The 51,460-nt window shown below is 73.2% G+C and carries 42 protein-coding genes; 22 read left to right on the top strand and 20 right to left on the bottom strand.

What is annotated here, in order from left to right:
* Nucleotides 1-2,214, top strand: a 2,214-nt coding sequence (locus C1I92_RS33885; protein ID WP_199521340.1) for a hypothetical protein, incomplete at its 5' end; no start/stop codon positions are given.
* Nucleotides 2,215-2,595: 381 nt separating this feature from the next.
* Here C1I92_RS33885 and C1I92_RS18205 read toward each other — a convergent pair.
* Both C1I92_RS18205 and C1I92_RS18200 read right to left on the bottom strand, forming a co-directional pair.
* Nucleotides 2,596-3,162, bottom strand: a complete 567-nt coding sequence (locus C1I92_RS18205; protein ID WP_158564190.1) for an RNA polymerase sigma factor — start codon at nucleotides 3,160-3,162, stop codon at nucleotides 2,596-2,598.
* A 101-nt stretch (nucleotides 3,163-3,263) separates the two neighbouring features.
* Entirely contained in the window at nucleotides 3,264-5,774 is a 2,511-nt protein-coding gene (locus C1I92_RS18200) for a LuxR C-terminal-related transcriptional regulator (protein ID WP_111256072.1), read from the bottom strand.
* A 191-nt stretch (nucleotides 5,775-5,965) separates the two neighbouring features.
* On the opposite strand from C1I92_RS18200, the gene C1I92_RS18195 reads away from it, so the two are divergent.
* Nucleotides 5,966-8,725, top strand: a complete 2,760-nt coding sequence (locus tag C1I92_RS18195; RefSeq protein ID WP_111256071.1) for a helix-turn-helix transcriptional regulator — start codon at nucleotides 5,966-5,968, stop codon at nucleotides 8,723-8,725.
* A gap of 166 nt (nucleotides 8,726-8,891) precedes the next feature.
* On the opposite strand, the gene C1I92_RS18190 is transcribed toward C1I92_RS18195, so the two are convergent.
* From C1I92_RS18190 to C1I92_RS18180, 3 genes are all read right to left on the bottom strand, one after another.
* Nucleotides 8,892-9,614, bottom strand: a complete 723-nt coding sequence (locus C1I92_RS18190) for a GAF and ANTAR domain-containing protein (RefSeq protein WP_111256070.1) — start codon at nucleotides 9,612-9,614, stop codon at nucleotides 8,892-8,894.
* 101 nt (nucleotides 9,615-9,715) lie between these two features.
* A complete protein-coding gene (locus C1I92_RS18185) occupies nucleotides 9,716-10,492 on the bottom strand; it encodes a GAF and ANTAR domain-containing protein (RefSeq protein ID WP_111256069.1) in 777 nt (258 codons plus the stop codon).
* A 23-nt stretch (nucleotides 10,493-10,515) separates the two neighbouring features.
* On the bottom strand, nucleotides 10,516-11,097 hold the full coding sequence (locus tag C1I92_RS18180) for a TetR/AcrR family transcriptional regulator (protein ID WP_111256068.1): 582 nt from the start codon (nucleotides 11,095-11,097) through the stop codon (nucleotides 10,516-10,518).
* A gap of 99 nt (nucleotides 11,098-11,196) precedes the next feature.
* Between C1I92_RS18180 and C1I92_RS18175 the strand changes: the two genes are divergently transcribed.
* Nucleotides 11,197-11,874: a GAF and ANTAR domain-containing protein gene (locus tag C1I92_RS18175; protein ID WP_233507065.1), complete on the top strand. Its 678-nt coding sequence runs from the start codon at nucleotides 11,197-11,199 to the stop codon at nucleotides 11,872-11,874.
* 30 nt (nucleotides 11,875-11,904) lie between these two features.
* On the opposite strand, the gene C1I92_RS18170 is transcribed toward C1I92_RS18175, so the two are convergent.
* Together C1I92_RS18170 and C1I92_RS18165 are read right to left on the bottom strand one after the other, a co-directional pair.
* Nucleotides 11,905-12,993, bottom strand: a complete 1,089-nt coding sequence (locus tag C1I92_RS18170) for a baeRF2 domain-containing protein (RefSeq protein WP_111256066.1) — start codon at nucleotides 12,991-12,993, stop codon at nucleotides 11,905-11,907.
* 23 nt (nucleotides 12,994-13,016) lie between these two features.
* Nucleotides 13,017-13,310 (bottom strand): hypothetical protein, encoded by a 294-nt coding sequence (locus C1I92_RS18165; protein ID WP_111256065.1) that lies wholly within the window; start codon nucleotides 13,308-13,310, stop codon nucleotides 13,017-13,019.
* A 92-nt stretch (nucleotides 13,311-13,402) separates the two neighbouring features.
* Here C1I92_RS18165 and C1I92_RS18160 point away from each other — a divergent pair, with 92 nt between their 5' ends.
* Together C1I92_RS18160 and C1I92_RS18155 are read left to right on the top strand one after the other, a co-directional pair.
* The gene (locus C1I92_RS18160; RefSeq protein WP_111256064.1) at nucleotides 13,403-13,726 is read left to right on the top strand and encodes a plasmid stabilization protein; all 324 of its coding nucleotides are present in this window, start codon (nucleotides 13,403-13,405) and stop codon (nucleotides 13,724-13,726) included.
* Nucleotides 13,727-13,901: 175 nt separating this feature from the next.
* Nucleotides 13,902-14,483, top strand: coding sequence for a G5 domain-containing protein (locus C1I92_RS18155; protein WP_199521339.1), 582 nt, complete (start codon nucleotides 13,902-13,904; stop codon nucleotides 14,481-14,483).
* 25 nt (nucleotides 14,484-14,508) lie between these two features.
* Here C1I92_RS18155 and C1I92_RS18150 read toward each other — a convergent pair whose 3' ends face one another.
* Nucleotides 14,509-16,005 (bottom strand): MFS transporter, encoded by a 1,497-nt coding sequence (locus C1I92_RS18150; RefSeq protein ID WP_111256062.1) that lies wholly within the window; start codon nucleotides 16,003-16,005, stop codon nucleotides 14,509-14,511.
* A 155-nt stretch (nucleotides 16,006-16,160) separates the two neighbouring features.
* Between C1I92_RS18150 and C1I92_RS18145 the strand changes: the two genes are divergently transcribed.
* Nucleotides 16,161-17,054, top strand: coding sequence for a LysR substrate-binding domain-containing protein (locus tag C1I92_RS18145; protein WP_111256061.1), 894 nt, complete (start codon nucleotides 16,161-16,163; stop codon nucleotides 17,052-17,054).
* Here the strand turns inward: C1I92_RS18145 and C1I92_RS18140 are convergent, their stop codons facing one another.
* Genes C1I92_RS18140 through C1I92_RS18130 form a run of 3 tightly spaced genes read right to left on the bottom strand, consistent with a single transcriptional unit; the run spans nucleotide 17,055 to nucleotide 20,232 of the window.
* Entirely contained in the window at nucleotides 17,055-17,846 is a 792-nt protein-coding gene (locus tag C1I92_RS18140) for an ABC transporter permease (protein ID WP_111256060.1), read from the bottom strand.
* On the bottom strand, nucleotides 17,843-19,306 hold the full coding sequence (locus C1I92_RS18135; protein WP_111256059.1) for a DUF1349 domain-containing protein: 1,464 nt from the start codon (nucleotides 19,304-19,306) through the stop codon (nucleotides 17,843-17,845). Before C1I92_RS18135 ends, C1I92_RS18140 begins: the two co-directional genes overlap by 4 nt.
* Complete coding sequence (locus C1I92_RS18130; RefSeq protein ID WP_111256058.1) at nucleotides 19,303-20,232, bottom strand: ABC transporter ATP-binding protein; 930 nt, start codon at nucleotides 20,230-20,232, stop codon at nucleotides 19,303-19,305. Before C1I92_RS18130 ends, C1I92_RS18135 begins: the two co-directional genes overlap by 4 nt.
* Before the next feature lie 134 nt (nucleotides 20,233-20,366).
* On the opposite strand from C1I92_RS18130, the gene C1I92_RS18125 reads away from it, so the two are divergent.
* Entirely contained in the window at nucleotides 20,367-21,425 is a 1,059-nt protein-coding gene (locus C1I92_RS18125; protein ID WP_111256057.1) for a sensor histidine kinase, read from the top strand.
* On the top strand, nucleotides 21,422-22,090 hold the full coding sequence (locus C1I92_RS18120; RefSeq protein WP_111256056.1) for a response regulator: 669 nt from the start codon (nucleotides 21,422-21,424) through the stop codon (nucleotides 22,088-22,090). The genes C1I92_RS18125 and C1I92_RS18120 overlap by 4 nt, the downstream gene beginning before the upstream one ends.
* Here the strand turns inward: C1I92_RS18120 and C1I92_RS18115 are convergent, their stop codons facing one another.
* Genes C1I92_RS18115 through C1I92_RS18100 form a run of 4 tightly spaced genes read right to left on the bottom strand, consistent with a single transcriptional unit; the run spans nucleotide 22,091 to nucleotide 24,813 of the window.
* A complete protein-coding gene (locus C1I92_RS18115) occupies nucleotides 22,091-23,008 on the bottom strand; it encodes a zinc-binding dehydrogenase (protein WP_111256055.1) in 918 nt (305 codons plus the stop codon).
* Nucleotides 23,005-23,367: a sensory rhodopsin transducer gene (locus C1I92_RS18110; protein ID WP_111256054.1), complete on the bottom strand. Its 363-nt coding sequence runs from the start codon at nucleotides 23,365-23,367 to the stop codon at nucleotides 23,005-23,007. The genes C1I92_RS18115 and C1I92_RS18110 overlap by 4 nt, the downstream gene beginning before the upstream one ends.
* Before the next feature lie 11 nt (nucleotides 23,368-23,378).
* Nucleotides 23,379-24,152 (bottom strand): SDR family NAD(P)-dependent oxidoreductase, encoded by a 774-nt coding sequence (locus C1I92_RS18105; protein WP_111256053.1) that lies wholly within the window; start codon nucleotides 24,150-24,152, stop codon nucleotides 23,379-23,381.
* Complete coding sequence (locus tag C1I92_RS18100; protein ID WP_111256052.1) at nucleotides 24,142-24,813, bottom strand: GntR family transcriptional regulator; 672 nt, start codon at nucleotides 24,811-24,813, stop codon at nucleotides 24,142-24,144. The genes C1I92_RS18105 and C1I92_RS18100 overlap by 11 nt, the downstream gene beginning before the upstream one ends.
* Before the next feature lie 139 nt (nucleotides 24,814-24,952).
* Here C1I92_RS18100 and C1I92_RS18095 point away from each other — a divergent pair, with 139 nt between their 5' ends.
* Genes C1I92_RS18095 through C1I92_RS18070 form a run of 6 tightly spaced genes read left to right on the top strand, consistent with a single transcriptional unit; the run spans nucleotide 24,953 to nucleotide 33,463 of the window.
* Nucleotides 24,953-26,308 (top strand): ABC transporter substrate-binding protein, encoded by a 1,356-nt coding sequence (locus tag C1I92_RS18095; RefSeq protein ID WP_111256051.1) that lies wholly within the window; start codon nucleotides 24,953-24,955, stop codon nucleotides 26,306-26,308.
* Nucleotides 26,305-27,276: a carbohydrate ABC transporter permease gene (locus C1I92_RS18090; RefSeq protein WP_111256050.1), complete on the top strand. Its 972-nt coding sequence runs from the start codon at nucleotides 26,305-26,307 to the stop codon at nucleotides 27,274-27,276. The genes C1I92_RS18095 and C1I92_RS18090 overlap by 4 nt, the downstream gene beginning before the upstream one ends.
* Nucleotides 27,273-28,136 (top strand): carbohydrate ABC transporter permease, encoded by an 864-nt coding sequence (locus tag C1I92_RS18085; RefSeq protein ID WP_111256049.1) that lies wholly within the window; start codon nucleotides 27,273-27,275, stop codon nucleotides 28,134-28,136. The genes C1I92_RS18090 and C1I92_RS18085 overlap by 4 nt, the downstream gene beginning before the upstream one ends.
* A gap of 8 nt (nucleotides 28,137-28,144) precedes the next feature.
* Nucleotides 28,145-31,027: a neutral/alkaline non-lysosomal ceramidase N-terminal domain-containing protein gene (locus tag C1I92_RS18080; RefSeq protein ID WP_111256048.1), complete on the top strand. Its 2,883-nt coding sequence runs from the start codon at nucleotides 28,145-28,147 to the stop codon at nucleotides 31,025-31,027.
* Nucleotides 31,014-32,162, top strand: coding sequence for a mandelate racemase/muconate lactonizing enzyme family protein (locus C1I92_RS18075; protein ID WP_111256047.1), 1,149 nt, complete (start codon nucleotides 31,014-31,016; stop codon nucleotides 32,160-32,162). The genes C1I92_RS18080 and C1I92_RS18075 overlap by 14 nt, the downstream gene beginning before the upstream one ends.
* Nucleotides 32,159-33,463, top strand: a complete 1,305-nt coding sequence (locus C1I92_RS18070) for a DegT/DnrJ/EryC1/StrS family aminotransferase (RefSeq protein WP_111256046.1) — start codon at nucleotides 32,159-32,161, stop codon at nucleotides 33,461-33,463. The genes C1I92_RS18075 and C1I92_RS18070 overlap by 4 nt, the downstream gene beginning before the upstream one ends.
* 3 nt (nucleotides 33,464-33,466) lie before the next feature.
* Here the strand turns inward: C1I92_RS18070 and C1I92_RS18065 are convergent, their stop codons facing one another.
* Genes C1I92_RS18065 through C1I92_RS18050 form a run of 4 tightly spaced genes read right to left on the bottom strand, consistent with a single transcriptional unit; the run spans nucleotide 33,467 to nucleotide 36,884 of the window.
* Nucleotides 33,467-33,796, bottom strand: coding sequence for a TfoX/Sxy family protein (locus tag C1I92_RS18065; protein ID WP_111256045.1), 330 nt, complete (start codon nucleotides 33,794-33,796; stop codon nucleotides 33,467-33,469).
* A 4-nt stretch (nucleotides 33,797-33,800) separates the two neighbouring features.
* The gene (locus C1I92_RS18060; RefSeq protein ID WP_111256044.1) at nucleotides 33,801-34,169 is read right to left on the bottom strand and encodes a hypothetical protein; all 369 of its coding nucleotides are present in this window, start codon (nucleotides 34,167-34,169) and stop codon (nucleotides 33,801-33,803) included.
* 22 nt (nucleotides 34,170-34,191) lie between these two features.
* The gene (locus tag C1I92_RS18055; protein WP_111256043.1) at nucleotides 34,192-35,316 is read right to left on the bottom strand and encodes a LacI family DNA-binding transcriptional regulator; all 1,125 of its coding nucleotides are present in this window, start codon (nucleotides 35,314-35,316) and stop codon (nucleotides 34,192-34,194) included.
* Complete coding sequence (locus C1I92_RS18050; RefSeq protein WP_111256042.1) at nucleotides 35,313-36,884, bottom strand: FAD-dependent oxidoreductase; 1,572 nt, start codon at nucleotides 36,882-36,884, stop codon at nucleotides 35,313-35,315. The genes C1I92_RS18055 and C1I92_RS18050 overlap by 4 nt, the downstream gene beginning before the upstream one ends.
* A gap of 180 nt (nucleotides 36,885-37,064) precedes the next feature.
* On the opposite strand from C1I92_RS18050, the gene C1I92_RS18045 reads away from it, so the two are divergent.
* From C1I92_RS18045 to C1I92_RS18010, 8 genes are all read left to right on the top strand, one after another.
* Nucleotides 37,065-38,726 (top strand): FAD-dependent oxidoreductase, encoded by a 1,662-nt coding sequence (locus tag C1I92_RS18045; RefSeq protein WP_111256041.1) that lies wholly within the window; start codon nucleotides 37,065-37,067, stop codon nucleotides 38,724-38,726.
* On the top strand, nucleotides 38,723-40,261 hold the full coding sequence (locus tag C1I92_RS18040) for an FAD-dependent oxidoreductase (protein ID WP_111256040.1): 1,539 nt from the start codon (nucleotides 38,723-38,725) through the stop codon (nucleotides 40,259-40,261). The genes C1I92_RS18045 and C1I92_RS18040 overlap by 4 nt, the downstream gene beginning before the upstream one ends.
* Nucleotides 40,258-43,671, top strand: coding sequence for a glycoside hydrolase family 38 N-terminal domain-containing protein (locus C1I92_RS18035; RefSeq protein ID WP_111256039.1), 3,414 nt, complete (start codon nucleotides 40,258-40,260; stop codon nucleotides 43,669-43,671). Before C1I92_RS18040 ends, C1I92_RS18035 begins: the two co-directional genes overlap by 4 nt.
* Complete coding sequence (locus C1I92_RS18030) at nucleotides 43,668-44,924, top strand: SGNH/GDSL hydrolase family protein (protein ID WP_111256038.1); 1,257 nt, start codon at nucleotides 43,668-43,670, stop codon at nucleotides 44,922-44,924. The genes C1I92_RS18035 and C1I92_RS18030 overlap by 4 nt, the downstream gene beginning before the upstream one ends.
* A complete protein-coding gene (locus tag C1I92_RS18025) occupies nucleotides 44,921-46,558 on the top strand; it encodes an extracellular solute-binding protein (RefSeq protein WP_111256037.1) in 1,638 nt (545 codons plus the stop codon). Before C1I92_RS18030 ends, C1I92_RS18025 begins: the two co-directional genes overlap by 4 nt.
* Nucleotides 46,559-46,586: 28 nt before the next feature.
* Complete coding sequence (locus C1I92_RS18020; RefSeq protein WP_199521337.1) at nucleotides 46,587-47,663, top strand: ABC transporter permease; 1,077 nt, start codon at nucleotides 46,587-46,589, stop codon at nucleotides 47,661-47,663.
* Nucleotides 47,664-47,722: 59 nt separating this feature from the next.
* Entirely contained in the window at nucleotides 47,723-48,604 is an 882-nt protein-coding gene (locus tag C1I92_RS18015) for a carbohydrate ABC transporter permease (RefSeq protein ID WP_111256074.1), read from the top strand.
* A gap of 107 nt (nucleotides 48,605-48,711) precedes the next feature.
* Nucleotides 48,712-50,823 (top strand): putative phage tail protein, encoded by a 2,112-nt coding sequence (locus C1I92_RS18010; RefSeq protein WP_111256036.1) that lies wholly within the window; start codon nucleotides 48,712-48,714, stop codon nucleotides 50,821-50,823.
* 2 nt (nucleotides 50,824-50,825) lie between these two features.
* Here the strand turns inward: C1I92_RS18010 and C1I92_RS18005 are convergent, their stop codons facing one another.
* On the bottom strand, nucleotides 50,826-51,119 hold the full coding sequence (locus tag C1I92_RS18005) for a hypothetical protein (RefSeq protein WP_146605187.1): 294 nt from the start codon (nucleotides 51,117-51,119) through the stop codon (nucleotides 50,826-50,828).
* Nucleotides 51,120-51,460: the final 341 nt, after the last annotated feature.

Below are 51,460 nucleotides of genomic sequence, written 5' to 3'. Positions count from 1 at the left end.
GCCCAGCCCGACCCGTCGGACTGCACGCTGGCCGGCGGCGAGGGTGAAGAGGGCACGGGGCTCTACAACGACGCCAACTCGTCGTTCAACGGGTACCCGGACACCGACACCGAGTGCCGTGAGGTCGGCCAGCCGACGCACGTGAAGTCGCTCATCTCGGCCACGCCGATCGGCAACGGCCAGTGGGAGATCGTCTACGGCATCGACGTGACGAACAAGGGCGTCCAGGCGACGTCGTACGACCTGTCGGACGAGCTGCACTTCACCGACCAGGTCACCATCGTGTCCGCCGACGTGACCGCGTCGCCGGCCGAGGCCACGCTGTTCGACCCGCCGTGGAACGGGCAGGACCAGCTGGTCATCACCGAGGGTGTCCCGCTCCTGGGCACCGACGACGAGGGCTACGCGCCGCACCACTACGAGCTGACGGTGATCGCGGAAGCGCCGCTGCAGCTCGTGCCCGGTGAGGGTGACGCGGACCCGACGGCGTGCCCGGCGGAGGGTGAGGACCCGACGACGGACACGGCGTTCAACAACACGTCGACGCTGACCGACGAGTCGGGCCTGACCGAGGACGACCAGGCCTGCGCGCCGCTGCCGTCGATCGACATCGAGAAGACGATCAGCAGCGGGCCGACCGCCAACGGCGACGGCACGTGGACGATCACCTACGACCTGGTCGCGTCGAACACGGGCGCGGGTGACGGCGACTACACCATCAGTGACCAGCTCCGGTACGGCGAGGGCATCGTCGTCGAGTCCTCCGACGTCATCACGACGCCGGAAGGCGTCACCGCGCTGGACACCTGGACCGGCCAGGGGCCGGAGGGCGACCCGGTCAACGTCATCGCCGAGGATGTGCCTCTCGCCGCCGGCGGGGTGCACACCTACCAGGTGCAGGTGGTCTTCTCGCTGGACGAGGAGACGCTGACCGAGGAGTCGATGACCTGCCCCGAGCCGGACTCCGGCGAGAACGGCGGGCTGGCCAACAGCACCGGCATCGAGCACAACGACCTGACCGATGACGACGAGGCGTGCCTCTCGCTCGGTGAGCCGGACCTCGACAAGGAGCTGGTCTCCGCGGAGCCGGTCGACGACGGCCAGTGGCAGGTCGTCTACCAGCTCACGGTGAACAACCTGCTGCCGGGCGAGACCACCTACGACCTCGAGGACGAGCTGCTGTTCGGCGACACCGTCGAGGTCGACTACGCCGAGGTCACGGACTACCCCGAGGGCGTGGACGTGAACGAGGACTGGGACGGTCTCGAGGACACCGTCATCGCGACGGACGTGACGCTGCCGGGGATGAACGACGAGGGCTACGCGCCGCACGTCTACACCATCACCGTCGTCGCCGACGTCCCCGCGTCGTTCGAGGTGGACGACGACGGCAACACTGCGGCGGCGTGTGCGGGTGAGCCCGGCGACAACTGGGAGAACGGCGGTCTGAACAACGGCGCCACCCTCACCACCGAGGGCGGCGACGAGGTCACCGACACCGACTGCGCCGACCTGCCGTCGATCCACCTGGACAAGACGATCGCGTCCGGTCCGACGTCGACCGGCACGAACGCCTACACCATCACCTACCAGCTGGAGGTGCTCAACGACGGCGCCGCCGCCGGGGACTACGTCCTCAGCGACCAGTTCTACTTCGGCGCCGGCATCGAGGTCGTCGACGTGACCCCGTCGAACACCGAACCGGGTGACATCCCGGTGCTGGACACGTTCACCGGCCAGGGTGAGGAGCCCGACGCGCCGGAGAACGCGATCACCGGTGACGTCACGATCGACGTGGGCGCGACGCACACCTACGAGGTGACGGTCGCGGTCACGGTCGACCCGGCCACGGCGACCGCCGAGTCGGTCCAGTGCGCGGACAACCCGGGTGCTGGTGAGACCGGTGGGCTGGCCAACGTGGGGCTGCTCGACCACAACGGCCACGACCTGGACGCGGACGCCTGCGCCCCGGTCGACCCGCCGACGCCGCCGCAGACGCCTCCGGGCAACCCGCCGGGCAACCCGCCGGGCAACCCGCCGGGCGACGACGACGATGACGACGACAACAACGGTGGCGACGACGACCTCGCCGACACCGGCAGCGGGATGTCGGCGCTGCTGTTGCTGGCCGGTGGCCTGCTGATCATCGTCGGCGGCACCGCCCTCGTCGTCACCCGCCGGCGGTCGGCCGGGACGGGAGGTCTGACCGGCTGACGCACGACCGCGGGGCCGGCGCCAGCTAGCCGGCCCCGCGGCGCACTGCTCGCAAACGACCAGGTGACCCGGTGCCCCGCCGTCACGGCGGTGGCGGTTGGGTCACCTGATCGTTTTCCTGAAGACGATCAGGTGACGTAGCTCCTGCCACTGGCCGCGCACTGCGGGCAAACGATCAGGTGACCTGGCGGCCCTCGTCGCGTCGGTTGGGTCACCTGATCGTTTCGCGTCCGCATGCTGGAGACGATCAGGTGACGAGTCGGCCGGGCTGGCGGTGTGAACGTCACCTGATCGTTCTCCCGAAGTGGATCAGGTGACGAAGCGTCGGCCAGGGCTCCGCGGTGTCAGCGCCGCCGGCGGCGCGGCGACCGGCCAAGGGGGTCAGGCGTCGGCGGTGGTGGACTCCAGGTAGGCGGCGCGCAGCGCCTTGCGGGCGCGGGCGGCCAGGCTGGAGACGGCGTTCGGCGTCATCGACATCCGGGAGCCGAGCTCCGCCGGGGAGTATCGCTCGACGTCGACCAGCCAGAGGACGTGGCGCCAGCGGGCCGGCAGGCTGGCCAGGGCGGTCGCGACCCGGCTGGCGTCGCCGGCCGCGCCGGAGCCGTCGAGCGGACGGCCGAGCAGGGCGTCCCAGGCGGCCGGGTCCTGGATGGCGACAACGCGGCCGCGGGCGCTCGAATGGCGGTAGGCCAGCCGCTTCACCGTCGACAGCACGTAGCCGGGGAACGACGAGCGCGGCCCGCGGCCGGCCCGGACGGCGTTCAGGACCAGGCAGAACGTCTCCTGGACCAGGTCGTCCGCCGCGTGCCGGTCGCGCACGATGTGCTGGGCAGCGCGGTGGGCCATCGGCGCGGTCCGCTCGTAGAGGAGACCGAAGGCGTGGTCGTCGCCGTCGTGGGCCCGGTCCAGCAGGATCGCGAACTCCTGGTGATCCCACTCATCGCTCATGACGAAGAAACTGGTGGCAGCGGGGTCCCTGCCGCGTCGGCAGTCCCCGCATACCTTGCTAGGGGGAATCACGAGCATGCGGCGAAACCGCCATGAAGGGGTCAGTGCGCGGACGGCAGGATCGCCAGCGCCCGCGCCACCGTGACGGCCTCGTAGCGGTCGGCCGCGCCGAGCTTGCGGTACAGCGAGCGGGCCGTCGTCTTGAGCGTGTTGCCCGAGATGTACATCGACTTGGCGATCTCGCTGAGCGTGTCCGGACCGTCCAGCGACAGCAGCACCTCGGTCTCGCGCTCGGACAGCGCGGGCGGCCCGGCGGTGTTCGCGCGGTGCAGTGCGGCCAGCTCGACCGCCAGCGTGCTCAGCGGCCCCGACGGCGGCAGCTGCAACTCTCCGCCGATCAGCCCCGAACGCAGCGCCGGCGGCAGCAGCAACGGCCGCCGGGCGCCGGTGCGCTCGACGAGAGCGAGCAGCTGGTGCACGTCGCCCTCGGCGGTGACGCCGCGCTGCAGGGCCGACTCGACGTGCAGGGCGTAGACGTCGGCGCGGACGGTGAGCGGGACGGCGGACAGGTCGCCGAGCGCGGCCAGCTCACGGCCGGCCGCCAGCGGGTCGTCGGCGGCCAGGAGTGCCCGGGCCCGCGCCACCGCCAGCAGCGCGGCGTGCCGCGGCGGCGCGACCGCGGAATCCAGCACCTGCACGGCCGCCTTCGGGTCGGCACGGGCCAGCAGCGCGTACGAGCGGGCGATCGCCGCGAGCAGCCGGTTGAGCGGCAGCCGGTTGGTGGCGTAGTCGTCGCCGGTGAGCAGCTCGGCGTGCCCGGCGGCGGTCCGGTCGCCGGACAGCAGCGCGAGCATCGACCACGCGTGCGCCAGCCGGGCCGCCGGCGGGACGACGTCGCGGTCGACGCGGCGCTGCGCCTGGTGCAGCCGCTCGGCCACGCCGGTGGTGCGCCCGTGCTCCAGGTCCAGCGCACCGCGGGTGAGGTGCACGTGGTCGGTGAACTGGTTCTCCGTCCAGCCGTGCCGGCGGGCCAGCTCCGTCGCCGACCGCGACTGCCGGGTCGCGCCGGTGAGGTCGCCACGCAGCAGCGACGTGTACGCGCGCAGCGCCTCGCTGTTCGCCTCGTGCCAGGCGATGCCGTGGTGCCGGGCCTGGGTCGCGGCGTGGCCGAGGATGGCCTCGGCGGCGTCGAGGTCGCCGGTGGCCAGCCGGTTCGCGCCGGTCTGCCAGTCGAAGTAGACGACGCGGTCCAGGTGCTCGCGCCGCTCGTCGTCGGTGGCCGCCTCGATCAGCGCCCGCCCGCTGCGTTCGACGGCGACGGCGGCGGCGGCGTCGCCGCGGGCCCGCGCCAGCACGATCTGGAAGCACCGGATGGTCAGCAGCGTGCCACTGAGCCGGTGCTGGTCGACCAGCCGGTCGGCCTGTGCCACCCGGCGGGCGAACGTCTCCAGGTCCGGCGGCGGCGCGACCGCGGCGATCGCCGTCAACAGCAACAGCACGGGGTCGGTGGCGACGACGTCGTCGGGCAGCGTGTTCACCGCGGGCAGCAGATCGTCGAACTGGCCGCGGGCGACCGCCGGCTCCCAGCTGGCCCGGACGACGCTGCCGGCCGTCGCCTTGTCCAGTGCGGTGTCGACGACCAGCGGCAGGGCGTCGGTGGTGCGGCCGCGGGCGACGAGCAGCCGGACGGCGCGCGTCACCAGCTCGGCGCGCCGGCCCGGGCGCTCCAGGTCGAGCTGGGCGAGCAGGCTGCGGCGGACCGGGTGCGGCAGCCGCCAGTGTCCGTCGTCGGACGCGGGCAGGAGCCGGCCGGCCGTCGCCCACCGGTCGATCAGCGCGGCCGGGCCGTCGGGAGCGACTCCGAGCTGGTCGGCCAGCAGCAGCGTCAGCACGGTCGCGTCGAACCGGGGCGCGGCGGACGCGTCGGTGAGCAGCGCCCGGTCGGCCGGGCTCAGGTCGCCGAGGACCTCGAGGCGGACGAACCGGTCGATGAGGTCGGTCAGCATCCGCTCCGACAGCGTGGCGTCGGCCCGCCGGGACCGCAGCCACGCAACCACCAGCGCCGGCCAGCCGTCCGTGGTCTGCTCCAGGTCGGCGCGGTCGTCCGGCTCCAGCGCGACCCGGAACCGGGTGGCCAGCTGCTGGATCTCGGCGGCGTCGAACATCAGCTCGGGCAGGCCGACGAGGTGGATGGAGCCGTCGAGCAGCCGGTCGGCGGTCACCCAGCTCGGCGGGGTGCGGGTGCTCAGCAGCAGCCGGGTGTCGTGGTCGCGCACGGCTCGCAGCGCGGCGCGCACGCCGTCGCCGTCGGGGTCGGTGACGCCGTCGAGCAGGATCGCCGGCGGGTCGGCGGCGTCGTCGGCCACCGCGTGCGCCAGGATCTCCTCGACCATCGCGCCCAGGTCGGCGGCGGCCGGGTCGACCCGGGCCACCCGGCCGGGACCGAGCCGGCGGGCGACGTCGTCGAGCAAGAGCGACTTACCCAGCCCGGGCGGGCCCTGGACGACGACGATCGGCGCGGCATCAGGCCTGGCCAGTGGGTCGGAGAGGCGGCGGCGGGACAGGATGGGCCGCGGTCCGGCCCGCCGGCGGTCGCCGTCGGCACCCTGCATTCTGTTGTCTCTCCTGCCTCCCGCCCAAGGACGATCCTAGACTCACCCCTCACCTCACCCCATGATCCACCCCCGCTGGCCCGTCAGCAGTGTCGGCCTTTGCCGTCATGACAGGGTGCCGGACCGCGAGACTGGTGGTGAAGATCGCGATGGGGGGCCCGGCGATGGTGATCGCAGGGTGAGGGGAACGGGTGGACAAGGAAGAACGCGACCCATTGATCGGTCGTGACGGTGAACAGGCCAGGATCCGGGAGGTCCTGCTGAGGTTGGCGGCCGGCGAGGGGGGCGCGGTCGTCGTGGAGGGCCCGGACGGGGTCGGCAAGAGCGCGCTGGTGCGTGCCGTGTCCGACGACGCACGCGCCGGGCGGCTCACGGGCCTGGACGAGGTGACGGTGTCGGCGGTGGTGGCCGCCGAGTCAGAACGCGGCTGGCCGTTCTCGGGACTGCATCTGGTGCTGTCGGCCGTGGTCGGCTCGCTGGAGCCCGAGCAGCAGCGGCAGGCGGCCCGGCTGGTGGACGAGCTGACCACGGAGCTGGACCAGACCGCGTCGGCGTACGAGATCGCGGTCCAGGTGCAGCCGCTGGTCAGCCGGGTGCGGCGGCCGCTGGTGATCGTCATCGACGACGCGCACCGGCTGGACCCGCAGTCGCTGGAGGTGATGGGCTTCGTCGCCCGCCGCGTCGGCACGTCGCCGCTGGTGTTCCTGATCGTCGTCGACACCGCCGACCGGGTGCCGCCGCTGCGCGGGCTGCCGGTGATCCGGCTGGGTGAGCTGCCGCAGACCGACGCGACCGAGCTGGTCCGCCGGGCGGCCGGGTCGCACACGCTGCACAGCGTCGCGGCCCGCATCGCGACGCGCGTCGGCGGCAACCCGCGCGCGCTGCTCGACGTCGTCGGCCGGATCCCGGACGTGCAGCTGCTCGGCCAGGTCGAGCTGGACCGGCATCTGCCGCACTCCCCTGTGCTGCAGGCGCTGCAGCTGCCCGAGCTGGCCTCGCTCGACGACGACCAGCGCTTCGCGCTGCTGGTGGCGACCGGCAGCGAGGACCACCGCCTCGCGCCGGTGCTGAACGCGCTCGGCTCGCCGGACGCGCCGCACGTCGCCTGGCTGTTCGCCGAGCACCTGAACCGGTCCGACGGGACGTTCACCCTGCAGCGTCCGGCCGTCCGGTCGATCATCTGGCAGGCCGCGACCATGGCCGAGCGCGACGCCGCACACCAGGCGCTGGCCGCCGCCTACGCCGACTCCGACCCGGGCCGGCAGCTCTGGCACCTGGCCCAGACCCGGCACGAGCACGACGACGACCTGGCCACCCGGCTGGAGCGGGTGGCGGCGGAGTCGTTGGTCCGCGGCGAGGTGGAGCGCTCGCTGGCGTTCGCCCGCGAGGCGGTCCGGCTGACGTCGAAGCCGGGGGAGCGGATCGGGCGGCTGTTGCAGGCCGGCCGGTTCGCCGTTCTCGCCGGGCGGCTGGACGAGGCCGTGCACATCGCCCGCGAGCGGTTCCGCCTGGACACGACGCCACAGCAGCGGGCCGACTTCGCGCTGCTGGAGGTGCGCGCCCGCAACCTGCTCGACGGCGAGGTGGCGACCGGCCTGGTCAGCCGGCACGTCGAAGAGGTCGCGCCGATCGACCCGACCCGTGCGGCCGCGCTGGACCTGGCCGCCGCGCACGGGCTGGCCGGGCGGATGGAGCAGGCCGAGGCGGCCCGGTTCCTGGCGCTGGCCGAGCGGTTCGAGGACGACTTCGATGCCGCGACCCGGGCCGCGCATCGCCGCACGGCCGCGTTGCTGGCGTCGGTCAGCGGCGAGCTGGACCGCGGCGTCGAACTGGTCGAGGCCGACACCGACGGCGGCGAGGACCTGTTCGGCGAGGCCGAGACGAACCTGCTGCACGCGACCGTGCTGGTCCGGGCCGAGCGGTACGGACAGGCGCGGCGGCTGCTGCGCGCCGTCACCAGTGGCCAGTTCGGCGACTCGCCGCTGCTGCTGCGGGCGGCGCTGGCCGGTCTGGTCCAGCTGGAGCTGCGGGCCGGCCGGCTGCGCGAGGCGGCCGAGGCAGCGGCCGCCTGGGACCGCGTCGACGCCGACAGCGCCCACCGCGCGCTGGTCCCGGCCTACATGATCCGGGCCAACGCCTACCTGGGCGAGGACGAGGCCGCGTGGGACCGCCGCCGCCAGTCGATCGAGGGGTCGCGGCGCCACGGCGACTCCTGGGCGACCGCCGTCATGCAGGCCGAGACCGGCGCGTTCCTGCTGCTGCTCGGCCGGTTCGACGAGGCGATGTCGGTGCTCGACCACGCCCGCCGGTACGCGCTGGAGCACGCCGACCCGTCCATCCTCGCCGTCGAGCCGGACTACATCGAGGCCTGTGTGCGCAGCGGCGAGCTGGGCCGGGCCCGGGCCGCGCTGGCCGAGTTCGAGCTGCGGGCGGACCGGGTCCCGACGGCGTGGGCGCGGCACACGGTCGCCCGCTGCCGGGCGCTGGTCAGCGAGGGCGAGGAGGCGCTGACGCTGTTCGGCGAGGCGGTCGAGACGGCGCCGGACACGGTGTCGCCGGTCGAGCAGGCCCGCACGCTGCTCTGCTTCGGCGAGCGGCTGCGTCGCCTCGGGCGCCGCACCGAGGCGCGATCCTGGCTGCAGCGCACCGTCGTGCTGGCGCAGGAGAGCGGTGCGATCGCACTGGCCGGACGGGCCGGGCAGGAGCTCGGCGCGGCCGGCGGGCCGGTCCCGCCGACGACCCGGCTGGCCGACCTCACCGACGCCGAGCAGCGGATCGCGACGCTGGTCGCCAGCGGACGGCGCAACCGCGAGATCGCCGCCGAGCTGTTCGTGTCCGTCCGCACCGTCGAGGCGCACCTGGGCCGGATCTTCCGCAAGCTCGGCATCCGCTCGCGCACCGAGCTGACCGGCATCGTCGTCGCCGGAACCGACGACGACGGGCTGGGGTGAGGCGGCCGGAGAAATTCTTCGGATTGCCGCGTGCTGATGCGGTCCGCTCGTGCCTCCTAAAGAGTGACGGGTGCAGGCGCAGGGCCGAAACATCCGTCTACGGGGGAATCGGCACTCCGCTCCCCGGCGAAGCCCCCCTTCCCGGGAGCGGAGTGGCCGTTCTCGCTCACTCGCCGCGCGCGTCGGGCAGCGCCCGCGTGCGCACGACGCCGGCCGCCACCTGGCTGAGCTTGACGTTGTTGTCGCGCGAGTAGCGGCGCAGCAGCTCGAAGGACTGGGTGGCGTCCAGGCCGTACCGCTCCATCAGGATGCCCTGGGCCAGCCCGATCTGGTACCTGGCGTCGATGGCCTCGCGCAGCGTGGAGGACCGGCGCGCGTCGACGATCGCGATGGCGGCGTGCCGCAGCAGCAGCCGGGCCACCGCGAGGTGCCGGTCGGCCGGCTGCTCGGGCAGGGTCCAGAGCACGACGAGGGCGCCGGAGTAGTGCGGGCCGAGCTCCAGGGGCAGCGCCAGCAGGCTGCGGAAGCCGGCGTCGGCCACGGCGTCCTGCCAGCGCGGCCAGCGCGGCTCGGTGGCGATGTCGTCGACGATGACCGGCGCCCGGGCGGTCAGCGCCGCCGGCGACGGCCCTTCGGCCAGCTCGAGCTGCGCTCGGTCGGCCCGCTCGGCGCGGTCGCTGCTCGCCACCGTCAGCTCGTGCGCGCCGCGCCGGCCCAGCAACGTGAGGCTGGCGGCGTCGCCACCGATGATGTCGACGCCCTGCTCGACGACGGCGGTGACCGTCGAGTGGACGTCGGGCTGCAGGTAGAGCCGCGCGGCTGCCTCGGCCAGTTGCCGGGTGAGGAGCTCCGGCTCGGGTTCGGGGAGCGCCTCGGACGGCGTGTCCATGATGACCTCGGTACGTCGGTCAGTGCGCGGCGAGACCGCCGCCGGCTGACCTCTTAACCGGAGACCGCCAGGGTACGGACCGATATCGGCGAAAACAACTCCTACGCGCTGTCGTCGAGAGCCGGTGTCGCGTAGCGACGGAACGTCGCCGACTGGACCGCCGGCCGGCCCGACACCTTGGCCACGATCCGTTCGGCGACCGTGCGCAGCTTGAGGTTGTTGTTCTGCGAGTGGGCGCGCAGCAGAGCGAACGCCTGGTCGGCTGTGCACCGCTGCTGCGCCATCAGGATGCCGACGGCCTGGTCGATGACGCTGCGGGTGGCCAGCGCCTGCTCCAGCTGGCCGGTCAGCTCGGCATCGCGCGCCTGCCGCAGCGCGAGCGTCAGCGCCGTCGACGCCTGCACGGCGAACGTCTCGGCCCGGCGCCGGTTCCGCTCGTCGAAGGCGCCCGGCCGGTCGAAGTCGTAGAGGTTCATCGCGCCGACGACGTCGCCGTTCACCGTCAGCGGCAGGCTCAGCGACGACCGGACGCCGAGCGCGACGGCGTGGACGCGGTACTCCGGCCAGCGCGGGTCGGACTCCTGGTCGGTGACCTCGACCACCTCGCCGGTCGCGAGCGAGTGGACGCAGGGGCCCCAGCCGCCGGCGTACTGGCCCTCGTCGACCTCCGCGGCCCGGGGGTCGCTGCTGACCACCGTGCGCGGCCGGCCGTCGTAGCTGGTGGTGATGCCGCAGGAGGCGGGCGGCTCGACGAGGGCGGCGGCCAGCTTGGCCAGCTCGGTGAGGAACTCCTCGACCTGTGGCGCGTCGAGCAGCAGGTTGTGCACGGCGCCGAGCAACTCGGTGAGGTCACGGCCTTCCGGCCCGTCGTCGATCATCTCGTCGCCCCCCGTGGCGCTGGTCAGCGGTAGTGCTCGATGAGTCCGGCAGCCATCGCCTTGGCCCGGCGCGCGGCGTCGACGTCGCCCTCGAGTGCGGCGATGACCGAGCCCTTCATGAGGATCTGCCAGGACCGGGCGAACTCCTCGGGCTCGCGCAGCCCCGCCTCGGAGGCGCGGCCGCTGACGATCGCGCGGAGGTTGGCCAGATGCCGGATGCTGGCCTGCCCCAGCGGGTGCGAGCGGCCCATCTCGAGCAGCACCGTGATGAAGGTGATGCCGTCGAAGTCGTCGCCGCGGAACCACTCGTCGAACACGTCGAAGATGGCCAGCAGCCGCTCCTCCGGGGTGCTGCCGCGTTTCTCCGACTCGGCCTCGACCAGGCCGATGGTCCACTCCTGCTCCCGGCGCTCCAGGAACGCCAGGACCAGATCGTTCTTGGATGGGAAGTGCTTGTAGAACGTCGCCTTGGCCACGTGCGAGCGCTCGATGACCTCGTCGACGCCGACGCCGAGCACACCTCGCCGGGCGAACAGCCGGTAGCTGGTCGCCAGGATGCGTTCCCTCGCGTTCGGCGAGGCGCCGGCGGAATCCGGAGCCTGCATGACGATCGACCATACCCGTTGACACGGCTTCTTGTGGAGAGGTAGACAGAACCGTCTGTACATTTCTTTTCGGATCGCGACGAGAGGTGAGTGACGGCCATGGACCTCGGCCCGACGTCCGAGCTCGCCGACGCGGCCGCCGGCCTGTACGGCGAGCCCGACGTTCCGAGCACCGTACGCAGCGTTCTCGACTACGCGCTGACGCTGACCGGCGGCGACGGCGTCGCCGTCATGCTCCGCCAGGGTGGCCGGCCGGCAGTGCTGTCGGCCAGCAGCCCGGCCGCTGAGCGGGCCGACCGGGCCCAGCTCAGCTGCGCCGAAGGCCCCGGCCTGCAAGCGATGTCCGAACGCGACGCCGTCGTGGTCGACGACGTCGACGACGACCCGCGCTGGCGCGGCTGGAGCCGGCCGGTCCGCGAGCTGGGATTCCGCAGCGTGCTGTCGCTGTCGCTCGGCACCACCCGGTCGTCGGTGGGCGCGCTGAGCGTCTACTCGGCGAAGGTGGGCGCGTTCGACGGCGAGCGGGCCGAGCTCGGCCGTTGCTATGCCCAGCACGCGTCCGTCGCGCTCGCGTCGGCCCGGCACACGTCTGGGCTGCGCCGGGCGATGGACGAGCGGCACGCGATCGGCCAGGCGCAGGGCGTGCTGATGGAGCGGCACGGCATCGACGCCGCCCAGGCGTTCGCGCTGCTGCGCAGCAGCGCCCGCGATCACGGCGTCAAGCTCAGCGAACGCGCCGAGCAGATCATCGCGTCGCGCCCGGCCGACGTCGGCTGAGGCCGGCGTCGGCCGGGTCGTCAGCCGCCGTCAGCTCGGCGCGTCCCAGCGCAGCAGCGCGGCGATGCCGTCGTCGGGCAGCACCTTCGGTGCGGTGAAGACGGCTTCGGCGCCGGTGGCGGCGGCCGCGGCGAGCACCAGCAGGTCGGACCGGACCGCGGGCGCGGTGTGCACGCCGTCGGGCAGCGGCAGGTACGGGTGGTCGGCCGGGCGCACGGTCACGTCCGCCGCCCGGTCCCGGTCCAGCACGACGGTGTCGACGCCGGCCTGGACGGTCATCGTCAGCACGTCGGCCAGCCCGACGGCGACGGCGTAGTGCCGGCCGAGGTGCTCCTCCAGCCGGGCGGCGGCCTGCTCGCGGCGTGCGGCCACCGTCCGCTCCGCGACGGCGGCGACCTCGGCGGCGAACGCCTCGTTCCGGGCGCCGTCGGCGCGGCTGCCGCGCTCGACCTCGACCACCTGCTCCGCGATGTGCGGCGACAGCCCGGCGCGGACGTCGTGCCGGGCGCGCGGGTCGCCGGCCAGCACGATCAGCGGCGGCTCGGATCCGGCCAGCCGCTCCAGCTCGGACACGACCGCCCGCGCGTTGAACCGCCACTGCTCGTCGGTCCGCCCCTGCAGGTCGGCCCGGGCCAGGCCGCCGTCGGGCACCTTGGAGAGGTTCTCGGTGCTGCCGTCGACGGTGTGGACGGTGCTGGGAGCGCGCCCCCACGCGGTGCTGTGATGCAGGTCGGCGCCGACGTGGTCGGCCAGGACGACGATCGCCGGCACGTCGCACTCCCGGTAGGCCAGCCACGCGGTCGCGTCGGGCAGCGGGCCCCACGTCAGCACCTCGGGACCGGTCCACCCCGGCAGCGTCTCGTCGACCACCACGCCGTCGCGCCCCGCCACGACGTACCGCGCCGTGTCGCCCGGCATCCCCGTCGGCTCCAGCAGCCGCTCGACCACCTCCTCCGCGACGTCGTCCGGCGCTCCGAACGCCGCCAGCTCCGTCCGGGCCGCCCGGCCGCGCAACAGCAGCTGCTGCCGTGCGTCCTCCGTCGTCCGGCTGACGTCGAGCAGGGCGCTGGCGAAGGGCCCGGGGTGGTCGAGGATGCGGGTGAGGGGATGCAGTCGCATCGTGTCTCCTCGTGCAATGGGGGTCAGCGGTCGTTCTCGATGTGCATGCCGGTGACGCCGTCGCCGGCGGTGGACGGCTCGTCGGCCGTCGTCTCGGTGTCGGGCTCCTCCGCGGCCAGCCGGTCCTCCAGCGTCCGCTCGGACTCGTCCTCGAACAGGGCGGGCGTCGGCGCGTCCACCGGGACGGCACGGCCCTCCGGTTCCGGGATGTCGTCGACGGGTCGCAGGTCATCGGCGATCTCGGGCACGCCCGCCTCCTCCTGCGTCGCGCCGGGGTCGCGGTTGTAGCCGTCGTCTGGATCGTTCGGGTCACTCATGCCGTGCTGCTACCCGGCCTGCCCGGCGGCAAACCGGGTCGGATGCTCCGGCCGCGACGGGGTACGGGCCCGAGTGACGGAGGTGATTCCGTATGCCGAGACAGTGGAGCGACAAACGCGAACGGCAGTACGAGCACATCAAGGAAGGTCTCGAGGACCGCGACTACAGCGAGGACCGCGCCGAGGAGATCGCCGCGCGCACCGTCAACAAGGAGCGGGCGAGGTCCGGCGAGGCTCGCGAGAAGAGCCGCTCGTCCACCGACGACATCTCGTCCGGCCGGCGTGGCGGACTGCGCTCCGGCAAGGGCCCAGGTGGGCGGACGAAGCAGCAGCTCTACAACGAGGCCAAGGAGAAGGGCATCAAGGGCCGCTCCAAGATGACGAAGAAGCAGCTGGAGAAGGCGGTCGGCCGCTGAGTTCCACCCAGCCCGCCGGGTCGACGCTCGAGGGTCGCGTCGGCCCGGCGCCCGCCCGTGTTGACGGCCGGTCGCGGCGGGCGTAGCCTCGCGGCTTCCCAGTGACGTGCAGGGGGGCCGGGGGGCCATGGGTACTGGTGCAACACGCCTGCGTACAGGCGTTTTCGTTCTTGTGTTGACTGCGGCCGCGTGCGGCTCCGGCGACGACTCCGGGGACCGGCCGGCGCCGCTCGCCGCCGCCCCGTCGTCGGCAGCGGCGGCCACACCGTCGGCCACGCCGTCCGCCACGCCGACGCCGGTCGTGACCGTCGAGACCGTGACGCAGACCGAGGCGGTCCCGTTCGAACGGGTCACCGTCGAGGACGCCACGATGGACCTCGGGACGTCCGCAGTGACCACCGCCGGGGTCGAGGGTGTGCGGACGCTGACCTACGAGGTCACGCTCACCGACGGCGTCGAGACCGATCGGGCGCTGGTCGGCGACGAGGTCACGGCGGCGCCGGTGGACGAGGTGACGTCGATCGGGACGTACGAGCCGCCGCCCGAGCCCGAGGACGAGTCGGTCGCGCTGGTGGCGCCGCCGGCGGGCGACGAGTGCGACCCGAACTACAGCGGCTGCGTGCCGATCGACACCGACGTCGACTGCGCCGGCGGCAGTGGCAACGGCCCGTCCTACGCCGACGGGCCGGTCACCGTCACCGGCGAGGACATCTACGGCCTCGACTCCGACGACGACGGGGTCGGCTGCGAGCCGTAGCCGCCCCGTCGCCGCGGATCGCTCGTCAGTGCGTCCGGCCGGTTCGGGTGTGGTGACGGGGGTGCGCCGTCCGGCCCGGCACGGCGCGGGGCTGCCGCCGTCGCCGTCGCTCCGCCGGGTGCGTCTGCCGGGACCGGTCCCGCAGGCCCCGGCTGAGCAGGCCCGACGGCAGCGACACGGCCGCCGGCGGCACCGCGTCGCGCGGGACGACGTACAGGACGCCGCGCCCGGGCCGGTCGCGCAGGATGAGCCGGGTGGTGAGCCGGCCCTTCCGCGCGAGCACCGCGCCGACGATGATGGCGCCCAGCAGCGGACCGGCGCCGCTGGTGACCATCGCGATGTGCGCGCCGTGCTCGTGCGCGATCCAGCCGATCAGCGTGCCGGAGCCGGCCTGTGCGCCGAACAGCACCAGGATGTACAGCGCCATGACCCGGCCGCGCATCGTGCCGGCGACCGCCGTCTGGACCAGCGTGTTGCCGCCGGTCAGGTACAGCAGCGAGACGGCGCCGACGCCGACCAGCACGGCGCAGAACAGCGGCAGCGAGCCGATCATGCCGGCCACCATCTGCAGCACACCCAGGACCCCGGCCGTGTACACGAGCGTGCGCAGCCGCAGGCTCTTGCGCCGGGTCGAGGCCAGCGCACCGGCGACGGCGCCGGCGGCCAGGCACGAGTTCAGCAGGCCGTAGCCCGCGGACCCGATGTCGAACACGTCGTCGGCGTAGGCGGCCAGGACGGTGGCGAGGTTGATGCCGGTGATCGCGACGAAGCCGACCAGCACGACCGACCACAGGATGACCGGCTTCTCGCCGACGTAGCGAAGGCCCTCGCGCAGCTGGCCGCGGGTGCGGGACAGCGCCGGCGCGGCGGACAGCTCCGACGCGCGCATCGCCACGAGCAACACGACGGCGATGACGCCGGCCATGGCGTTGACGATGAACGACCAGCCCTCGCCGACCAGCGCGATGCCGACGGCGGCCAGCGCCGGCCCGACCAGCGCGCCGAGCTGGAACACCGTCGAGTTGATGCTGATCGCGTTGCGCAGGTGCTGGTGCCCGGCGACCTCCGGCACGAACGCCTGCCGGGTCGGGTTGTCGACGACGATCGCCAGGCCCATGAACGCGGCGGCGGCCAGCACGTGCCACGGGCGGATCAGGCCGGTCAGCGTCAGCACGCCGAGCACCAGCGCGGACAGCGCGAACAGCGACTGCGTGATCATCAGCAGCTTGCGCTTGTCGAACCGGTCGGCGACGACGCCGCCCCACAGGCCGAACACGAGCATCGGGGCGAGCTGCAGGCTGACGGTGAGCCCCACCCAGGCGACGTTCCCGGTGAGGCCGAGGATGAGCCAGTCCTGCGCGACGCGCTGCATCCAGCCGCACGTGTTGGTCAGGATCTGGGAGATGACGTAGAGGCGGTAGTTGCGGACCCGCAGCGAGGCGAACGTGTCGCGCCAGTGCGAGCGGCGGGTATCTGAGTCGGCTGGTGAGGACGGGTGAAGGGCGACAGGCGCCGGTCTCACGGTGGCGTTCCTTGTGACGGTGCGGACGGTTGGCGTGCGGCGGTCCCGCCACGGGGTGGCAGGACCGTGTTCAACGTTAGGTGCTGATCATCGATTCTTCTAACGAATAGCGGCTATAAATGTCATCAGGAAACGCAATGACTGCGAGGTGACCCGTGTTCGATCCCGTACATCTGCGGACATTCCTGGCGGTGGCGTCGACGTTGAACTTCACCCAGGCGGCGTCGCAGCTGGGCATCAGCCAGCCGAGCGTCAGCCAGCACATCCGCCGGCTGGAGGAGGCGGCCGGCCGGCAGCTGCTGCTGCGCGACACCCGCGTCGTCACGCTCACCGACAACGGCGAGGCGATGGCCGGCTTCGCCCGCTCGATCCTCGCCGCCCACGACGAGGCGGCCAGCTACTTCACCGGGACGGCGATGCGCGGCCGGCTCCGCTTCGGCGCGGCCGACGACCTCGCGCTGGCCCAGCTACCCGCCGTCCTGCGGGCGTTCCGGCAGCTGCATCCGCGGATCAACCTGGAGCTGACGGTCACCCAGACCCGCACGCTGATGCGCCGGCTGGAGGCCAACCAGCTCGACCTCGTCTACATCAAGGAGTTCCCCGACGAGACCGTCGGCCGGGTCGTGCGCCGGGACCGGCTGGTGTGGATCGGCCTGCCCGGCACCCAGGTCCGGCCGGACGAGCCGATCCCGCTGATCACCTACACCGCGCCGTCGGTCAGCCGGGTGACGGCACTACGGGTGCTGGCCGAGTCCGGCCGCAGCTGGAAGATCACCTGCAAGACGCTGGAGGTCAACGGAGTGCTCGCCGCGGCCCGCGCCGGCATCGGCGTCGCGGTCTTCCCCAGCAGCCTCGTCCCCGCCGACCTCCAGCCGTTGCCCGCGTCGGTCGGCCTGCCCGAGCTCGGCGACATCGACTTCACCCTGCTGTCGAACCCGCGCTCACCCGTCGAACCCGTCGAGGCCCTGACCTCGGCCATCCTCGGCCAGCCCTTCCCTGCTCGACCCGCCGCGCCGCCACCCACCTCGCCGGCTCGGGCGGCGCCGTGATCAGCCCGCGTCGCGGGCGCGGAACAAAGCCGCGGCGCAGACCAGGGTCACGGCCGCGTAGCCGGCCAGCACACCGAGCCCGGCCCACGGCTGGATCGGCAGCCGATCCAAGCCGGTGGTCGCCTGGATCGCCAGTCCCGCCGACGACGGCGACCAGCGCTGCAACTGCTCCTGCCAGGCGGGGTCGGAGACGAACCGTACGAGCAGCGGGACGGCGTACAGCACCGTGAGCGCGGCTGTGAGGGCGGCGGCCGTGCCGCGGACGATCGTCGCGATGCCCACGCCGATCACCGCCACCAATCCCAGGTACAGCACGGTGCCCGCGGCGGCCCGGAGGGTTGGTCCATCGGCCAGCGAGAGCGGCGCGTAGCCGTCGGCGGCCGTGAAGCCGTTCGACGGCAGGATCACCCGCGCCGCGAGCACCGACCCGGCCACGCCGGGGACCGCCGCCGCGAGCACCGTCGCCGTCACCACCGCCACCTTGCCCGTCAGCACCAGTAGCCGGGACGGCGTCGCGGCGAGCGTGCTGCGGATGAGGGCACTGGCGTACTCGTTCGTCACCGCCAGGACGGCGAGCACCGCCACAGCGGCCTGCCCGAGCCAGACGCCGGTGAGGCTGATCCTCGCCGTGTCCTCCGCGCACGTCGTGGGCGTCGGGCAGTACTCGGTGTCGAGGGAGGCGACGGCTGCCGTGCCGAGCGCGACGGTCAGCGCCACCACGGCGGCGACCAGCCAGGCGGTGCTCGGAACGGTGCGCAGCTTCGTCCACTCCGCCCGCAGGATGCGGCTCACGCGTCCCGTCCGCGCAACGACCGTGCCGCCAGCACCACCGCGACGGTCGCGTAGAGGCACAGCACCCCGAACCCGGCCCACGGCCCGACCATCGCCCACGGTTCCACCAGTCCGGCGGTCGGCTCCTTGGTCCGCTGGATCGCCAGCGCGCCGGCCGGCGTCAGGCGCATGATCCACTCCGCGGTGCCTGGCGGCAGCGCGGAGGCCACCAGGATCGGCAGCACCACCAGCATCACCACGCCCGTGATGGCGCCCGCGCTGTGCCGGGTGACGATCCCGGCCGCGAGCGCGAACACCGCGATGATCGCCAGCATCGCCGCCGTCCCCACCACAGCGCGCAGCACCGGCCCGTCGAGCAGCGACGGCTCGGGGAAGGCGGGAGGGGCGAACCCCGCGTCACGCAGCAGCGGCCGGGTCAGCAGGAACGCCGCCACGGCCGCGACCAGGCCGGCGACGAACGTGACACTGCCGATGACAACCGCCTTCGCCGCCAGGACCTGCCCTCGACGAGGGGTCACCGCGAACGTCGTGCGGATCAGCGAGCGCCGGTACTCCGAGGTCGCGCACAGTACGGCGACCGCGACCACCACCATGAGCCCGACGACCGCGCCGAAGAGGCCGATCTGCACGGGGTCGTCGTCGGGGGGATCGGGACCGATGTCGCCGGAGCCGGTGACCGTGAGGGTGCCCCCGGCCCGGGTGACCCCGCCCTCCATCGCCTGCCCGATGTCGTCGCCGGTCCACCGCTCGGGATCGGCCGCGTCGCCCGCGTCGACGGCGAGTTCCTCGAACGTGGCGTGGCCGATCGTCGCCGTCTCGCCGACCGAGGTGCTGCCCGCCTGGCGTTCCACCCGCATTTCTGGTGGCGAGGCCACGAACGCCCCGACCTCGGCGGTCTCGAGCAGTCCGCGCACCCGGACGGTGCCGATCTCCGTCCACTCGGCTCCGTCGGCCGACTCGTAGGCGGTGACCTCGGCGCCGGAGCGGTCCAGGCGCAACCATCGGGGCGCGCCGCCATCGCCGCCGGCGATATCGGTGTCGTAGTCCGCGCGCAGCCGCACGCCGTGGGCGGGGGTGACCATGACGGCGGCGTACGCAGACCCGGGGGTGGTCCCGTCCTTGATCATCAGGCCGGCCATGGCCCCGTCATGGCTGGCGTCCTGGTCGGTCACCTGCACCGTGACGCTGCCGTCGCCGGTCATCGGACCGTGCACGAAGTGGAACGCGTCGGAGACGAGGTCGCCGTCCGGCCCGGTTACGAGTTCGGAAGCCTCGTTGGCGTCGCTGCCGCTCCCGCTAGCGGCGAGCAGCGACACCAGCACCGTCACCGCCACCGCGGCGACCATGCCGGCCACCCAGCCGGGTACCGACCGGAACTTGGTCCACTCCGCGTGGACCAGCCGGGCGAATCCGGCGACGTGCTCGGCTCGCGGCCGCGCGGGCCGCAGGGTCGCGGTCACGACGCATCCCGCACGGGTGCGGCGGTGAACTCGCCGGCGCCGCGGGTGAGCTCCATGTAGGCCTCCTCGAGCGAGGCCCGGTGCGCCGCGACCTCGCTGAACGGCAGCCCGTGCTCGGTGAGCAGAGCGATCACCCGCTCGGTGGGCAGGCCGGCGACGGTGACCGTCTCGCGGCCGGTGGCCGTCACGGTCGCGCCCGCGGTGGCCAGCACGGTCATCGCCTCGGACCGGTGCGACGTGCGCAGCGCGACCCGGCCGCCGGACGCCGCCGCGAGCAGCGTGCCGACGCCGGTCTCGGTGACCAGCCGGCCCCGTCCGATGACGACCAGGTGGTCGGCGGTGTCCTCCAGTTCGCCCATGAGGTGACTGGAGACGAGGACGGCGCGGCCCTGGGCGGCCAGCGAGCGCAGGAGCTCGCGGATCCACCGGATGCCGTCGGGGTCCAGCCCGTTGACCGGCTCATCGAACATCAGGATCGGCGGGTCGCCGAGCAGGGCGGCGGCGATGCCGAGGCGCTGTCGCATGCCGAGCGAGAACCCGCCGGCCGGGCGGTGGGCCGCCGACTCCAGCCCGACCATGCCGAGTACCTCGTCGACGCGGCGCCGGGGGAGGCCGCTCGCCTGCGCCATCCAGAGCAGGTGGTCGGCGGCCCGCCGGGGCGGGTGGACGGCGGCCGCGTCGAGCAGCGCACCGACGTGGCGCAGCGGGGAGCGCAGCGACCGGTACGGCCGTCCGCCGACCAGCGCGGTGCCCTCGTCCGGCGCGTCGAGCCCGAGGACGATGCGCATCGTCGTCGACTTGCCGGCGCCGTTGGGGCCGACGAACCCCGTGACCCGGCCGGGCGGGACAGTGAACGACAGCCCGTCGACCGCGAGGGTCGATCCGTAGCGTTTGCGGAGGTCACGCACCTTGATGTCGGCGTCCATGGGTGAAGGCTAGGCAGCGCGGGCCGGCCGCGTCGTCACGCGCCGGAGCCGTCTTGCCGGAGCCGCGTCCCTCGTGTGGGGGACGGCGGACATCCTGCTCAGGGGGACGGCGCCGTTCTCCCATGCGCGGGAGAATGGACAGCGTGAGGCGTGCCGCCACCCTGGTCGCGGCCGGCCGGGACGTCGCCCTCCCCGACCGGCTGCTGCTGGCCGGAGTGGTGCTCGCTGCGGCCGCCGTCGCCGAGGTCGTGGTGCGGGCCGGTGACCGCGGGCCGGGGCTGCCGGTGGCGCTGCTGCTCGCGCTCGCCGCGACGGTGCCGGTGGCGTTCGCGCGCGCCCACCCCGCGGCGGCGACGGCGGCCGTGACGACGGCGGTGCTGCTCACGCTCGCGACGTTCAGCACGCCGACGCTCGCCGCCGTCGCGGCCCAGCTGGTCGTCGTGGTGCTGCTGGTGACCCAGCGGGTGCGACGGCGCCGGGCGGCGGCGTCGGACCGGGCGGCGTCGGAGCGGGCCGTGGCCGACACCCTGCTGGAGCACGCGGCCCGCGGCGAGCGCGCCCGCATCGCGCGCGAGCTGCACGACGTCGTCGCGCATCACCTGTCGATGATCTCCGTCCAGGCCGAGACCGCCCGGCTCGCCACCCCCGGGCTGCCGGCCGAGGGTGCGCACCGGCTGCGGGCCATCGGCGACACCGCCCGCGAGGCGCTCACCGAGATGCGCCGGCTCCTCGGCGTGCTGCGCGAGGACGCCGACGACGGCGGCACCCGGCGGCCGCAGCCCGGCCTGCCGCAGCTCATCGAGTTGATCGACGAGGCGCGCGACGTCGGCGGTGCGAGCACGCGGCTGATCGTCCGCGGCCAGGTCCGGCCACTCGAGCCGGGCCTGGAGCTGACGGCGTTCCGGATCGTCCAGGAGGCGCTGACCAACGCACGACGGCACGCGCCGGGCGCCGCCGTCGACGTCGAGCTGCGCTATGCGGCCGAGGCCCTGCACCTGCGGGTCCGCGACAGCGGCCCCGGCCCGGCGGCCGCGCACGGGCGCCCGGCCGGTGGCCACGGGCTGCTCGGGATGCGGGAGCGGGCGGCCGCGGTCGGCGGCGAGCTGTGGGCCGGGCCGGAACCGGCCAGCGGGTTCGTCGTCGAGGCCGTGCTGCCCACGTCGCCCGCCCGCGAGCCGGAGCCGTCGACGTGATCCGCGTCGTGGTGGTCGACGACCACGAAGTGGTCCGGGCCGGCTTCGCGGCCTTGCTGGACACCCAGCCCGACGTCACGGTGTCCGGCAGCGCGGCCGACGGCGCCGCAGCCGTGGCCCTGTGCCGCGAGATCCGGCCCGACGTCGTGCTCATGGACGTCCGGATGCCGGTGCTCGACGGCATCGAAGCGACCCGGCGCATCGTCGACGAGGCCGGCGGCGACGGCCCGCGGATCCTCATGCTGACGACATTCGACCTCGACGAGCATGTGTACGACGCGCTCGCCGCCGGCGCCAGCGGGTTCCTGCTCAAGGACGTGACGGCGGAGCGGTTGTTCGACGCGGTCCGCGTGGTCGCCGCCGGCGAGGCATTGCTCGCGCCGTCCGTCACCCGGCGGCTCATCGGCGAGTTCGCGCGGCTGCGGCCCCGGCCGGCGGCACAGGCCGCCGCTCTGGCGACGCTGACGCCGCGCGAGAGGGAGGTGCTGCGGCTGGTGGCCGAGGGCCTGTCGAACCCGGAGATCGCTGGGCGGCTCGTCGTGGGCGAGGAGACCGTGAAGACCCACGTCAGCCGGGTGCTCGCCAAGCTCGGCCTGCGCGATCGCACCCAGGCCGTCGTCACCGCCTATGAGAGCGGGCTCGTCGTCCCGCGCGACTCCCGCTGATCACCAGGCGATGGCGGCCTTGACGAAGCCGGGCTCCTTGTCGGCCAGCGCCTCGAACGCCGCGTCCACCTGGTCGAGGGGGAAGCGGTGTGTGACGAGTGCGCCGACGTCGATGCGGCCTGCGGCGACGAGGTCGATGCCGCGCCGGACGCTCTCGCGCAGCCGGTCGCGGTCGCGGACGTGGGCGTTGACGACGTCGATGGCCTTCCAGTTCCAGGCCTGCAGGTCGACGGTGCGCGGGCCCAGGTGGTAGCCCATGAGCGACAGCACGCCGTGCGGACGCACCAGTGCGGTCGCGAGGTCGAGGCCGGGCGCGGTGCCGGACGCCTCGACGACGACGTCGAAGTCGCCGTCGGCGGCCAGCTCTCCCGGTGCCGCCGCCGCGTCGGCGCCGTGCACGAGCGCCTGCTCGCGGGCGTCCGGCCGCGGGTCGATCGCCACCACCTGACGGGTACCGGCGTGCCGCAGCAGCTGCAGCAGCACCAGCCCCATGAACCCGGTCCCGACGACGGCGACCCGGTCGCCGATGTCCAGCCGGGTCCGCCGCAGCGCCTCGACGACGCAGCCGAGCGGCTCGCCGAGCGCCTCGACCGGCTCCACGCCGGGCGGCACGACGACGAGGTCGCGGACGGCGGCGATGGCGTGGTCGGCGAACGACGCGTCGACCCGGCCGGTGACGACGTCGCCCACCCGGACCGCCGAGACCTCGGGGCCGACGGCGACCACCTCGCCCACCGGCTCGTGCCCCAGCTCCGCCTCCGCCTCGGCCGGCCCGGCCGTCCACTCCGCCAGCTCGCTCGCGCACACGCCGCTGACCAGCACCCGCAGCAGCACTTCGCCATACTCCGGCTCGCGCAGTTCGACCGGGCGCACCGCCGAGGTCCGCGGCCCGGTCAGCACACTCCGCCGCGTCCTCATCGCGCCGGGTACGCGATCGTCGTCATCAGCGCGTTCGCCGCCTGCCGCGAGTCGAGCCGGGTGTGCTGCACCACGACCGGCACGTCGCTGTGCAGGACGACGCTGTAGTCGACGCCCGCCGGGACGCCGAGCGCGCCGAGCTGCTGGTGGAACGCCCGCCGCGCCCGCACCGGAAGGACGTGCGGCCCGTCGGGCTCGCGGTCGGTGAAGTACACCCACAGCTCGACGGTCGCGTCCGCCGGCCCGGCGTTGAGGATGCAGACGCTCTCGTGACTGTCCAGCGCCGGGTCGTCCCCGCTGCTGCCCGGCGGGATGTACCCGTCGGCGACCACCCACACCGTCGATCCGATCGTCTCCATCACAGCCTCCCTCAGAAGTCGTTGGCGCTCTTGGCCAGCAGCCCGCCGTCGCAGACCAGATGCGACCCGGTGACGTAGGACGCCTCGTCCGACAGCAGCCACAGCACCGCCGCGGCCACTTCCTCCGGCCGGCCAAGCCGCCCGAGCGGCACCTGGATCGCGGCCGCCGCGCGGATGACGTCGGGGTCCGCGCCCCCGGTCGTCAGCATCGCCGTGTCGGTCGCGCCGGGAACGACGGCGTTGACGCGGATCCCGTGCGGCGCGTAGTCCAGTGCCGCCGACCGGACGAACGCTGACACGCCGCCCTTCGACGCGGCGTAGGCGCTGTTCCCGCCGCCGGAGTGCCCGACGAACGCGGCCGGCGACGAGGTGCAGACGATCGAGCCGCCGCGCCCGGCCTCGACCAGCCGGCGCAGCGCCTCGCGGCAGGTCAGGAACACTCCGACGAGGTTGACGGCGACCACCTGCTCCCAGGACGACACAGGGAACAAGTGCAGCGGCGCGTTGACCTCGATGCCGGCGTTGGCGAACACCGCGCCCGGGTCGCCCACGGCAGCCGCCGCCGCGTCGAACGCCGCCACCACCGACGGCTCCGACGACACGTCGCAGGCCACGGCCACCGCGTCTGCCGCCCCCGCCGCCAGCGCGGCGTCGGCGGCTGCCGTCGCGGCGACGGTGTCGACGTCCAGCGCCGCCACCCGCGCACCCCGCGCGGCCGCCGCCAGCAGCACCGCCCGGCCGATGCCGGACCCGGCCCCGGTGACGGCGACAGTCTCAGCCCACATCGTCGCCCGCCCCGGGCGGCGTCAGGTGGATGTGGACGTGCCGCTCGACGGCGTCCAGGACGGCGTCGCGATCTCCGGTACGCAGGACGTCGAGCAGCTCCTGGTGCTGCCGGGCGACGTCGGCGGGGTCGGCGTGCGCGGGGGCGTCGCGGCGGAAGTACGCCCGCACCCGCGGCTGGATGGTCTTCCACATCTGCAGGCAGTGCCGCTGCTCGGAGCGGGCGATGACCAGCTCGTGGAAGCGGATGTCGAGGTCTGCCAGCCGTTCGGCCTCGCCGGCCGCCGCCGCGACCAGCATGTCGTCGACCACGCCCTGCAACGCGTCGAGGTCGGCGTCGGTGAGCTTGTCCAGCGCCTTGCCGAACGCGAACCGTTCCAGCGTGATGCGGATCGGCACCAGCACCTGCTCGACCTCGTCCTGCGAGACGCCGAGCACCTCGCTGCCGCGATAGGGGTACGACGCGATCAGCCCCTCCTGCTCGAGCTGGCGCAGCGCCTCGCGAATCGGGGCCCGGCTGGTACCGAGCTCGGCGGCGAGGTCGAGCTCGACCAGCCGGTCGCCAGGCTTGAGCCGGCCGCTGGTGATCGCCTCGCGCAGGATCTCGGCGACGTGCTCGCGTCGCGACAGGCTAGGGACCCGTCGCAGGCCCAGCCCGCTCATGGATGACCTCCAGCGCTTCGAGAGTGCATGGCCGTGATCCTAGTGCATACGAGCGACTGTCGACAATCGGCCGTCGACCCTGGTACGGTCCCGCTCTACGAAACCCCACCGGTCATCCCGACGAACCGAGGAGCCGACCATGAACCTGCGTCACCGTGGCACCGCGCTGGTCGCGGCGGGTGCCGTCGTCGCCGCGCTGGCCGCGTGCAGCACCAGCGAGTCCGCCCGGCCGGAGGAGGAGCCGGCGGTCGACGACGCCGCGGTCGCCGCCGCCGAGGAAGCCGCCCTCACGGCCGCCGGCGGTGAGGAGCTCGGCGGCAGCGTGACGATGCTCGGCGTGTTGGGCGGTGAGGAGCTTGACGCGTTCCTCAGCGTGGTCGCGCCGTTCGAGGAGGCCACCGGCGTCGCGGTGCGCTACGAGGGAACCCGCGACTTCGCCGCCGTCCTGCAGACCCGGATCGACGGCGGCAACCCGCCCGACCTGGTCGCGACGCCGGCCATCGGCGAGATGGCGGCGCTGGCGGAGCAGGGCGCCCTTGTCGACCTGCACACCGTCGTGGACGACGCCGTGCTCACCGCGAACTACCCGGCCAGCATGCTCGAGACCGGCACCGCCGGCGGCGCGCTGTTCGGCTTCTACAACACCGTCAACCTCGGCGGGCTGATCTGGTACGACCCGAAGCGCTACGACGGGCCCACCGAGCCGGCGAGCTGGGACGAGCTGCAGGACTGGGCCCGCCAGAAGGCCGCGGACGGCGAGACGCCGTGGTGCGTCGGCCTGGAGAGCGGCGCCGCCAGCGGCTGGCCGGCCGCGGACTTCATCGACGAGATCCTGCTACGCCAGGCCGGTCCGGAGTTCCACCGCGCCTGGCGCGATGGCGCCGAGCCGTGGACGTCGCCGCAGGTGGCGCAGGCTTACGAGACCTACGGCGAGATGATCGCCGACGGCATGGTCTACGGCGGGACGACGACGGTGCTCAGCACCGACTTCTCCCAGGCGGCCAACCCGATGTTCGCGCCGGAACCGGGCTGCTACCTGCTCCAGCAGGCAACGTTCATGGGCAGCATGATCACCGACGCGTTCCCCGATCTGGTGCCGGGCGAGGACCTCGACTTCTTTCCCGTGCCGGACCTCAGCCCGGAGCACCCCGGCATCCGCTCCATCTCCGGCGAGATCCTCGGCATGATCACCGAGACGCCGCAGTCGGCCGCGCTGACCCGCTACCTGGCCTCCACTGAGGCCGGCACGCTGATCGCGGCGACCGGCCGCTGGCTGTCGCCGAACGTCACCGTGCCCGCCGACGCATACGAGGACCCGTTCCTGCGCCGCGCCAACGAGGTCCTGACCGAGGCTGAGGCGACGTACCCGCTGGGCAACTCACTGATGCCACAGCCGGAGGTGGACGCGTTCTGGCAGTCCGGGCTGGCGTTCGCGCAGAACCCGGGCGACCTCGGCGCGATCCTGCAGGGCATCGAGGACGTCCGGGCCCGATGATCGCCGACCGCATCGTCCTCACGCTGGCGGCGACGGCGGCGATCGTCGTCGCCGGCTGGGCCTACCTGCGTCTCGGCGATCGTGCACTGGCGGCGCTGCCGCGAGGTGCGCACCGGCGGCTGGCGCCGTGGCTGTTCGCCGGCCCGGCCGTCGCGATGGTGCTGCTGGCGCTCGCCTTCCCGGCCGTCGTCACCGTCGGATGGAGCTTCGTCGGCGCGGACGGCGGCTTTGTGGGGTTCGCCAACTACACGCAGACGCTGTCCGACGAGGTCACCCGCATCGCGCTGCGCAACACCGTGCTCTGGGTGGTGCTGCTGCCGTCGCTCGCGGTGCTGGCCGGGCTGGCCATCGCGGTGCTGGCCGACCGCGTCCGGTACGGGGCCCTGGTGAAGGCCGCGCTCTTCCTGCCGATCGCGATCTCGGCGGTCGCCGCCGGGGTCATCTGGAGCTTCATGTACGACTACCAGCCGCCCGGCGCCGCGCAGACCGCGACGCTCAACGCCGTCGTCACGGCGCTTGGCGGTGAGCCGGTCGCGTGGATCGTCGACACTGCGACGAACAACTACGCGCTCATCGGGGCGACGCTGTGGACGCAGGCCGGGTTCGCGATGGTGATCTTCGGGGCGGCGCTGCGGGCGGTGCCGGACGAGCTGCTGGAGGCGGCCCGGCTGGACGGCGCGTCGGAGTGGACGGCGTTCCGGCACGTGACGCTGCCGTTCCTGGCGCCGACGGTGGTGGTCGTGGCGACGACGATGACGGTCACCGCGCTGAAGGCGTTCGACATCGTCTACGTGATGACCAACGGCAACTACGGCACCGACGTGCTGTCGACGGTCATGTACCGGGCGCTGTTCACGGCGAAGGACAACGGGCTGGCCGGCGCGGTCGCGACCATCCTCATGCTCACCGTCGTGCCGATCATGGTCTTCAACGTGCGGCAGTTCCGCCGCGAGAGCGGGGCGGCATGACGGCGGGAGCGGTGCGCGTGCGGCCGGCGCGATGGCGGCGGATCCCGCTGCACGTCGTGGTGGTCGGCCTGGCCGTGATCTGGGCGGTCCCGCTGCTCGGTCTGGTGGTCAGCGCGTTCCGGCCGTCCTGGGCGGTGCTGTCGTCGGGCTGGTGGGAGTCGTTCGCGCTGCCCGGCGACTACACGCTGGAGAACTACCGGCGGGTGCTCGACCGCGACGGCATGGCGCTGAGCCTGTTCAACAGCCTCGCGGTGGTGGTGCCGGCGACGGTGCTGACGGTGACGCTCGGCGCGGCCGCGGCGTACGCGCTGGCCGCCATGAGGTTCCGCCTGCGCGGCGCGGTGCTGCTGACCGTCGTCGCACTGATCATCGTGCCGATCCAGATCACGCTGGTGCCGCTGCTGAGGGTCTTCAACGCCCTGGACCTCACCGGCAGCTTCCTCGGCATCTGGCTCGTGCACGTGGGCTTCGGGCTGCCGTTCGCCGTCTACCTGCTGCACAACTTCTTCGCCGGGATCCCCAGCGAGCTGTTCGAGGCGGCCGAGATGGACGGGGCGAGCCGCAGCCAGATCTTCTTCTCGATCGTGCTGCCGGTGGCCCGGCCGGCGCTCGCCGCGCTGGCGATCTTCGACTTCGTGTGGACGTGGAACGACCTGCTGGTCGCGCTGATCTTCCTCGGCGGCTTCCGCGACGTCGCGCCGATGACCGTCGCGGTCTCGCAGCTGGTCGCCTCGCGCGGCGACGGCTGGGAGATCCTCACGTCCGCTGCCGTGCTCTCCGTGCTGGTGCCGATGGCCGTCTTCGTCGCCCTGCAACGGCACTTCGTCCGCGGCCTGCTGGCCGGTGTCTCGAAAGGATGACCTGACCCATGACGTTGCGGATCGGCTTCGGCCGGACGGACCTCACCCCGCCGCTGGGTGTCGAGCTGGCCGGCTTCGGCCCGTTCCTGCGCCGCCGCGCGACGACGGTGCACGCGCCCCTGTACGCGCGGGCGCTGGCCGTCGCCGGCGATTCCGGCCGGTGGGTGCTGGTGAGCTGCGACCTGCTGGGCGTGTCGGCCGCCGTCGTCGACGAGGTGGTCGCACGGGTGGCCGACGCGACCGGCTGGCGGCCGGATGAGATCGTCGTCCACGCGACCCACAACCACTCCGGCCCGGCCACCGTCGAGAACGTCGGCTGGGGCGCACCGGACGAGCTCTACGTCGCCCGGCTGCCGGAGCCGATCGCGGCGGCCTGCGTCGACGCCGTGCGCGCCCTGGCGCCGGCGACGGTGCGGCACGCCGTTGTCCCGCTGGACGGTTTCGCGCACAACCGGATGCTGCCGCGGCGCGGCCTGACCAACGCGCGTGCCCTGGACGGCAGCTGGACCGAGCCGGACCCGTCGCTGGTCGACGCCGGTGTCGACGTGCTGCGGGTGGACCACGACGGCGTGCTGGCCGGGTTCGTCGCCTCGTACTCCTGTCACCCGGTGATCTGCTGCGAGTCGACGGCCGCCGTGCACGGCGACTTCCCCGGCGAGGCGCTGCGGCTGGTGGAGGCGGCGCATCCGGGCGCGACCGGGGTGTTCCTGCAGGGCGCGCTCGGCGACCTCGACCCGCTGTACGCGCACGGCCCGGCGGACGAGTCGATGGTCGCGCTGGAGCTGTTCGCGCGCCGGTTCGCCGACGCCGTCGAGGCCGGCCTCGCCGGGAGCACCCCGGTGGAGGGTGCGGCTGTCGCCGTCGCCAAGCAGGAGATCCCGTACGACCTGGCCCCGTACGACCTCGACGAGCTGCGCAAACGGCGCGACGAGGGTGACGACGTCGCGTTCGTGTCGCTGCGGCGGACCATCGCCGCGCTGGAGGCCGGCGAGGACGTGCGCCGTCCGCTGTGGGTGCACGCGTTGCGGCTCGGTCCGCTGACCCTGCTCGGCTACAACGTCGAGGTCTTCCACGGCATCAAGCGGCGGCTGGTCGACGCGCTGGGCGAGCGGTGCCTGGTGCTGTCGACGACGAACGGCTGGCTCGGGTACGCGCCGACGCATGACGCGTACGAGCCGCCGGCCGACCCCTACCCGGCCTACGAGGTGCCGATCATCGCCTGTCACCTGCCGTTCCGGGCCGACATCGAGGACGACCTGGTGGCGGCCGGGGTGCGGGCGGCCGGCCGGCTGGCGGCGGACCCGGAGTGGTGGCGCGGCGCCGTCGTCTACGAGTGCCACCTGCCCAGCTTCCGGGACGGGTCCGGCGACGGGATCGGCGACCTGGACGGGCTGATCGAGGGCCTGGACTACCTGCGCGACCTGGGCGTCGACGCCGTCTGGACCGGGCCGTTCTACCGGTCGCCGCTGCTCGACCAGGGCTTCGACGTGTCGGACTACTTCGACGTCGAGCCGGTGTTCGGGACGCTGGAGACGTTCGACCGGCTGGTGCGCGCCGCCCACGAGCGCGGCATCCGGGTCATCGTCGACTACATCCCGAACCACACGTCGGACCAGCATCCCTGGTTCGTCGCGTCGCGCGCGTCGCGGGACGACCCGAAGCGGGACTGGTACGTGTGGCGGGACCAGCCGAACAACTGGACCAGCGAGGCCGGCGGCTCGGTGTGGGAGTACGACGAGGCGACCGGGCAGTACTACCTGCACTCGCACCTCGTCGAGCAGCCGGACCTGAACTGGCGCAACCCCGAGGTCCGCGAGGCGCTGCTGGACGTGCTGCGGTTCTGGCTGGACCGGGGCGCGGACGGCGTGCGCATCGACGTCGCCCACATGCTGCTGAAGGACCCGGAGTTCCGCGACAACCCGCCGGCGCCCGGCGGCAACCACAACGAGTTCGACCTGCAGCATCCCGACTTCGGGACGCAGCTGCACGTGTACGACCGGCGGCATCCGGACACGTTCGCCGCGCTGAGCGAGATCCGCGCCGTCGTCGACGCGTACCCGGGCGGACGCGTCACGATCGCCGAGATCGAGGCGATGCCGTGGCCGGACTGGGCCGAGTACTACGGCGCCGGCATGCACCTGCCGTTCCCGTTCCGGCTGCTGGAGACGCACTGGCGGGCCGACCTGCTGCGGGCCGAGCTGTCCGCGTTGTACGCGGCGCTGCCGGAGGGCGCCTGGCCGATCGTCGCGCTGGGCAACCACGACCGCGTCCGGCTGGCCACCCGGCTGGGCGGTGCGCAGGCCCGGGTGGCGGCGGTGCTGCTGCTCACGCTGGCGGCGACGCCGTGCCTGCTGTACGCCGACGAGCTGGGGATGACCGACCAGCCGGTGCCCGTGGAGCGGCAGCGCGACTATTTCGCCCGCGCCCACGGCGGGGTGAGCCGGGACCCGTCGCGCACCCCGATGCCGTGGACGGACGGGGTGAACGGCGGCTTCTCGTCCGCCGCCCCGGACCACCTCTGGCTGCCGGTGTGGTCCGCCGTCGCGTCGTCGAACGTCGAGGCGCAGCTGGCCGATCCGGCCTCGATGCTGCGGCTGTACCGGGCGCTGACCCGGTTGCGGCACGCGTCGCCGGCGCTGCGGCGCGGGTCGATCGCGTTCGCCGACGCTCCGGCCGGCGTGCTCGCGTACACGCGGGCGGCGGCGACGGATCGGAAGCTCGTGCTGCTCAACCTGACCGACCGGCCGATCGGCGTGCCGATGTCCGTGGACGGGCGGGTGCTGCTGTCGACGGTGTCCGACGCGCCCCGGCGGGTCGTCGCGGGCGAGCTCGGGCTGGCCGCCGACGAGGCGGTCGTCATCGACGTGGAGAGGGACCATGCGGATCACTGACATCAGGGTGGCCGGGCTGCGCGGCGCGACCCCCAAGGGCGGCTGGGCGCGTGAGCTCGACCCGGACGACAACGTCCACACGCTCGTCGCAGTGCACACCGATGCCGGCCTGGTGGGCCTCGGCAGCGTGTTCTCCAGCGAGTCGCTGGTCCGGGCGGCACTGGAGACCCTGCGGCCGCTCTGCGTCGGTGCCGACCCGCGGGAGCCGGACCGGATCAGCCAGGTCCTGCACGAGAACACGTTCTGGCTCGGTCGCGGCGGTGCGCTCACGCATGCCGTCAGCGGCATCGACATCGCGCTGTGGGACATCCTCGGCCAGGTCACCGGGCTGCCGGTCAGCACGCTGCTGGGCGGGCGGTACCGCGAGCGGGTCCGGCCCTACGCGTCGGTGCTGATGGACGACCCGCCGGTGCTGAAGGACGACCTCGCCCGGCTGGTAGCGCTGGGGTTCACCGCGTTCAAGATCGGCTGGGGCGCCTTCGGCCGGGTGAGCGACGCCGTCGACGAGGAGATCGTGCGGGCCGCGCGCGAGACCGTCGGGCCGGAGGCGCTGCTGGCCGTCGACGCGGGCGGTTCGGACGCGTTCTGGGCACGCCGCCTGTCCTGGGCCGTGCGGACCGCGGACATGCTGGCCGCGTACGACGTCGCCTGGTTCGAGGAGGCGCTGCGCCCCGACGACGCCGACGGCTTCGCCGAGCTGCGGCGGCGGTCGCGGGTGCCGATCTCCGGCGGCGAGGTGCTGACGCGGCGCCAGGACTTCCACCGGTTCCTCACCGCCGGGGCGTTCGACATCGTCCAGCCCGACACCACCAAGGGCGGTGGCCTCTCGGAGTCGCGCCGGGTGGCCTGGCTAGCTGCCGAGTTCGGCGTCGGGTTCGTCCCGCACGGCTGGAACACCGCCGTCGGCCTGGCCGCCGACCTGCACCTGGCGGCGGCGCTGCCCGGTACCGAGTTGGTGGAGTACAAGACCGGGTCGGCCTACATCGACGAGCTGGCGGCGGGCGGCTTCCGGCTGGACGCCGACGGGCTGCTGCCGGTGCCGTCGTCGCCGGGGCTCGGGTTGCGGCTGGACGACGACGCGCTGGAGCGGTACGCGCCGGGCCATGACCTGTTCGCGGCGGGAGGTGCCCGATGAGCGCCGTGGCGCGGCCGGCCGTGCTGGGCGGCGACCCCGTGATCACGCCGGCGACCGATCCGGTCTGGCCGGACACGGGCGCCGTCGAGACCGCGATCCTGGCCGAGGTCACCGATGGCGGGCAGTGGGTCGGCTACGCCAACCACCCGGCGAAGTGGCGTGCGGTGCTCGAGCAGGTGGTCGCGGACACCACCGGCTACCGGTACGGCGTCGGCCAGCCCAACGGCACCCTCGCCATCGCGAGCGGACTGCGGGCGCAGCTGCTCGTGCGCGGCGGGGCATGGGCCCAGGGCCGTGACCAGGTGCTGGTCGCGGACCTCACCCACGCATCGGCGCACCACGGCGTCACGCTGGGGGTGGCCGCCCAGATGGGCCGGGCGCCACGGATCGTGCCGATCCCCGCCAAGCTCGACGCGACGATGGACGAGGAGGTGGTGGCGGCGTACCTGGCCGAGCACGCCGGCCGGGTGCTGGCCGTCGTCCCCGCGACCATGTACGGCAACTTCGGCGCCATCGACCGGTTCGCCGAGTTGGGCGGGCAGTACGACGTCATCGTCCACCATGACAACGCGCTCGGCGGTGCCGCGCGGTACGACGGACCCGGTGCCTTGACGGCGTCGCTCTCCGGCCAGGGCGGCGGCAAGGCGGCGCCGTCGTGCGAGGGCGGGCTGACGCTCACGTCCGATCCCGAGCTCGCGGCGCTGCTGCGCGCCGACACCGACTGCGGCACCGGGCCGGGCCGCCTCGACCCGATCCCGTTCGCCGAGGTGCCTCGGATGATGGCGGGCAACCAGCGGATGGGGGAGCAGCCGGCGGCGCTGCTGCTCGTGCAGTGGCTGCGCGCTCTGCACGCCCGGCTGCGGATGCGCGAGAACCGGCGGCTGATCCGCGAGCTGATCACCGACCCCGGCCTGTTTCCCGTGCCGGTGCTCTGGAACCCGCCGCCGGACGCCGAGTACCCGCCGTTCTTCTCCCTCTATCTGTCCTGCACCGACGCGCTGGAGTCCGAGCTCGGGCTGACGCCGAAGGACCTGCGCGTGACGCTGGCCGCGGAGGGTGTCTGGGCCGAGGCCGGGTTCACGCCGACACACCGGGACCCGGCCTGGCAGCACTGGGCCGACGGCGTACCGCTGTCCTACGAGATGTCGGCGCGGGTGGTCGAGCGTGCGGTCTTCGTACACACGAAGTTCCTGCGCGATCCGCGCTTCCCCGACGTCGTGGCCGAGATCCTCCGGCGGGTGGTCGCGCACCGCGACCGGCTGCGCGGCATCGGGGAAGATCGGCCGGAACCGGTCTGGTGAGGCCTACTTGGGCGGAAGCTCGCCGGCGAAGGCGACACCGCGGCCGACCCAGCGGCGCAGGTCGTCGTCCTCGGCGAGCGCGGCGGCGTCGATGACCACCCAGCCCTTCATCGGGCGGCCGGTCATGTCGAACGGTTTTGCGCCGGCCTCGCCCAGCGCCGCCTCGTGCTCCTCTGCGGGCAGCCGGACCATGAGTTCGTCGTGGCGGACGCCGCAGGCCAGGTGGCCGTTGACCAGGAACGCGAGGCCGCCGAACATCCGCTTCTCGGCGACGTCCAGCCGGTCGGCGAGCAGGTCGCGGATCCGGGTGGCCAGGCCTTCGTCGAACGCCAAGTCCTCACCTGGCCAGTCTGGCGGCGTGGTCGCGCTCGCCGGGCCGGACAGCGGCCGCCGTCTCGGCCCGCAACCGCCACCGCGTCGTGAGGCCGTCGGGACCGGTGAGCTCGGCCGACCGCAGCGCGACCCCGATCCGCCGGCGCACCTCGGGCTCGTCGGCGGGCTCGGCCGCGAACAGCACCCGCAGCCGCACGGTGTCGCCGTCGTCATGGTCGTCGCGGGTGAGGCCGATGTAGTGGGACGCGAGCGGGCACGGCGGCTCGTGCTCCAAGCTGCCGCACAGCTCGCGGGTGATCGCGCCGCCGGGGGCACGTTCGTCGCCGCCGGCGGTCAGCGCCACCACCGCGTCGTGCGCGTAGGCCTGCCGCATGCCGCCATTGTGCCCGACGCCGTCAGGTCGCGGCTCGTCGTGGCGGCGAGACCGAGCCGTCCAGCGTGTGCGTGCACGGCAGCAGGATCTGCCGCTCGTAGTCGCCGTTCGGGTCGGTGATCAGCGACGTCAGCAGCCGGACCGCACGCCGGCCCATCGCGTTGCGCGGCACGTGCAGGGTCGCCCACTCGTGTCCGCCGGGCTCGGCGCCGGGATCGTCGACCAGCACGACGACCGACAGGTCGCCGGGGATCGACAGCCCGCGCAGGCTCGCCATCGCCGTCAGCACCCGCAGCAGCGCCGCCGACTCGATCATCACGACGGTGGTGCCCCGCTCCAGCTGGGCGTCCAGCCACTGCGCGGTCAGCTCCTCCGGCCGCTCGAACGCCGGCGTCGGCACCGGCAGCCCGAACCGGCCGAGCGCGCTGCTGAACCCGTCCCACCGGTCGATCTGCGGCTCGTCGCGCAGCGTCTCGCCGAGGTAGGCGAAGCTGCGGTGGCCCATCGCGACCAGCTCGTCGACGATCTGGACCGTGGCCGCGCGGTAGTCGCCGCCGACGTAGGCGATCTCGGCGCCGGGCACTTCGCGGTGGCCGATGTACACGAACGGGTGGCGGTCGATGGCCAGCCGGGCGAGGTCGTCGCGGTGGGTGTGGTGGCCCAGCAGCAGACTGCCGGTGGCCTGCCCCAGGCTGTTGAAGTCGCCCTGGTAGATGCGCCGGACGCCGTCCTCGTCCTGCGCCGCGGTGAACAGCACCAGGTTGTGGCCCTCGATGCCGGCCTGCTCCTCGATGCCGCGCAGGAACTCGAAGTAGTAGTCGCGGGCGCTGGTCGGGAAGATCGGCTCGAACGTGTGCACGCCCAGCAGCAGCGGCTGGGTGGCGGGCGGTCGCCGTGAGGCGGCGTGCCGATGCGGCCAGCCGGTGATCCGCACGCTCTGGGTCGCCGGGATGTAGTTCAGCTTGCGGGCGGCGTCGTGCACCCGGCGCTGGGTCTCCGGCGAGATGCGACTGAGGTCGCCGGCGCCGGTCAGCACCATCGACACCGTCGACTGCGCGACGCCGGCCTCGCGTGCGACGTCGGACTGCCGCGACCTGGGCGCCGGCTCCTCCGTGCGCTCCGCCGCCGGCTCCTCCGAATCCGTCACCCTCGTGTCACCCCCGTGGTCTGTGTCCGCCCGGACGTCTCCAGGATCGCCCCGCCGAGCTCGAGGTCGCGCCGGAGCGCGGCGTACTCGATCTCCTGGCACGCGACCTTATCGGTGATCGCCAGTACCGCGGCGGCCCCGGCGGCCTCGCCGAGCATCATGAACACCGGCTCCATGCGGACCGACGCGAACGCGACGTGCGAGGCGGAGATGGCCGACGCGACCAGCAGGTTGGCGCACTCGCCGGCCCGCGGCACCAGCGTCCGGTACGACACGCCGAACGGGGCGGCCAGCGGCTGCTGGACGTTGCCCTCGTTGCGGGGCTGCCCGTCGACGAGCACGCGCTTGGCGTTGTGCGAGTCCATGACGTACGACGCCAGCGCCACCGGGTCGTCGGCGCCGGCCGCCCCCGTCGCGTCGTGCTGGGTGACGACGTAGCCGGACACCATGCGCCGGGCCTCGCGGACGTACAACTGCGCCGGCCAGTGCGAGCTGTCGGCGAACTCGCCGGGCGCCAGCCCGAACCGGTTCGTCTCGGCCCGCACCGCGGCCGGCAGTCCCGGATCGGTGGCCAGGAAGTGCAGGAGCCCGGCCTGGTAGCGCACGTGATCCTGGAAGATCTCTTCCCGCCGCTGGTAGTCGCCCTCCGGCCAGTCGTAGTTCGCGCCGATGTGGTCCGACGAGAACGCGCCGTGGTTGTTCATGTCGTAGACGTCGCCGCGGACCCGGGTGGTGCGGCCGAACAGCTCGTAGCCGCCGGCCTCGACGTAGCGGCGCAGCAGCTCGTACCGGCTCGGGTCGTAGCCGGCCGGACGGGGGAACGGCAGCCGGTTCGGCGCGGTCGTGACGTGCAGCCGGAAGTTGTAGGCCTGGATGCGCCGGTCGCCCGACCCGACCTCTCCGTACTCGTCCGGCGAGATGCCCGGCAGCAGGCCGGAGTCCGGCCGGCCGGGCACGACGTAGGGGTCGACCGGCAGCTGGAACTGGTGGTTGATGCTGTGCTGCACGCCCGCGACCGACTCCTCGTAGACCGACGTCGCCTCGCGGCCGAGCGTGTACGTGACGCCGGCCGCGGCCAGCAGATCGCCCTCGTAGGAGGCGTCGACGAAGACCCTGGCGCGGTACCGGCCGCCGTCGTCGGTGCGCAGCTCGGTGAGCCGGTCGCCGTCCAGATCGACGGAGGCCAGATGCCGCCGCCGGCGCACCGTCACGCCGGCGGTGGCCAGCCAGCGCTCGAAGATCTCCTCGCCGACGTGCGCCTCGACGTCCCAGTGCGGGGCCGGCGCGCCGTAGGCCGCGGCGACGTCGTCGTAGAACGACCGGGCCAGCCCGCCGACGGTGGCCGCGTCGCCGACGTCGGTGGTGCCGAGCCCGCCGGTCGTCATGCCGCCGACGTGGTCGCCGAAGGCCAGCAGCACGACCGACAGCCCGCCGCGGGCCGCGCGCACGGCCGCCGTGACACCGCCCGACGTCGCACCGTAGACGACCACGTCGGCCTCGATGACCTCGGGCGGGCCGGCCGCGGGGTGGTAGTAGCGCAGGCCGGGCAGGGCGGGTTCGGGCGTCATGGTCCGGTTGTAGCATCAGCAGCCGACCATTGTCCATCGCTGATATCAGCACCGTCATCGATGCGAACGACCCGCGACGATTGCTCTTGACATCGGCCGGGGACCTGGCTGTAGCGTGACCGAAACATTGTGGCGGACACGACATCAGCAAATATCAGCACCGGGAGCGAGGGGTCGGCTGTGACGGAACTGAGGACGGACCTGCTGGTCGTCGGAGGCGGCCTCGGCGGCGTCGCGGCGGCGCTGACGGCCGCGACGCTCGGCCTGCGGGTCCTGCTCACCGAGGAGACCGACTGGCTCGGTGGTCAGCTCACGGCGCAGGCGGTGCCGTCCGACGAGCACCCGTGGATCGAGACCCCGCACGTCTCGTCCGGCTACGCCGCGCTGCGCGGCCGCATCCGCGACTACTACCGCCGCAACTACCCGCTGACCCCGGAGGCGGCCGCCGACCCCACGCTCAACCCGGGTCTGGGCAACGTCAGCAAGCTGTGCCACGAGCCGCGGGTCGGCGTCGCGGTCATCGACGAGCTGCTGGCCGGCTGGATCTCCGCCGGCCGCATCGGCGTGCGCTACCACCACGTCCCGGTCGCGGCCGAGGTGGACGGCGACCGCGTCACCGCCGTGACGCTGCGCGACACCCGCACGGGCGAGACCGTCACCGCCACCGCGCCGCTCGTCGTCGACGCCACCGAGCTGGGCGACCTGCTGGAGCTGGCCGGCGTCGAGCACGTCATCGGCGCGGAGTCGCAGGACCAGACCGGCGAGCCGTACGCCGCGCCGGAGGCCGACCCCACCGACCAGCAGGCCATCACCTGGTGCTTCCCGCTGGAGTACCGGCCGGGCGAGGACCACACCATCGCGAAGCCGGCCTCCTACGACCACTGGAAGACCCACGTCGACCCGTTCTGGCCGGGACCCCAGCTGTCCTGGGAGAAGATCGACATCCACACGATGTCGGGCAAGGTCAACCGCATCTTCGAGGGTGACCTCGACGCCGTCCGCCTGCCCGACCTCTGGCACTTCCGCCGCATCCGGGCCCGCACGCAGTTCCGCCGCGACGTCGTCGACACCGACATCTCGTTGGTGAACTGGCCGAACATCGACTACTGGGAGGCGCCGCTGCTGGGCGCGGAGGTCGACGACGCCGCGCGGGAGAAGGCGCTGCAGCGCTGCAAGGAGCTGTCCCTGTCGTACCTGCGCTGGATGCAGACCGAGGCGCCGCGGCCCGACGGCGGCACCGGCTACCCCGGTCTGACGTTGCGGCCCGACCTGACCGGCACCGACGACGGCCTGGCGAAGTACGCCTACATCCGCGAGGCGCGCCGCATCAAGGCCCGGTTCACCGTGCTGGAACAGCACGTCGCGGTCATCGACCGGCCCGAAGGCGAGGGCGCGGAGCAGTTCGCCGACTCCGTCGGGGTCGGGCACTACAACATCGACCTGCACCCGAGCGCCGCCGGCGTCAACTACGTCAACCTCGAGACCTACCCGTTCCAGCTCCCGCTCGGCGCGCTGCTCCCGGTCCGGGTGCGCAACCTGCTGCCCGCGAACAAGAACATCGGCACCACCCACATCACCAACGGCTGCTACCGGCTGCACCCGGTCGAGTGGACCATCGGCGAGGCGGTCGGCGCGCTGGCCGCGTTGTGCCACCGCGAGGGCACCGAGCCGCACGCCGTCGGCGACGCGCCGAACCGGGTCGAGGACCTGCAGCGGCTGCTCACCGGCACCATCGGCGCGCCGGTGGCCTGGCCCGACGACATCCGGCGCACCCGGCCGTCGCAGACGAGGAAGAACGCCACGCCGGTCCTGGCGCTGCCGGAACGGCGGGTGCGCCCATGACCGAGACGGCCGATCCCGACGTCGTCGTCTATGGCGCGACGCTGGCCGGCATCATGGCCGCGCTGCGGCTCAAGCTGCGCGGCTACACCAGCCTGGTGCTGGAGCCGACCGGCCACGTCGGCGGCATCGTCGCCGGCGGGCTGGTGAAGTCCGACACCCCGGGCGTGCCGGCGGCGCTGGCCGGGCTGACGCAGGACCGGTTCTTCGCCGGCATCGGCGCGGAGTACGCCGCCGATGGCCTCGACGACCCGAAGGCGCAGTACCTGTTCGAGCCGAAGGTGGCCGAGCGGGTCGCGTGGCGGCTGCTCGACGAGGCCGGTGCGACGGTGCTGCTCAACGCGCGCATCCACGACGCCGGCGACGTCGAGGTGCGCGGCGGCCGCATCGTCGCCGTCCGCACCGACGACGGCTGGCGCCGGGCCGGCTTCTTCGTCGACGCCTCCTACGAGGGCGACCTGATGGCGGCCGCGGGCGTGCCGTACGCCGTCGGCCGCGAGCCGGCCTCGCAGTACGGCGAGGCATACGCCGGGTTCCAGCCGGCCCGCGCGCACCGCATCCGGTCCTTCCGGCCGAACACCGGCTTCCCGGTCGGCCCGGTGCCCGACTCCGCGCCCGGCGACGGCGACGCGAAGGTGCAGGCGTACAACTTCCGCGGCGTGCTGACCCGCGCCGCCGACCGGCTGCCGTTCCCCAAGCCCGACGGCTACGACCCCGCGCTCTACCGGCACCTCGGCAGCCTGCTGACGCAGCGCGGCATCCCGGGGCTGTCCTCGATCGTCACGCACACCGCCGCGCTCCCGCATGGCAAGTTCCAGACCAACCAGGCGCTGTTCATCGGCTTCGACCTGCCCGGCGTCAACTGGGACTATCCCGACGGCGGCTGGAAGCGGCGCGACGAGATCATCGCCGAGCAGGTCCGCTGGCACCAGGGCATGCTCTACTTCCTGGCCAACGACCCGTCGCTGCCGGAGTCGTTCCGCGCCGACGCGCGCACGTTCGGCCTGCCGCCGGACGAGTTCACCGACAGTCCCCACGGCGCCGGCTTCCCGCACGCGCTCTACGTGCGTGAGGCGCGCCGGATGGTCGGCGAGCACGTGTTCACCGAGCACGACACCCAGCGGCCGAACAACACCAAGCCCACCGCGGTGTGCTGCTGGCAGTACGGGCTGGACTGCCACATCGTGCAGTACTACCCGGAGGGCGACGACACGATCGTCGGCGAGGGCTCGACCACGGGCTCGTTCGTCAACGCGCCGGCCGATCTCTACCAGCTCCCGGCCGAGAGCCTGTTCCCGGCGCGGGGGAGCGTCGAGAACCTCGCCGTCCCGGTCTGCTTCTCCGCCAGCCACGTCGGCATCCTGTCGCCGCGGATGGAGCCCACCTACGGGATGCTCGGCGAGGCCGCCGGCGAGCTGGCCGCGCAGTCGCTGCGCACCGGGCGGGCCGTTCAGGACTACGACTACGCCTCCCTGGCCGCGGCGCTGTCCGAGCGCGGTTCCGTGCTGGAGCTGCCCGAGCTGGAGGCGGCGGCATGATCCTCGCGACCCCTGGAGTCGAGGTCCCGGCGTTCCAGCCGGGACCGCTCGACGCCGCCGCCGGCTGGCGGGACCACCGGGTCGAGCTGGCGTTCACCGTGGCGACGGCGGATGCCCACGTGCTGCGGCTGGAGTTCGACGCCGGCCACGGCCCCTGCCCCGACCTGCTGATCGAGCTCGACGGTGTGCACCGGGGCCTGTTCCACCCGGCGGTGCGGCGCGAGGACCGCAGCGAGGTGTACCGGCACGGCCCGATCGCCGGCTCGGTGCTGCTGGAGGTGCCGCTGCCGGCGGCCTGGCTCGGCGCCGGCGAGCACGTGCTGGCGATGACGACGACGCTGGACCCGGCGGCGGCGACCGGCCCTGTGGACGTGCCTGCCGACGCCCGGGGCGGGCGGCATCGCGAGCAGTTCGGGCACCACTTCGGCAGCGGCATCACGTGGCGGAGCCTCACGCTCACGCCGGCCGGCGCGGCCGCGCCACCGGCCCCGTCGAGCACCCAGCTGCGGGCCACCCCGCTCTACCCGCTGAGCGGCGGGCAACTGGCCGAGCTGACGGTCGACGTCGCGGCGGGCGCGCCGTGGCCCGCGGCCGCCACCGTCACCGTCGGCGCCGAGTCGCACGCGCTCGACCTGCGCCGCGCCGGCCGCGACTTCGGCCAGGTCCGGGTCCGCCTCCCGGTCGCCGAGCTGACCGGGCCCACCGGCGCCACCGTCACCATCGGCGACGCCCCGGCCGCGGCGTTCACCCTCGCGCCGCAGCGCAAGTGGACCGTCCACCTGATCCCGCACGTGCACCTCGACGTCGGCTACACCGACGTGCAGGGCAAGGTGCTCGAGCTGCACAGCCGCAACCTCGACCGCGCGCTCGACGCGCTGGATCGCGACGACGCGTTCGCGTTCTCCGTCGACGGCTCGCTGGTGGTCGGGCAGTACCTGGCGACGCGGTCGGAGAAGCGGTCGCAGCGGGTGCTCGACGCGCTGCGTTCCGGCCGGCTGTCCGTGAACGCGTTCCACAACCTCTTCCTGTCCGGCATCGCCAGCCTGGAGGAGGTGTACCGCGCGGCGTACCTGGCCGCCCGGCTGCGCGACGACTACGGGGTGCCGGTCAGTTACGCGAACCTCACCGACGTGCCGTCCTACAGTGCGGCGGTCCCGTCGATGCTGCGGGCGCTGGGCATCGACGCGTTCGTCGGGATCGAGAACCACCATCGCGGCGGCAACGCCGACAGCGACGTGCAGCACCTCGCCAGCCCGGTCCAGTGGGAGGGCGTCGACGGGTCGCGGGTGCTCACGCACTTCTCCGACACGTACTCGCAGCTGCGGTTCATGGCCGGCGACCCGCAGACCGTGGCCGGCGGCGCGCACGCGCTGGTCCGGCTGCTCGACCGGTACGAGCGCGACGACTACCTGCCGCAGGACCTCCCCGTTATCGGCACCCACGCCGACAACGAGGACCTCGCCGACGGCGACGCCGCGTTCGCCGCCCGCTGGAACGCCGTCTACGCCTGGCCGCGGGTCGCCGTCTCGACGATGGCCGGCTACCTCGACGCGGTCCGCCCGCTGGACGACCGGCTGCCGGTCTGGCGCGGCGACGGCGGCAGCTACTGGGAGGACGGCGTCGGCACCGGCGCCGTCGTCGTCGCCGAGCATCGGCGGGCGCAGGTCGCGCTGCCGGCCGCCGAGGCGCTGGCCGCGCTGGTCGCCCGCGCCGACGACACGTACCGGCCGAACCGGCCCGCGCTCGACGCCGCCTGGGACGGCGTGCTGTACGGCAGCGAGCACACCTGGACGTGGTCGCACGCCAACGCGCATCCGCACGGTGAGCAGGTCGGCGACCAGCTGGACTGGAAGCGGCACCAGGTGCACACGGGCTACCGGACGGCGATCGATGAGACCCGGCGGGCGCTGAGCCAGCTCGGCGAGCTCGTCACCACCGACGGCCCGACGGTGCTCGCCTACAACCCGCTCGGCTGGGCCCGCGACGTCGAGATCGAGGTCGAGGCGCCGGCCGGCACCCTCGACGGCGAGGTGCTGGCGGACTGCGACGGACTGCTCAGGTACCGGCTCACCGTGCCCGACGTGCCGCCGTTCGGCTACCGGACGGTGCCGTTGGGCGCCGGGCGCACGCTCTCGCCCGGCGAGGAGGACGGCTCGGCCGCCGGCGCCACGGACACGGCCGCCGAAGACGATTGGCAGCCGGTCCCGGCGGTCCTGGAGACGCCCCGGTGGCGGGTGGACCTGGACCCCGCCACCGGGACGGTCACCGGGCTGACCCACCGGCCGACCGGGCGGTCGCTCCTGGACGACGGCGCGCCCTGGCGGCTGGGCCAGGTGCTCTACGTGCTGAACGGCCCCGACGAGCTGACCCGCGGCACCGATCCACACGCCGGGATCGCGCACTCCGGCACGCCGCACCTGCATCCGCCGGCGCCGCGCAGCACGCTGTCCGGCCGCCGCCCGGCCGCCGATCCACCCGAGCTCACCGTGACCGCCGCGACCATGCGGCCCGTCGGGGTGCGCCGGACCCACGACGGCTGGCGGCTGCGCACCGTCGGGGCCGCGCCGAGCCTGCCGAGCATCGAGGCCGACGTGTTCCTCCGCGACGGCAGCGACCGGGTCGACGTCACCGTGCGGCTGACCAAGGAGCGCGAGCTGGCCAAGGAGTCCGTGTACGTCGCGTTCCCGTTCGCCGCCGACGCGCCCCGCTTCCACTACGACCGCCAGCAGGGCTGGATCGACCCGGCCGCCGACCACGCGCCCGGCGCCTGCCACGAGTGGTTCACCACCCAGTACGGCGTCGTCGTCGAGTCGGCGCCGGGCGGCCCGGCCGTGGCCTGGACCAGCGCCGACGCGCCGTTGTTCACCGCGGGCGACATCGTCCGCGGCGCCTGGCCGGAGCGCTTCGAGCCGGCGAGCGGCAGCGTCCTGTCCTGGGTGATGAACAACTACTGGCCGACCAACACCCCGCCGGAGCAGGACGGCGAGCTGACCCTGTGGTACGCCTTCACCCCGCTCCCGGCGCACGACCCGGCGGCCGCCGGGCGGTTCGGCCGCGAGGTCCGCAGCCCGGCCGTCGTCTCCGAGGTGACCCGGCTGGACAAGTTCGACACCGATCCGCGGCCGCTGCCGGCGACCAGCGCGTCGCTGCTCGACCTCGATCTGCCGCCGTGGACACACGCGACGGTGGCGGAGTCCCGCGACCGCTCCGGCCTGCTGCTGCGGCTGCAGGACCTCGGCGGCGACGGCGGCACCGTCCGGCTGCCGGCCGCCGGCGGCGCCGTCCGCTGCCTGGCCGACGAGCGCGAGACCGGCCCGCTGCCGGTCGACGACTCCGGCGCGCCGGTCGTCGAGCTGCGGCCGTGGGAGGTCGTCTCCGTACTGCTGCGCGGACAGGAGGGAGCGCGATGAGACGACGCAGTTTCGTCGCCGGCACGACGGCCCTGGTGGCCGGCGGCGCACTGGCGGGCGGCACGCCGGCGGCCGCGACGACTCCGGCCCGGACCCAGGGCGCGGCCCGCGCGGCGGCCACCATGCGTGCCGGCACCTGGGGCGCCGGAGCCTACGGCCTCGACGGCGTCACGTTCGGCGGCCGCACCGGCCGGTTCATCGTGCGCACCAGCGTCGGCGGCACGAGCCCGCGGGTCCGGCTGTCCAACGTGGCCGGCGCCGAGCCGATCACCGTCGGCCCGGTCCACCTCGGCCTGCACGCCGGCGGCGGCGCCGTCACCCCGGGCACCAACAAGGCGGTGACGTTCGGCGGCGCGACCACCATCACGATCGCCGCCGGCGCCGTCGTCCTCGGCGACCCCGTCGACCTCACGCTGCCGGCGCAGGCCGACCTCGCCGTCAGCGTCCACGTCGCCACCCCGGTCGCGAACGTCACCGGGCACAGCATCGCCGCCCAGCGCTCCTACCTGAGCATCGACGGCGACCACGCCGCCGACGAGTCGGCGACCGCGTACGTCACGCCGATCTCGCAGTGGTACCTGATCGACGAGGTGACGGTCGAGACCGGCGCGGCCGGCGGCACCGTCGTCTGCCTCGGCGACTCCATCACCGACGGCGTGGGCTCGGTGTCCGGCACCAACCAGCGCTGGCCCGACTTCCTCGCCCGCCGGCTGCTGGCGAACACCGCGACGGCCGCCGTCGGCGTCGTCAACGCCGGCATCTCCGGCAACCGCGTGCTGTGGGACGGCGCCTCGCCCAGCAGCCAGGCGCGGCTGGACCGCGACGTGCTGTCGCACCCCGGCGTGTACGCGGTCGTGCTGGTCGAAGGCATCAACGACATCGCGAGTGGGAAGGCGGCCACCGCCGGCGACCTGCTCGCCGCGTACCGTCAGCTCGGCGAGCGGCTCGGGATGCTCGGCATCGGGCTCCTCTGCGGCACCATCACGCCGTGGCTGGGCTCGGCCAGCTGGACCGAACAGAAGGAAGCGATCCGCGAGGAGGTCAACGCGGCCGTGCGTGCCGGCGGCGGCGTCGACTTCGACCTCGCCGTCCGCGACCCGGCGAATCCGCAGCGGCTGCGTGCCGAGTACGACTCCGGCGGCGGCGTGCACCTCACCCCGGCCGGTTACCAGGCGATGGCCGACGCCGTCGACCTCGCCCTGCTGGACCCGGCCCGGACCCTCATTCAGAGCATGATCGGAGTAGGCCCATGAGTGACATGCGTATCAGTCGCAGGCGGTTCCTCGAGGTCACCGGCGGCCTGGCCGCCGTCGTGGCGGCGCCCAGCCTGCTCTCCGCGTGCGGCGGCGAAGGCGGGACGAGCCCGTCCGACGCCGCGTCGGCCAACAACGCGGTTCGGCTGCCCACCTACACGCCGTGGGACCAGGTCAGCCCCGACCTGCCGGCCACCCCGGAAGGCGTCATGGCCGGCTTCTACAGCTATCCGACGCCGGTCGACGCGTTCAGCTCGCCGCCGCTGGCCGGCGCCGAGCCGGTCGAGATCCTCACCAGCCTGCTCGGCCCGTTGCCGCCGGCCGCCGGCGACAACGCCTACTGGCAGGAGCTCAACACCCGGGTCGGCACCGACCTGAACCTCACGATGACGCCGCAGGCGGACTACCCGAACAAGCTGGCGACCGTGTTCGCCGGCGGCGACCTGCCCGACATCATGCTGATCAACACGACGCTGGCGAACCGCTCCGACGTGCTCACTCGGCTGTGCGCGGACCTGACGGAGTTCCTCTCCGGCGACGCGGTGAACGAGTACCCGTTCCTGGCCAACATCCCGGCCGACTCGTGGCCGAACATGGTCTACGGCGGCGGCATCTACGCGGTGCCGATCCCGCGCGCCGTCGTCGGCACGATCTTCTTCTCCCGCGCCGACCTCATCGCCGAGCGTGGTCTGAACCCCGAGCCGGCCGACTTCGCCGAGTTCAGGGAGCTGGCCGAGGGCCTCACCGACGCCGCGAACAACCGGTGGGCGTTCGGTGGCGGCGACACCGGCAACGGCAAGAACGTCATCACGTTCGTCGGCAACATGCTCGGCGTCCCGAACGCGTGGAAGGAGGAGGGCGGCGCCTTCACCTCCGAGCACGAGACCGAGGAGCGCAAGGAGGCCATCGCCCGCACCGCCGAGCTGGTGCAGGCCGGCGTGTTCCACCCCGACGCGATCGGCGGCAAGCTGCAGGAGCGCGAGCTGTTCGGCAACGGGACGCTGGCGTTCCGCTCCGACGGCTACGCCGGCTGGGACATCCTGGCCGACACCTACCCGGTCGAGGTCGGCGCCGTGCAGGCGCCGAAGTTCGACGGCGGCGGCCCCGGCGTGGTCCGGGCCGGCGCCACCAGCTTCGGCTACACCGCGTTCAAGAAGGCCGACCCCGAGCGCATCCAGCAGCTGCTGGCGCTGTGCAACTGGCTGGCGGCTCCGCTGGGCACCAGCGAGTTCATGTTCCGCAAGTTCGGCATCGAGGGCACCCACTACACGATGGAGAACGGCGCACCGGTCCGCACCGCGCAGGGCGACACCGAGGTCAAGGTGCCGCTGGAGTACGTTGCCGACTCCCCGCACGTGCTCGGCCCGCGCGACCGCGCCCGGGTCGACGCGCAGCGCGCCTACCAGGAGGCCGCCATCCCGAACATCGTGCGCAGTGCCGCCGAGGGCCTGTACTCCGACGCCAGCGTCAACAAGGGCGGCCAGCTGACGAAGATCGCCGACGACGGCGCGCTGGAGATCATCGCCGGTCGGCAGCCGATCGAGTACTGGGACACCGTCGTGGACAACTGGCGCCGGCAGGGCGGCGACGAGGTCCGCGCCGAGCTCGAGGCCGCGTTCGCCGAGGCACACTGAGCGACCGGGCGAGCGCGATGGAGGCAGCATGGCCACAGAGCTAGAGACGACGTCGGCCGCCGGCCGGGACCCCCGGCCGGGCCGATGGCGCCGGCTCGGCCTGGGACGCGGGACCGGCCGGGGAGCCGGGACCCGTGGGGGCGACGGCGCCGGCCGGACGCACGGGGCCGGGCCGGCGGGCGCGCACGGCCCGCGCGCGTCGCGCCGGGTGCGGTTCCGCCGCGACCGGTTCCTGCTGCTGCTCGGCGTGCCAGGGCTGCTGGTCGTGCTGTTGTTCAACTACGTGCCGCTCATCGGCAACGTCATCGCGTTCAAGGACTACCAGCCCTACATCGGCATCTGGGACTCGCCGTGGGTCGGGTTCGACAACTTCGACGTGATCCTCAACGGCGACCCGGCGTTCGTCAACGCGCTGACGAACACGCTGGTCATCTCGTTCGTGCAGATCGTGGTCGTGTTCCCGGTGCCGATCGCGCTGGCGCTGCTGCTGAACTCGATGCTCAGCGAGCGGCTCAAGCGGGTGGCGCAGTCGATCCTGTACCTGCCGCACTTCATGTCGTGGGTGGTCGTCGTCGCGATCTTCCAGCACATGCTGGGCAACGCCGGCCTGCTGAACAACTTCCTCCGCTCGCACGACTGGGCCACGCTGTCGATCTTCGGCAACCCGGACATGTTCCTCACGCTGATCACGTCGCAGGTGATCTGGAAGGACGCCGGCTGGGGAACGATCATCTTCCTGGCCGCGCTGTCGCGGGTCGACATGGAGCTGTACGAGGCCAGCGCGGTCGACGGCGCGTCCCGGCTGCGGCAGCTGTGGCACGTCACGCTGCCGAGCATCCGCGGCGTGATCGTGCTGCTGCTCATCCTCAAGCTCGGCGACGTGCTGACCGTCGGCTTCGAACAGATCCTGCTGCAGCAGCAACAGGTCGGCGCCGACGCCGCGGAAGTGCTGGACACCTACGTCTACTTCAACGGCGTCATCGGCGGGAACTGGGGCGTGTCGGCGGCGGTCGGCCTGGTCAAGGGGCTGGTCGGCGTCGTCCTGGTGCTGGGCGCCAACAAGGTCGCGCACCTGCTCGGCGAGAGAGGGGTGTACTCGAAGTGACCGACACGATCATCCGCGACGAGCGACGCGGCGACGGCGGCCGGGCCCGGCGGCAACGCATGATCGCCGGGACGCCACAGCCGGGCCTGCCCGTCCGCGGCCTCAAGGGCATCGTGCTGCTGATCGCCTGCGCCCTGGTGATCCTGCCGTTCCTGGCCGTCGTGTCCACCAGCCTGGCCGACCAGCAGCAGGTCACCGAGGCCGGCGGCTACGTGCTCTGGCCGGAGCGGCCCAACCTCGACGCCTACCGGGCGATCCTCTCCGGCGGCGTGGTGAGCCGGGCGCTGATGGTCTCCATCGGCATCACGGTCGCCGGGACGGCGCTGTCGCTCACCTGCGTCACGCTGCTCGCGTACTCGCTGAGCCGGGCCGGCAGCTTCCTGCACAAGCCGATCCTGCTCACCGTCCTGTTCACGCTGTTCTTCACCCCGGGCATGATCCCGACATACCTGACGGTGCGGCAGCTGGGGCTGCTCGATTCCTACTGGTCGCTGATCCTGCCGACGATGGTCGGGGCGTTCCAGGTGATCATCATGAGAGCGTTCTTCCAGGAGATCCCCGGCGAGCTGGTCGACGCCGCGCGCATCGACGGCGCGAACGAGCTGCAGATCCTCACCCGCATCGTGCTGCCGCTGTCGAAGGCGGTCATCGCGGTGATCGGGCTGTTCAACGCCGTCGCCTACTGGAACGCGTTCTTCAACGCCGTCCTCTACATCAACGACACCGAGAAGTGGCCGTTGCAGCTGGTGCTGCGCACCTACGTCGTCGACAACGCCGCGTTCGGCGTCGACACCGCGGACATCGCCGGCACCGTGATGCCGCCGGCGCAGTCCCTGCAGATGGCGATCCTCGTCATCAGCCTGGTCCCGATCGCCCTCGTCTACCCGTTCCTGCAACGCCACTTCGCGAAGGGAATGCTCATCGGCGCGGTCAAGGGCTGAGCCGCCCGCCGTCGCTGTCCGTCCCACCGCTCGGATCTGTTCACACCCGTCGGGCGCGTCCCCCGCGCGCCCGTCGTCTCGCCACGCCCTCACGAAGGAGTGATCGCATGAGCACAGGTGAACGCACGATCAGCCGCCGCGGGTTGTCCGCCATCGGAGTCGCCGGCCTGGCCGCCGCCGGCGGCGCCGCTCTCGCGCCGTCCGCGGCCGCCGCCCCACGCGCCGCGCTGGCCGCCATCCAGACCGTCGACCACCACCTGGACCTGGTGGCCGGCTCGGTCCACGGTGAGCGGGTCCACCTGCTCGGCTACTGGAAGGACATTCCCGGCATCGGCGGCGGCCTGCTGTACTGGGACGCCACCTCCACCGAGCCGGAGAACGACGGCACCATCTTCGCCGTCGCCGGCGTCGCCACCGGCCGGTGGAAGCGCCCCGCCTCGACCACCCTGAACCTCGCCGACTTCGGCTGTCTGGGCGTCGGCGACGTCGACGACTCCGCCCGCGTCCAGAAGGCCGTCGACGCGCTGCCGACCGGCGGCATCATCGAGTTCGGCCCCGGCAAGATCCGCATCCAGCAGACCATCCGGGTCGAGCGGGTGCCCATCACCTTCCGCGGCGTCGGCCCGACCGACTCCCTCGACACCGGGACCCAGTACCTCATCGCGACCGGCACCGCCGACGGCTTCGTGCTCGCCGGCTGCCACGGCGGCGGCTTCCGCGACCTGCAGCTCCAGGGCGTCGACCTCAAGGGCGGGTACATGATCCGCACCGAGCGGATCGGCCCGGAGAAGGACGACGGCAACTACATGCTGACGTTCCAGAACGTGCGGTCCCGGCTCGGCTACAACGGCATCCTGCTGCGCTCGTGCAACACCGTGCGGTTCCTCAACTGCGTCTGGAACGAGTTCCACGGCGAGCAGGTGATCCTGCTCAACGGCGAGTCCGACGAGTCCCGGGCGGACCCGGTCGAGTTCGTCGAGTGCGCCATCGCGGCCGGCACCGCGAACCGCAATACCGACAACGTCGTCATCGACGGCCTGGGCGGGTCGATCAAGTTCATCGGGGTCGCGATCCTGTTCGGGCGGCACGGCATCTGGATGCGCAACACCATCCAGCCCCGTCCCGGTGACCCGACGCCCGACGACAAGAGCCTGCCGAAGTTCCTGTACTTCGAGGGCGGCGGGTTCGAGAACGGCTACGGCTACCCGGTGCTCCTGGAGAAGGGCGCGCAGGCGAAGTTCGCCAACTGCTACATCTCCTGCGACGGCGTGTTCGACAACGTCCGCATCCTCGAGACGTTCACCGGCGGTGCGCTGTTCACCGGCTGCGTGATCCGCGGCTCGGGCCGCAACGGCATCGACATCGCCTCGACCCGGGTCACCATCACCGGCTGCACCATCGGCAACAACGGCCGCTTCGCCCACCTCGACTACGGTCTCGCGATCACCGGCGTGGCGAGCAACGGCTCCGGTGGCGTCCGGGTCACCACCGCTGCCGCGCACGGCTGGGAGACCGGGGACCGCATCCGCATCGAGCAGGTCGGCGGGGCCGTTGGCGCCAACGGCACCTGGGAGGTCACCGTCATCGACGCCACCCGCGTCGACCTCATCGGCGCGTCGCTGGGCGGCACCTACAGCGGCGGCGGCCTGGCCGTGCGCACCGGCACCGGCATCAACATCCGGCCCACCGCCTCGAAGGTGGTCGTCACCGGCAACATCCTCGGTCGACTGGCCGAGGGCCTCCACCGTCAGGACTACGGCCTGATCAGCGCCGCGCCCGACGTGCTGATCAGCAACAACGACCTCGCCGGCAACCCGGTCGCGCCCTACTTGATCAACGGGACGCAGAACGCGCAGACCCGGATCTTCGGCAACAAGGGCATGGAGCAGCTCGACGGCCGGCTGACCGCCCGCGTCCCCGGCGCCGTCGCCGACGGCGTGTACGACTTCGCCAACCTGCTCTACCTGGACGGCCAGCGCATCCGCATCACCCGGGTGACCCGGGTGACCGGGGCCGGCAGCTGCAACGTCCAGCTCGAGGCCGGCGGCGCCACTGCGGGCGCGGCGCAGGCCGCGACGACGTCGCTGCAGACCATCCAGCTGACGGCGCCGCCGGCGGTCGACGCGGTCAGTGCGCCCAAGCGGCTGCGGCTGCGAGTGTCCGGAGCCAGCGGCGCGCAGGACCTCGAGGTGCAGTTCGGGTACCAGCTGGTGAGTTGAGCTCAGGCCGGGCCGGGTCGTCGCTCCAATACCTGCGGCACGGACGACAGCCCGGCCATCCAGCCGGCCGAGACCGGACAGATCCAGTTGGCGGCGGTCATCGCGGCCACGTGCTGCTCGCGAAGTGGGCGGTTGTGTATGGGCTCGTGGTGGGCGATCCGGCCGCGGGCCGTGGCGCGGCGGCGTGCTTCGGCGACGTCCTGACGACCCCGGTCGCTCAGCAGGCGACCGGGGTCCTTGTACCAGCGAGGTTCGCCGAACCGACCGGTCGACCACGCCGTGAGCTGGTCGTGCATGGCATTCCGGACCACGATCTCGAGATGTCCGATCGTGCTCCAGAAGGCCGCAGACACGTCGGAGTTCCACGCGTACAGCAGGACGGCGAGGCCGAGGTCGCCGCCGCACGCCGCTCGGTACGGCGCTAGCTGTACCCGGCCAGGACGTTGGTAGCGGCGAGCCTGGTTGAACGAACGAGAACCTCCGAATGGGATGTGGCTTGTCGAAGGCCCGCTCCACCCGGAGGTTCTCGTGTCCCACGGTAGTGCCCGGCTGACCGTGCATGGTCGCCGCCTGATCGTTCAACGCCACCGGGCCGGCTGGCCCCAGGCCCACATCGCCGCTGCGATGGGAGTCTCCC

The organism is Jiangella anatolica, from assembly GCF_003236295.1.
Lineage (GTDB): Bacteria > Actinomycetota > Actinomycetes > Jiangellales > Jiangellaceae > Jiangella > Jiangella anatolica.
This window is presented reverse-complemented; position numbering and strand designations above follow the sequence as displayed.

Bases quoted from the DNA above. Each gene is read 5' to 3' on its own strand.
- C1I92_RS18160 (WP_111256064.1), top strand. From the start codon at position 13,403: ATGCCGAGACAGTGGAGCGACAAACGCGAACGGCAGTACGAGCACATC.
- C1I92_RS18180 (WP_111256068.1), bottom strand. From the start codon at position 11,097: ATGCAGGCTCCGGATTCCGCCGGCGCCTCGCCGAACGCGAGGGAACGC.
- C1I92_RS18125 (WP_111256057.1), top strand. From the start codon at position 20,367: ATGGACAGCGTGAGGCGTGCCGCCACCCTGGTCGCGGCCGGCCGGGAC.
- C1I92_RS18115 (WP_111256055.1), bottom strand. From the start codon at position 23,008: ATGAGGACGCGGCGGAGTGTGCTGACCGGGCCGCGGACCTCGGCGGTG.
- C1I92_RS18165 (WP_111256065.1), bottom strand. From the start codon at position 13,310: ATGAGTGACCCGAACGATCCAGACGACGGCTACAACCGCGACCCCGGC.
- C1I92_RS18075 (WP_111256047.1), top strand. From the start codon at position 31,014: ATGCGGATCACTGACATCAGGGTGGCCGGGCTGCGCGGCGCGACCCCC.
- C1I92_RS18200 (WP_111256072.1), bottom strand. From the start codon at position 5,774: ATGCAGGGTGCCGACGGCGACCGCCGGCGGGCCGGACCGCGGCCCATC.
- C1I92_RS18070 (WP_111256046.1), top strand. From the start codon at position 32,159: ATGAGCGCCGTGGCGCGGCCGGCCGTGCTGGGCGGCGACCCCGTGATC.
- C1I92_RS18025 (WP_111256037.1), top strand. From the start codon at position 44,921: ATGAGTGACATGCGTATCAGTCGCAGGCGGTTCCTCGAGGTCACCGGC.
- C1I92_RS18185 (WP_111256069.1), bottom strand. From the start codon at position 10,492: ATGATCGACGACGGGCCGGAAGGCCGTGACCTCACCGAGTTGCTCGGC.
- C1I92_RS18080 (WP_111256048.1), top strand. From the start codon at position 28,145: ATGACGTTGCGGATCGGCTTCGGCCGGACGGACCTCACCCCGCCGCTG.
- C1I92_RS18110 (WP_111256054.1), bottom strand. From the start codon at position 23,367: ATGGAGACGATCGGATCGACGGTGTGGGTGGTCGCCGACGGGTACATC.
- C1I92_RS18190 (WP_111256070.1), bottom strand. From the start codon at position 9,614: ATGGACACGCCGTCCGAGGCGCTCCCCGAACCCGAGCCGGAGCTCCTC.
- C1I92_RS18175 (WP_233507065.1), top strand. From the start codon at position 11,197: ATGGACCTCGGCCCGACGTCCGAGCTCGCCGACGCGGCCGCCGGCCTG.
- C1I92_RS18095 (WP_111256051.1), top strand. From the start codon at position 24,953: ATGAACCTGCGTCACCGTGGCACCGCGCTGGTCGCGGCGGGTGCCGTC.
- C1I92_RS18085 (WP_111256049.1), top strand. From the start codon at position 27,273: ATGACGGCGGGAGCGGTGCGCGTGCGGCCGGCGCGATGGCGGCGGATC.
- C1I92_RS18205 (WP_158564190.1), bottom strand. From the start codon at position 3,162: ATGAGCGATGAGTGGGATCACCAGGAGTTCGCGATCCTGCTGGACCGG.
- C1I92_RS18090 (WP_111256050.1), top strand. From the start codon at position 26,305: ATGATCGCCGACCGCATCGTCCTCACGCTGGCGGCGACGGCGGCGATC.
- C1I92_RS18050 (WP_111256042.1), bottom strand. From the start codon at position 36,884: ATGACGCCCGAACCCGCCCTGCCCGGCCTGCGCTACTACCACCCCGCG.
- C1I92_RS18130 (WP_111256058.1), bottom strand. From the start codon at position 20,232: ATGGACGCCGACATCAAGGTGCGTGACCTCCGCAAACGCTACGGATCG.
- C1I92_RS18015 (WP_111256074.1), top strand. From the start codon at position 47,723: ATGATCGCCGGGACGCCACAGCCGGGCCTGCCCGTCCGCGGCCTCAAG.
- C1I92_RS18010 (WP_111256036.1), top strand. From the start codon at position 48,712: ATGAGCACAGGTGAACGCACGATCAGCCGCCGCGGGTTGTCCGCCATC.
- C1I92_RS18030 (WP_111256038.1), top strand. From the start codon at position 43,668: ATGAGACGACGCAGTTTCGTCGCCGGCACGACGGCCCTGGTGGCCGGC.
- C1I92_RS18020 (WP_199521337.1), top strand. From the start codon at position 46,587: ATGGCCACAGAGCTAGAGACGACGTCGGCCGCCGGCCGGGACCCCCGG.
- C1I92_RS18040 (WP_111256040.1), top strand. From the start codon at position 38,723: ATGACCGAGACGGCCGATCCCGACGTCGTCGTCTATGGCGCGACGCTG.
- C1I92_RS18170 (WP_111256066.1), bottom strand. From the start codon at position 12,993: ATGCGACTGCATCCCCTCACCCGCATCCTCGACCACCCCGGGCCCTTC.
- C1I92_RS18035 (WP_111256039.1), top strand. From the start codon at position 40,258: ATGATCCTCGCGACCCCTGGAGTCGAGGTCCCGGCGTTCCAGCCGGGA.
- C1I92_RS18100 (WP_111256052.1), bottom strand. From the start codon at position 24,813: ATGAGCGGGCTGGGCCTGCGACGGGTCCCTAGCCTGTCGCGACGCGAG.
- C1I92_RS18060 (WP_111256044.1), bottom strand. From the start codon at position 34,169: ATGCGGCAGGCCTACGCGCACGACGCGGTGGTGGCGCTGACCGCCGGC.
- C1I92_RS18105 (WP_111256053.1), bottom strand. From the start codon at position 24,152: ATGTGGGCTGAGACTGTCGCCGTCACCGGGGCCGGGTCCGGCATCGGC.
- C1I92_RS18005 (WP_146605187.1), bottom strand. From the start codon at position 51,119: ATGCACGACCAGCTCACGGCGTGGTCGACCGGTCGGTTCGGCGAACCT.